The 57,120-nt window shown below is 75.4% G+C and carries 54 protein-coding genes (2 of these 54 cut by a window edge); 32 read left to right on the top strand and 22 right to left on the bottom strand.

The features are described 5' to 3' along the window. The 4 genes from ACR80Q_RS02755 to pdxY form a co-directional block, all read left to right on the top strand. On the top strand, positions 1-680 hold the 3' portion of the coding sequence (locus ACR80Q_RS02755) for an ABC transporter transmembrane domain-containing protein (RefSeq protein WP_435376015.1). 106 nt of this gene lie to the left of the window's left edge; the window shows 680 of its 786 coding nt (coding positions 107-786); the start codon falls outside the window, past its left edge; the stop codon is at positions 678-680. Further along, positions 581-1,621, top strand: a complete 1,041-nt coding sequence (locus tag ACR80Q_RS02750) for an ABC transporter ATP-binding protein/permease (protein WP_435376014.1) — start codon at positions 581-583, stop codon at positions 1,619-1,621. The genes ACR80Q_RS02755 and ACR80Q_RS02750 overlap by 100 nt, the downstream gene beginning before the upstream one ends. After that, the gene (cydC, locus tag ACR80Q_RS02745) at positions 1,618-3,363 is read left to right on the top strand and encodes a thiol reductant ABC exporter subunit CydC (protein WP_435376013.1); all 1,746 of its coding nucleotides are present in this window, start codon (positions 1,618-1,620) and stop codon (positions 3,361-3,363) included. The genes ACR80Q_RS02750 and cydC overlap by 4 nt, the downstream gene beginning before the upstream one ends. 239 nt (positions 3,364-3,602) lie before the next feature. After that, positions 3,603-4,451, top strand: a complete 849-nt coding sequence (gene pdxY, locus ACR80Q_RS02740) for a pyridoxal kinase PdxY (RefSeq protein WP_435376012.1) — start codon at positions 3,603-3,605, stop codon at positions 4,449-4,451. A 28-nt stretch (positions 4,452-4,479) separates the two neighbouring features. Here pdxY and ACR80Q_RS02735 read toward each other — a convergent pair whose 3' ends face one another. Further along, positions 4,480-5,367 (bottom strand): transglutaminase domain-containing protein, encoded by an 888-nt coding sequence (locus ACR80Q_RS02735; protein ID WP_435376011.1) that lies wholly within the window; start codon positions 5,365-5,367, stop codon positions 4,480-4,482. Positions 5,368-5,438: 71 nt separating this feature from the next. Here ACR80Q_RS02735 and ACR80Q_RS02730 point away from each other — a divergent pair, with 71 nt between their 5' ends. Further along, complete coding sequence (locus ACR80Q_RS02730) at positions 5,439-6,236, top strand: transglutaminase-like domain-containing protein (RefSeq protein ID WP_435376010.1); 798 nt, start codon at positions 5,439-5,441, stop codon at positions 6,234-6,236. A gap of 132 nt (positions 6,237-6,368) precedes the next feature. Here the strand turns inward: ACR80Q_RS02730 and xdhC are convergent, their stop codons facing one another. Genes xdhC through ACR80Q_RS02715 form a run of 3 tightly spaced genes read right to left on the bottom strand, consistent with a single transcriptional unit; the run spans position 6,369 to position 11,064 of the window. After that, positions 6,369-7,205 (bottom strand): xanthine dehydrogenase accessory protein XdhC, encoded by an 837-nt coding sequence (xdhC, locus tag ACR80Q_RS02725; protein ID WP_435376009.1) that lies wholly within the window; start codon positions 7,203-7,205, stop codon positions 6,369-6,371. Beyond that, entirely contained in the window at positions 7,202-9,613 is a 2,412-nt protein-coding gene (xdhB, locus tag ACR80Q_RS02720) for a xanthine dehydrogenase molybdopterin binding subunit (RefSeq protein WP_435376008.1), read from the bottom strand. The genes xdhC and xdhB overlap by 4 nt, the downstream gene beginning before the upstream one ends. Continuing rightward, the gene (locus ACR80Q_RS02715) at positions 9,610-11,064 is read right to left on the bottom strand and encodes a xanthine dehydrogenase small subunit (RefSeq protein WP_435376007.1); all 1,455 of its coding nucleotides are present in this window, start codon (positions 11,062-11,064) and stop codon (positions 9,610-9,612) included. The genes xdhB and ACR80Q_RS02715 overlap by 4 nt, the downstream gene beginning before the upstream one ends. Before the next feature lie 89 nt (positions 11,065-11,153). Here ACR80Q_RS02715 and uraD point away from each other — a divergent pair, with 89 nt between their 5' ends. Genes uraD through pucL form a run of 3 tightly spaced genes read left to right on the top strand, consistent with a single transcriptional unit; the run spans position 11,154 to position 12,956 of the window. Further along, positions 11,154-11,711, top strand: coding sequence for a 2-oxo-4-hydroxy-4-carboxy-5-ureidoimidazoline decarboxylase (gene uraD / locus ACR80Q_RS02710; RefSeq protein ID WP_435376006.1), 558 nt, complete (start codon positions 11,154-11,156; stop codon positions 11,709-11,711). After that, complete coding sequence (gene uraH / locus ACR80Q_RS02705) at positions 11,708-12,052, top strand: hydroxyisourate hydrolase (RefSeq protein WP_435376005.1); 345 nt, start codon at positions 11,708-11,710, stop codon at positions 12,050-12,052. The genes uraD and uraH overlap by 4 nt, the downstream gene beginning before the upstream one ends. A 1-nt stretch (position 12,053) precedes the next feature. Further along, complete coding sequence (gene pucL, locus ACR80Q_RS02700; protein WP_435376004.1) at positions 12,054-12,956, top strand: factor-independent urate hydroxylase; 903 nt, start codon at positions 12,054-12,056, stop codon at positions 12,954-12,956. 1,181 nt (positions 12,957-14,137) lie between these two features. Here pucL and ACR80Q_RS02695 read toward each other — a convergent pair. Further along, positions 14,138-14,671, bottom strand: a complete 534-nt coding sequence (locus tag ACR80Q_RS02695) for an acyl-CoA thioesterase (RefSeq protein WP_435376003.1) — start codon at positions 14,669-14,671, stop codon at positions 14,138-14,140. A 301-nt stretch (positions 14,672-14,972) separates the two neighbouring features. Between ACR80Q_RS02695 and ACR80Q_RS02690 the strand changes: the two genes are divergently transcribed. The 6 genes from ACR80Q_RS02690 (at position 14,973) to alc (ending at position 23,145) form a co-directional block, all read left to right on the top strand. Continuing rightward, complete coding sequence (locus ACR80Q_RS02690) at positions 14,973-16,286, top strand: IolE/MocC family protein (protein ID WP_435376002.1); 1,314 nt, start codon at positions 14,973-14,975, stop codon at positions 16,284-16,286. A 200-nt stretch (positions 16,287-16,486) separates the two neighbouring features. Next, on the top strand, positions 16,487-17,737 hold the full coding sequence (locus ACR80Q_RS02685; RefSeq protein ID WP_435376001.1) for a DUF418 domain-containing protein: 1,251 nt from the start codon (positions 16,487-16,489) through the stop codon (positions 17,735-17,737). A gap of 30 nt (positions 17,738-17,767) precedes the next feature. Continuing rightward, on the top strand, positions 17,768-19,372 hold the full coding sequence (aceB, locus tag ACR80Q_RS02680) for a malate synthase A (protein WP_435376000.1): 1,605 nt from the start codon (positions 17,768-17,770) through the stop codon (positions 19,370-19,372). 1 nt (position 19,373) lies between these two features. Then, the gene (locus ACR80Q_RS02675) at positions 19,374-20,639 is read left to right on the top strand and encodes a DUF6986 family protein (RefSeq protein WP_435375999.1); all 1,266 of its coding nucleotides are present in this window, start codon (positions 19,374-19,376) and stop codon (positions 20,637-20,639) included. Further along, positions 20,636-22,084, top strand: a complete 1,449-nt coding sequence (allB, locus tag ACR80Q_RS02670) for an allantoinase AllB (RefSeq protein WP_435375998.1) — start codon at positions 20,636-20,638, stop codon at positions 22,082-22,084. The genes ACR80Q_RS02675 and allB overlap by 4 nt, the downstream gene beginning before the upstream one ends. After that, entirely contained in the window at positions 22,081-23,145 is a 1,065-nt protein-coding gene (gene alc, locus ACR80Q_RS02665) for an allantoicase (RefSeq protein ID WP_435375997.1), read from the top strand. The genes allB and alc overlap by 4 nt, the downstream gene beginning before the upstream one ends. A 135-nt stretch (positions 23,146-23,280) precedes the next feature. On the opposite strand, the gene ACR80Q_RS02660 is transcribed toward alc, so the two are convergent. The 9 genes from ACR80Q_RS02660 to ACR80Q_RS02620 form a co-directional block, all read right to left on the bottom strand. Beyond that, on the bottom strand, positions 23,281-23,844 hold the full coding sequence (locus tag ACR80Q_RS02660; RefSeq protein WP_435375996.1) for a hypothetical protein: 564 nt from the start codon (positions 23,842-23,844) through the stop codon (positions 23,281-23,283). Positions 23,845-23,959: 115 nt separating this feature from the next. Further along, complete coding sequence (locus ACR80Q_RS02655; RefSeq protein ID WP_435375995.1) at positions 23,960-24,424, bottom strand: SRPBCC family protein; 465 nt, start codon at positions 24,422-24,424, stop codon at positions 23,960-23,962. Positions 24,425-24,492: 68 nt separating this feature from the next. Continuing rightward, positions 24,493-26,028, bottom strand: coding sequence for a dihydrolipoyl dehydrogenase family protein (locus tag ACR80Q_RS02650; RefSeq protein WP_435375994.1), 1,536 nt, complete (start codon positions 26,026-26,028; stop codon positions 24,493-24,495). Positions 26,029-26,086: 58 nt separating this feature from the next. After that, the gene (locus ACR80Q_RS02645; protein WP_435375993.1) at positions 26,087-27,325 is read right to left on the bottom strand and encodes a glycosyltransferase; all 1,239 of its coding nucleotides are present in this window, start codon (positions 27,323-27,325) and stop codon (positions 26,087-26,089) included. Beyond that, the gene (locus tag ACR80Q_RS02640; protein WP_435375992.1) at positions 27,322-28,410 is read right to left on the bottom strand and encodes a glycosyltransferase; all 1,089 of its coding nucleotides are present in this window, start codon (positions 28,408-28,410) and stop codon (positions 27,322-27,324) included. The genes ACR80Q_RS02645 and ACR80Q_RS02640 overlap by 4 nt, the downstream gene beginning before the upstream one ends. Beyond that, entirely contained in the window at positions 28,407-29,399 is a 993-nt protein-coding gene (locus tag ACR80Q_RS02635) for a WcbI family polysaccharide biosynthesis putative acetyltransferase (RefSeq protein WP_435375991.1), read from the bottom strand. Before ACR80Q_RS02635 ends, ACR80Q_RS02640 begins: the two co-directional genes overlap by 4 nt. Then, on the bottom strand, positions 29,396-30,442 hold the full coding sequence (locus tag ACR80Q_RS02630) for a glycosyltransferase family protein (RefSeq protein ID WP_435375989.1): 1,047 nt from the start codon (positions 30,440-30,442) through the stop codon (positions 29,396-29,398). Before ACR80Q_RS02630 ends, ACR80Q_RS02635 begins: the two co-directional genes overlap by 4 nt. After that, a complete protein-coding gene (locus ACR80Q_RS02625) occupies positions 30,439-31,545 on the bottom strand; it encodes a glycosyltransferase family protein (protein WP_435375988.1) in 1,107 nt (368 codons plus the stop codon). Before ACR80Q_RS02625 ends, ACR80Q_RS02630 begins: the two co-directional genes overlap by 4 nt. Then, complete coding sequence (locus ACR80Q_RS02620) at positions 31,542-32,690, bottom strand: glycosyltransferase (RefSeq protein WP_435375987.1); 1,149 nt, start codon at positions 32,688-32,690, stop codon at positions 31,542-31,544. The genes ACR80Q_RS02625 and ACR80Q_RS02620 overlap by 4 nt, the downstream gene beginning before the upstream one ends. 159 nt (positions 32,691-32,849) lie before the next feature. On the opposite strand from ACR80Q_RS02620, the gene ACR80Q_RS02615 reads away from it, so the two are divergent. The 4 genes from ACR80Q_RS02615 to ACR80Q_RS02600 are packed head-to-tail and all read left to right on the top strand — an operon-like array spanning position 32,850 to position 36,815. Next, complete coding sequence (locus tag ACR80Q_RS02615) at positions 32,850-33,701, top strand: glycosyltransferase family 2 protein (RefSeq protein ID WP_435375986.1); 852 nt, start codon at positions 32,850-32,852, stop codon at positions 33,699-33,701. A gap of 57 nt (positions 33,702-33,758) precedes the next feature. Continuing rightward, positions 33,759-34,481, top strand: a complete 723-nt coding sequence (locus ACR80Q_RS02610) for a polyamine aminopropyltransferase (RefSeq protein WP_435375985.1) — start codon at positions 33,759-33,761, stop codon at positions 34,479-34,481. After that, the gene (locus tag ACR80Q_RS02605; protein ID WP_435375984.1) at positions 34,478-36,004 is read left to right on the top strand and encodes a flavin-containing monooxygenase; all 1,527 of its coding nucleotides are present in this window, start codon (positions 34,478-34,480) and stop codon (positions 36,002-36,004) included. The genes ACR80Q_RS02610 and ACR80Q_RS02605 overlap by 4 nt, the downstream gene beginning before the upstream one ends. Further along, on the top strand, positions 35,982-36,815 hold the full coding sequence (locus tag ACR80Q_RS02600) for an SDR family NAD(P)-dependent oxidoreductase (RefSeq protein WP_435375983.1): 834 nt from the start codon (positions 35,982-35,984) through the stop codon (positions 36,813-36,815). Before ACR80Q_RS02605 ends, ACR80Q_RS02600 begins: the two co-directional genes overlap by 23 nt. A gap of 247 nt (positions 36,816-37,062) precedes the next feature. Here ACR80Q_RS02600 and ACR80Q_RS02595 read toward each other — a convergent pair whose 3' ends face one another. After that, positions 37,063-37,314 (bottom strand): DUF3072 domain-containing protein, encoded by a 252-nt coding sequence (locus ACR80Q_RS02595; RefSeq protein ID WP_435375982.1) that lies wholly within the window; start codon positions 37,312-37,314, stop codon positions 37,063-37,065. Between the two features lie 46 nt (positions 37,315-37,360). Beyond that, positions 37,361-38,332 (bottom strand): helix-turn-helix domain-containing protein, encoded by a 972-nt coding sequence (locus ACR80Q_RS02590; protein ID WP_435375981.1) that lies wholly within the window; start codon positions 38,330-38,332, stop codon positions 37,361-37,363. A gap of 82 nt (positions 38,333-38,414) precedes the next feature. On the opposite strand from ACR80Q_RS02590, the gene ACR80Q_RS02585 reads away from it, so the two are divergent. The 11 genes from ACR80Q_RS02585 (at position 38,415) to ACR80Q_RS02535 (ending at position 49,009) form a co-directional block, all read left to right on the top strand. Beyond that, positions 38,415-38,834, top strand: a complete 420-nt coding sequence (locus ACR80Q_RS02585) for a rhodanese-like domain-containing protein (RefSeq protein WP_435375980.1) — start codon at positions 38,415-38,417, stop codon at positions 38,832-38,834. 13 nt (positions 38,835-38,847) lie between these two features. Beyond that, positions 38,848-39,597, top strand: coding sequence for a GNAT family N-acetyltransferase (locus ACR80Q_RS02580; RefSeq protein ID WP_435375979.1), 750 nt, complete (start codon positions 38,848-38,850; stop codon positions 39,595-39,597). Next, positions 39,582-39,842: a VOC family protein gene (locus ACR80Q_RS02575; protein WP_435375978.1), complete on the top strand. Its 261-nt coding sequence runs from the start codon at positions 39,582-39,584 to the stop codon at positions 39,840-39,842. Before ACR80Q_RS02580 ends, ACR80Q_RS02575 begins: the two co-directional genes overlap by 16 nt. Positions 39,843-39,946: 104 nt before the next feature. Beyond that, positions 39,947-40,963, top strand: coding sequence for an ABC transporter ATP-binding protein (locus ACR80Q_RS02570; RefSeq protein ID WP_435375977.1), 1,017 nt, complete (start codon positions 39,947-39,949; stop codon positions 40,961-40,963). Next, on the top strand, positions 40,960-41,832 hold the full coding sequence (locus ACR80Q_RS02565) for an ABC transporter permease (RefSeq protein WP_435375976.1): 873 nt from the start codon (positions 40,960-40,962) through the stop codon (positions 41,830-41,832). The genes ACR80Q_RS02570 and ACR80Q_RS02565 overlap by 4 nt, the downstream gene beginning before the upstream one ends. Further along, complete coding sequence (locus ACR80Q_RS02560; RefSeq protein ID WP_435375975.1) at positions 41,829-42,839, top strand: ABC transporter ATP-binding protein; 1,011 nt, start codon at positions 41,829-41,831, stop codon at positions 42,837-42,839. The genes ACR80Q_RS02565 and ACR80Q_RS02560 overlap by 4 nt, the downstream gene beginning before the upstream one ends. Next, a complete protein-coding gene (locus tag ACR80Q_RS02555) occupies positions 42,836-43,669 on the top strand; it encodes an ABC transporter permease (protein ID WP_435375974.1) in 834 nt (277 codons plus the stop codon). The genes ACR80Q_RS02560 and ACR80Q_RS02555 overlap by 4 nt, the downstream gene beginning before the upstream one ends. A gap of 32 nt (positions 43,670-43,701) precedes the next feature. After that, entirely contained in the window at positions 43,702-44,721 is a 1,020-nt protein-coding gene (locus ACR80Q_RS02550) for a LacI family DNA-binding transcriptional regulator (protein WP_435375973.1), read from the top strand. 137 nt (positions 44,722-44,858) lie between these two features. Then, the gene (locus ACR80Q_RS02545) at positions 44,859-47,231 is read left to right on the top strand and encodes a glycoside hydrolase family 9 protein (RefSeq protein ID WP_435375972.1); all 2,373 of its coding nucleotides are present in this window, start codon (positions 44,859-44,861) and stop codon (positions 47,229-47,231) included. Between the two features lie 82 nt (positions 47,232-47,313). Continuing rightward, positions 47,314-48,300: an NAD(P)H-binding protein gene (locus ACR80Q_RS02540; RefSeq protein ID WP_435375971.1), complete on the top strand. Its 987-nt coding sequence runs from the start codon at positions 47,314-47,316 to the stop codon at positions 48,298-48,300. A 1-nt stretch (position 48,301) separates the two neighbouring features. Then, complete coding sequence (locus ACR80Q_RS02535; RefSeq protein ID WP_435375970.1) at positions 48,302-49,009, top strand: CPBP family intramembrane glutamic endopeptidase; 708 nt, start codon at positions 48,302-48,304, stop codon at positions 49,007-49,009. 24 nt (positions 49,010-49,033) lie between these two features. Here ACR80Q_RS02535 and ACR80Q_RS02530 read toward each other — a convergent pair whose 3' ends face one another. Both ACR80Q_RS02530 and ACR80Q_RS02525 read right to left on the bottom strand, forming a co-directional pair. Next, complete coding sequence (locus tag ACR80Q_RS02530; RefSeq protein WP_435375969.1) at positions 49,034-49,357, bottom strand: GlsB/YeaQ/YmgE family stress response membrane protein; 324 nt, start codon at positions 49,355-49,357, stop codon at positions 49,034-49,036. Between the two features lie 92 nt (positions 49,358-49,449). Next, entirely contained in the window at positions 49,450-50,052 is a 603-nt protein-coding gene (locus ACR80Q_RS02525) for a DJ-1/PfpI family protein (protein WP_435375968.1), read from the bottom strand. Between the two features lie 155 nt (positions 50,053-50,207). Between ACR80Q_RS02525 and ACR80Q_RS02520 the strand changes: the two genes are divergently transcribed. Beyond that, positions 50,208-50,699 (top strand): RNA polymerase sigma factor, encoded by a 492-nt coding sequence (locus ACR80Q_RS02520; RefSeq protein WP_435375967.1) that lies wholly within the window; start codon positions 50,208-50,210, stop codon positions 50,697-50,699. A 22-nt stretch (positions 50,700-50,721) separates the two neighbouring features. Here the strand turns inward: ACR80Q_RS02520 and arfA are convergent, their stop codons facing one another. Together arfA and ACR80Q_RS02510 are read right to left on the bottom strand one after the other, a co-directional pair. Further along, the gene (arfA, locus tag ACR80Q_RS02515) at positions 50,722-52,254 is read right to left on the bottom strand and encodes an arabinosylfuranosidase ArfA (RefSeq protein ID WP_435375966.1); all 1,533 of its coding nucleotides are present in this window, start codon (positions 52,252-52,254) and stop codon (positions 50,722-50,724) included. A gap of 189 nt (positions 52,255-52,443) precedes the next feature. Beyond that, positions 52,444-53,874 (bottom strand): M20/M25/M40 family metallo-hydrolase, encoded by a 1,431-nt coding sequence (locus tag ACR80Q_RS02510; protein ID WP_435375965.1) that lies wholly within the window; start codon positions 53,872-53,874, stop codon positions 52,444-52,446. Positions 53,875-54,004: 130 nt separating this feature from the next. On the opposite strand from ACR80Q_RS02510, the gene lepB reads away from it, so the two are divergent. Further along, positions 54,005-54,721: a signal peptidase I gene (lepB, locus tag ACR80Q_RS02505; RefSeq protein WP_435375964.1), complete on the top strand. Its 717-nt coding sequence runs from the start codon at positions 54,005-54,007 to the stop codon at positions 54,719-54,721. A 5-nt stretch (positions 54,722-54,726) separates the two neighbouring features. Then, complete coding sequence (locus ACR80Q_RS02500) at positions 54,727-55,167, top strand: DUF1810 domain-containing protein (protein WP_435375963.1); 441 nt, start codon at positions 54,727-54,729, stop codon at positions 55,165-55,167. 10 nt (positions 55,168-55,177) lie between these two features. Here ACR80Q_RS02500 and ACR80Q_RS02495 read toward each other — a convergent pair whose 3' ends face one another. Continuing rightward, complete coding sequence (locus ACR80Q_RS02495) at positions 55,178-56,830, bottom strand: ABC transporter permease (protein ID WP_435375962.1); 1,653 nt, start codon at positions 56,828-56,830, stop codon at positions 55,178-55,180. Further along, on the bottom strand, positions 56,827-57,120 hold the final stretch of the coding sequence (locus ACR80Q_RS02490) for an ABC transporter ATP-binding protein (RefSeq protein ID WP_435375961.1). The gene runs 660 nt beyond the window's last position; only the last 294 of its 954 coding nucleotides appear in the window; the start codon falls outside the window, past its right edge — the gene reads right to left on this strand; it ends in the stop codon at positions 56,827-56,829. The genes ACR80Q_RS02495 and ACR80Q_RS02490 overlap by 4 nt, the downstream gene beginning before the upstream one ends.

The following is a 57,120-nucleotide window of genomic DNA, read 5'->3' as shown; positions in this document are numbered from 1 at the left end:
AGGCGGTCGTGCTCGCCCACGTGCTCGCCCCGGTGGTCCTGGGCCGGGCGGACCTGGGCGACGTCAGCGGTCTGCTCACGGTGCTCCTGGGTGTCGTGGCGCTGCGGGCCGTGCTGCTCTGGGCGCAGGACGTGGCCTCGGCGCGCGCGTCGGCCCAGGTGCGCTCCCAGCTGCGCTCGGCCCTGCTGCGCCACGTCGTCGCCCTCGGCCCGGGTTGGCTGGGCGGGCAGGCCAGCGGTGAGCTCGCCCAGGTCGCGGCCCGTGGGGTCGACGCCCTCGACGGCTACTTCGCGCGGTACCTGCCCCAGCTCGTCCTCACCGTCCTGGTGCCGACCGCGGTGCTGGTGACCATGGCCTGGGCCGACCCCCTGTCGGCGGTCGTGGTGCTGGTCACCCTGCCGCTGATCCCGTTCTTCCTCGCCCTGGTCGGGATGACGACCCAGGTGGCGCAGCGCCGGCAGTGGCAGGCCCTGGAACGGCTGGGGCACCACTTCCTCGACGTGGTCGCCCCTGGAACGGCTGGGGCACCACTTCCTCGACGTGGTCGCCCCTGGAACGGCTGGGGTACCACTTCCTCGCCGTGGTCGCCGGGCTGGCCACGCTGCGGGTGTTCGGCCGCGGGGCCGCGCAGGCCGGCCGCATCGCCGACGTCACCGACGACTACCGCCTGCGCACCATGAAGGTGCTCCGGGTGTCGTTCCTGTCCGCGTTCGTGCTCGAGCTGGCGGCCACGCTGTCCGTGGCGCTCGTCGCGGTCTCCGTCGGGCTGCGCCTGCAGGCCGGGGAGCTGCCGCTCGCCACCGCGCTGGTGGTCCTGCTGCTGGCCCCCGAGGCCTACCTGCCGCTGCGCCAGGTGGGCGCGAGCTACCACGCGGCCGCGGAGGGCGTGGCGGCCAGCACGCGGGTGCTCGACGTGCTCGACACCCCCGTGCCGCCCCGGGGGACGGTGACGGAGCTCTCGCCGGTCGGCACCGTGGGCCTGCACCTGGAGGGCGTCGCGGTGGCCTACCCCGGCCGGGGACAGGTCCTGGGCCCGACGGACGTCGACGTCCGTCCCGGGGTCGTCACCGCGCTCGTGGGACCCAGCGGTGGGGGCAAGTCCTCGCTGCTGGCCGTCGTGCTCGGGCTGGTCGAGCCCGAGCAGGGCCGGGTCCTGCTGGGCCCGGACGACCTGCGTGAGGCCGACCCGGCCGGTTGGCGCCGGCAGGTGGCCTGGTGCCCGCAGCGACCGGCCCTGCTGACCGGGACCGTGGCCGACAACGTCAGGCTGGGCTGCCCCGAGGCGTCCGACGCCCAGGTCGCCCGCGCGCTGGGCCTGGCCGCCGCCGAGGAGCTGGACCCCGACCTGCCCCTGGGTGAGGGCGGCGTGGGGCTGTCGGCCGGGCAGCGGCAGCGCGTCGGGCTGGCCCGGGCGTTCTGCCGGGCCGAGGTCCTCGGTGCGGGCCTGCTCCTGCTGGACGAGCCGACCTCGCACCTGGACGCGGGCACCGAGGCGCGGGTCGCGGCGTCGCTGCGCGAGCTGGCCGGCGACCGGTGCGTGCTGCTGGTCGCCCACCGCGGCGCCCTGCTGGAGACGGCCGACGTCGTGGTCGAGGTCGGCGACCGGCTGGTGACGGCGTGAGCGACGGCGCGGTCGACCTGCGACGGCTGCTGCGGGTGGCCTCCCCCGACACCGGTCGCCTCACCGTCGGCGTCGTCTGGGGCTCCCTGGCGCTGGGCAGCGCCGTCGCCCTGATGGCGTGCGCGGCCTGGCTGATCTCGCGGGCCGCCGAGCAGCCGCCCGTCCTCACGCTGACCTTCGCCGTGGTCGGCGTCCGCGCGTTCGCGCTCACCCGCGCGCTGGCCCGGTACCTGGAGCGGCTGGCGTCGCACGACGCCGCCTTCCGGATGCTCGCCACGCTGCGGGTCCGGGTGCACACCGCGCTGGAGCCGCTGGCCCCGGCCGGGCTGCCCGCGTTCCGTCGCGGCGACCTGCTCGCGCGCCTCGTGGACGACGTCGACACCATGCAGGACCTGCCGCTGCGGGTGGTCGGCCCGGTGCTGACCGCCGCCGTCGCGGGTGCGGCGTCGGTACTGCTCGTCGGCACCCTGCTGCCCACGGCCGGCGCCGTCCTCGCGCTCGCCCTCCTCACGTCCATGGTGGCCGTGCCCGCCGCCACCGCCTGGGCCGCCCGTCGCGCGGACCGGGAGCTGGCCGGGCTGCGCGGCCGCCTGCAGGCGCAGGTGGTCGAGCTGCTCGACGCCCTGCCCGACCTGGTCGTCACCGGTGAGGCCACCTCCCGGCTGCGGCGGGTCGAGGCCACCGACGCCGAGCTCACGGCGGCGGCCCGCGCGACCGCCGCGGCGACCGGGCTGGGCGCCGGGCTGGCGGCGCTGGGGTCCGGGCTCGCGGTGTGGGGCACCCTGCTGGTCGGCGTGCCCGCCGTCACCACCGGTTCGCTGGACGCGGTCTGGCTCGCCGCGGTCGTCCTGGTGCCGCTGGCGGCGTTCGAGGCCGTGCACCTGCTGCCCCCGGCCCTGTCGTCGCTGCGGAGGGTCCGCGTGTCCGGCGCACGCCTGCTGGAGGTGCTCGACGCCCCCGTCCCGGTGCCCGAGCCGACCGGCGCGGGGGTCCCGGCGCCGGACCCGACGGCCGGTCCGCCGCACGTCCGGCTGAGCGGTGTCGTCGCCCGCTGGCCCGGGGCCGCGCCGGACGCCCCGGACGCCCTGCGCGGCGTGGACCTGGACCTGCCCCCCGGACGGCGCGTCGCGCTCCTGGGACCGAGCGGCTCGGGCAAGACGACGCTCGCCTCGGTGCTGCTGCGCTTCGTCGACGTCCGCGGCGGGACCTACACGCTGGACGGGGTGGACGTCCGGGGCATGCACGGCGACGACGTGCGCCGCGTGGTGGGCCTGGCTGCGCAGGACGCGCACGTCTTCGACTCCACCGTGCGGGAGAACCTGCGCCTGGCTCGTCCGGCCGCCGACGACGGGCAGCTGCACGAGGTGCTGGGCCGCGTCGGCCTGGCGGGCTGGGTCCGCGACCTGCCGCAGGGCCTGGACACCTGGGTCGGTGAGCGCGGCGACCTGGTCTCGGGCGGCCAGCGGCAGCGACTCGCGGTGGCCCGCGCCCTGCTGGCCGACGTGCCTGTCCTGGTCCTCGACGAGCCGACGGCCAACGTCGACCCCGCCACCGCGGACGCGCTGGTCGCGGACCTGCTGACCGCAGCCGGGGGGCGGACGGTCGTGCTCATCACCCACCACCTGGGGCTGGCGGCGGACCTGGTCGACGAGGTGGTGAGCCTGGCGGACGGCCGGGTGGTGCCGGCGACGGCGACCGACCCTGACGTGCCTGACGGGGAGGTGCTCGGAAGCGTCCGCTGAGGAGAGCAGCCCGCGAGCTGGGCCCCGACCCGCGGGTGGCTCGTCACCCGGCCGGTAGGCGAGGCCGAACAGCTGCCGGTAGAACTCGGCCAGGCCGCGGGGGTCGGTGGTGTCGAGCACCACCTGCCGGATCGTGGGGAACGTCATCGTGCACCTCCTGCGGCGATGGTGGTCGCCGGGTCCGACAGCGCGGGTCGACGGCGGGCGGGCGCTGGGCGTCGCCGCCGTAGCCTGGCCCCGTGAGCGTCCTCTCGATCCAGTCCCACGTCGCCTACGGGCACGTCGGCAACTCCTCGGCCGTCTTCGCCCTGCAGCGCCTGGGCACCGAGGTCTGGCCGATCCACACCGTGCAGTTCTCCAACCACACCGGGTACGGGGACTGGAAGGGCCGGATCTACGACGGCGAGTCCATCGACGAGCTGGTCCAGGGCATCGACGACCGGGGCGTGCTCGGCACGGCCACCGCCGTCCTGTCCGGCTACCTGGGCTCGGCCGACATCGGCCACGCCGTGCTGGCCGCCGTGACGCGGGTCAAGGCCGCCAACCCCGACGCCGTGTACTGCTGCGACCCCGTGATGGGCGACGTGGGGCGCGGGGTGTTCGTGCGTCCGGGGGTGCCGGAGCTCATGCGCGACGTCGCCCTGCCGCGCGCCGACCTCGTCACCCCCAACCACTTCGAGCTGGACCTGCTGGCCGGCACCGAGACCCGCACCCTGGCCCAGGTCAAGGACGCGGTCGCCGCGGTGCAGGCCCGGGGGCCTCGGGTGGTCCTGACCACGTCGCTGGTCACCGACGACACCCCCGACGACGCCGTGGACCTGCTCGCCTCCGAGGGCGGGCGGCACTGGCTGGTCCGCACGCCGCGCCTCGGCCTGTCGGTGAACGGCGCCGGGGACGCGACCGCCGGGCTGTTCCTGGCCCACTGGCTGCGCACCGGCTCCGCGGCGGAGGCGCTCGGCGCGGCGACGGCGTCGGTGTTCGGGCTGCTCGCCCGCACCGAGGAGGCCGGGTCGCGGGAGATCCTTCTGATCAGCGCCCAGGACGAGCTCGTGAACCCGTCGCGCACGTTCGACGTCGTCGAGGTCTGAGCCCGGCCGTCGGCGGGCGATGCGAGGCTCAGGCGGTGCGTCGCTGCTCCGGCGGTGCCTCGGCCGCCGCGGCGGGGAGGTCCTCGCGGACCAGCTCCCGTCGCCCCGACAGCGTGCCGCGGGCGTCCCCGGAGTACCAGCCCGACGTGGGCGGCACGTCGACGTAGTCGCGGCCCACCGCCACCGTCACGTAGCCGTCGTGGGCCCGGCGGGCGTGGGTGGGGTCGAACGCGACCGCCCTGGCCCCGCGTGCGTGCGGCACCAGCACCTCCACCCAGGCATGGGTGCCGCCCTGACCGACCAGGTGCCCGGACACGTAGCGGCAGGGGATGCCGGCGACGCGCAGCACCGACAGCATCACGTGGGTCTGGTCCTGGCAGACCCCGACGCCGCCGGCCAGCGCCTCGGCCGCGGTGGTCGCCACCGTGGTCGTTCCCTTCTCGTAGCGGACCAGCTCCTTGACCGCCTCGCAGACCCGGTCGGCGGCGGCCAGCGCGTCGTCCTCGCGGCCCACCAGCTCACGGGCGAGCCGGCTGATGGCCCGGTCGGGGCCTGTCTTGAGGCTCGGCTCGAGCATCCGCGGATCCCCCAGCAGCCCGACCTCGAGCGGTTCGACCTCCCCGCCGCGCTCGACCACGACCGACACGTGCATGTGCACCGACTCCGGCACCACCGCCAGGCGCACCAGCCCGACGCGGTTGCCGTGCTCGTCCCCGGTCCACTCGACCTGGGCGCTGGGGTCCGCCACCTGCAGCGCCCCCAGGCGCAGGTGCTGGTCGCCGTGGCGTCGGGGCGGCACCACGACGAGCCGGTGCAGCAGGGACAGCACCGGGGCGTCGTAGTCGTAGCGGAAGGACTGGTCGAGCCGGTAGCGCTGCGGCCCCACGGGCGGCGGGGCGTCGCCGTTCGTGGTCATCGGTACAGCCTGCCCTGCCGCGGCACCCGACGCAGGCCCGAACCGCTCCTCGGACCCGTCAGACTTCTCCCATGCTCCGTACCGTCACCAGCACCCTGACCGCCCAGGTGCTCGCCCCGTCCACCGTCGAGCTGCAGGTGGCCGTGGCCGGCGCCCCACCCGCGGGCGAGGTGCTGGAGGTCACCCTGGACGGCGCCCCGGTCGAGGTGACCGAGCTGGCCACCGACGTCGGCGGCCGGCTGCACGTCGTCGAGCCCGGGGCGGGGCGGTTGCAGGTGTCGTACCGGGCCGAGGTCCGCGGGCAGGCCGAGCCCGTGACGGTGCAGCCCCTGGACCGGACCGCCTACCTGCGCCCCAGCCGCTACGCGCAGTCCGACACCCTCGCGGCCGTGGCCGCCGCCGAGCTGCGGGGCAGCACCGACCCCGCGACGCTCGTGCGCGAGGTCGCGGCCTGGGTGGGGGGCCGGCTGGCCTACGTGCCGGGCAGCAGCCGGGTGACCGACGGCGCCGTCGACACCCTGCTGGCCGGGGCCGGCGTCTGCCGCGACTACGCCCACCTGACGCTGGCCCTGCTGCGGTCCCGCGACGTCCCCGCCCGGCTGGTGTCGGTCTACGCCCCCGGGCTCGACCCGATGGACTTCCACGCGGTGGTCGAGGCCCTCGTCGAGGGCGCCTGGCACGTCGTGGACGCCACGTTGCTGGCCCCGAGGCAGTCCCTGGTCCGGATCGCCACCGGCCGCGACGCGGCGGACACGGCGTTCATGTCCAGCTACGGCGGAGCGCTGCGCCTGGACCAGATGCAGGTGACGGCGACCGTCGACGGCGACCTGCCCGTCGACGACCTCGACCGGCTCGTGCAGCTCGGTTGAGCGAGCGGCCGGGTTCTCGAACCCTTCCACCGGGTCGCACGAGCGTCCGGGCTCCGGTGTCGTCGCTCCCGGGACGCGGGACGGCTGCCCCCCGCCGGTCCGAGCGACCCCTCGTCCCCGGCGCGGTCCCCGTCAGGTGCTGCTCTCCGGCAGGTCGAGCACGGTCAGCAGCTGCGCGGCCGTCGCCACGGCGATGGCCGCGGGGCTCTTGCCCGGCACGCCGTCGAGGCCGATCGGGGTGGTGACCCGCGCCAGCGCGGCCTCGTCGTGGCCGAGGTGACCCAGCTGCGCACGGAACGTGCGCCACTTGGCCGCGCTGCCGATCAGACCCAGGAACCCCAGGTCGTCACGACGCAGGCAGACGTCGAGCACCGCGAGGTCCTCGGTGTGGTCGTGGGTCATGACGAGCACGTGCGCACCCGAGGGCAGGTCGCGGGCCACGACGTCCGGGACCGGCGCGGGCACGGTCGACACGTCGGCGGCGCCGACGCGACCGGTCGCGACGGGCACGAGCTCGTCCGGGCGGGAGTCGACCAGGCGGACGTCGACGGGCAGCACCGACAGCACCTGCGCGAGCGCACGACCGACGTGCCCGGCGCCGAACACGGCGACCACCGGACGGGCGGGACGGACGGGCTCCAGCAGCAGGGTCACCTCTCCCCCGCAGCACTGCACGCCGTGCTCACCGGGGCTGCGGTCCAGCCGGGTGCGTTCCAGCCGCGGTGACACCGCGCCGTCGTCGAGCATCCGACGCGCCTGCAGGACCGCCGAGCGCTCGAGGCTGCCGCCGCCGACGGTGCCGACGGCCCGGGTGGCAGTGACCAGCATCTTGCTGCCGGCACCGCGAGGGGTGTGGCCGCGGACCTCGGCCACCGTGACGAGCACGAACGGCGTGCCCGCCGCCGTGAGCTCACCCAGGGCCTCCCACCACGACTGCCCGGCCCCGCCCGTCTCGTCCGCACCGCTCACTGCTGCGCCGACAGCTCGCCCGCGCCGCGACCGCTGCCGGTCCCACCTGTGCCACCGGTGCCGCCGGTGCCACCGGTGCCGCCGGACCGGACGGCGTCGATCGCCGCGAGGGTCGCCTCGGGCGTCGCGGGGACCGCGAGCTCGACCCGTTGCCCCGGACCGGCCGGGCCGAACCCGGCAACCGCGTCGCGCAGCGCCTCCCGCACCGACAGCGCCAGCATGAACGGCGGCTCGCCGACCGCCTTGCTGCCCAGGACCGTCCGGTCCTGGGCGGCGTCGCCCAGCAGGTGGACCTCGAAGTGCTCGGGGACCTCGGCCACGGTCGGGATCTTGTAGGTGCTGGGGGCGAAGGTCCGCAACCGGCCGTCGTCGTCCCAGACGCACTCCTCCATGGTCAACCAGCCCATGCCCTGCACGAACCCGCCCTCCACCTGACCCCGGTCCACCAGCGGGTTCAGCGAGTCCCCGACGTCGTGCAGCACGTCGACGGCCCGCAGCCGGAAGGTGCCCGTGTACCCGTCCACCTCGACCTCGCTCAGCGCGGCCCCGAACGCGAAGTAGTGGAACGGCGTCCCCCGTCCGGCCTCGGGGTCCCAGACCAGGTTCGGGGTCCGGTAGTAGCCCGTGGCCGACAGCGACACCAGCTGGTCGTAGGCGGCGTAGGCCAGCTCTGCGAAACCGATGCGCCGGTCCGGCTCCTTGGCCGCGAACACGTGGTCGTCGGCGAACACCAGGTCCTCGGGGCTGTTGCGGCCCAGCAGCCTCGCCGCGACCACGGCGAGCCGGCCGCGGATCGTCTCGCAGGCCGCCCGGACGGCCATGCCGTTGAGGTCGGAGCCGCTGCTGGCGGCGGTGGCCGAGGTGTTCGGCACCTTGTCGGTCGACGTCGGCATCGCCCGGAACCGGGCGCGGTCGACCCCCAGGGTCTCCGCGGCGACGTGCAGCATCTTCGTGTGCAGGCCCTGGCCCATCTCGGTGCCGCCGTGGTTGAGCTGGATGCTGCCGTCCAGGTAGACCAGCACCAGCGCCCCGGCCTGGTTGTACTGGCCCTTGGTGAACGAGATGCCGAACTTGACCGGGGTGACGGCCAGCCCGCGACGGGAGCCGGTGGCGACGCTGTTGAACGCACTGACCTCGGCCCGGCGCGCCGCCAGGTCGGTGCGCTCCGACAGCTCGCGCCAGATCCGGGGCAACCGGTTGTCCAGGACGCGCTGGCCGTAGTGGGTGGTGGCGCGGTCCACGTCGCCGCCGTCCTCCGGGCCGCGGTACAGGTTGCGCTCGCGCACCAGCTCCGGCAGCAGCCCCAGCTGACGGGCCACCCGGTCCAGGACCTCCTCGGCCACCAGCATCCCCTGCGGCCCGCCGAAGCCGCGGAACGCGGTGTGGCTGACGTGGTTGGTCCGCGCGACCTGACCGGTCACCCGCAGCGCCGGCACGAAGTAGCCGTTGTCGACGTGGAACATCGCGCGGCTGGTCACCGGGTCGGACAGGTCCAGGCTCCAGCCGCCGTCGCTGACCAGCTGGGCGTCCAGCGCGAGCAACCGGCCGTCGTCGTCGAACGCCACCCGGTAGCGGCCGAGGAACGGGTGCCGCTTGCCGGTGATGGTCATGTCCTGCTGCCGGTCCAGCCGCACCCGGACCGGGCGGCCGGTGACGTGCGAGGCGAGCGCGGCCACGGCCGCGAACGGGTGGCACTGCGACTCCTTGCCGCCGAAGCCGCCGCCCATCCGCAGGCAGGTGACGACGACCCGGCTACGCGGCAGGCCGAGCACCTTGGCCACCACGCCCTGCGTCTCGCTCGGGTGCTGCGTCGACACGGTGCAGGCGACGTCGCCGTCGGGGTCGACGTGCGCCCACGCGGCGTGGGTCTCCAGGTAGAAGTGGTCCTGCGCGCCGGTCCGAACCTCCCCGGTCAGGACGTGCCGGCCGTCGGCGCGGGCCGCGTCCGCGAGCACGGCGTCGGGGTCGCCGCGGAGGATCCGCCGGGGCTGGGTGTGGACGCTCCCGGCGGCGAGGGCGTCGTCGATGCCGAGGACGGCGGGCAGCGGCTCGTAGTCCACGCGCACCGCCGCGGCGCCGAGCCGTGCGGCGTCCTCGGTCTCGCCCAGCACCCAGCGGACGACCTGACCGACGTGGTGGACCAGCCCGGTGGGCAGCAGCTCCTCGTCGGCGGCGTGACCGGTGCAGTCGTTGACGCCGGGCACGTGCTCGGGCCCGAGGACCACGACGACACCGGGGACGGCGAGCGCACCCGCGGTGTCCACGGTCAGGAGGCGGGCGTGCGCGTGCGGTGAGACCACGGGCCAGGCGGTCAGCTGACCGGTGGGACGGACCTGGTCGTCGGTGTAGACCGCCCGGCCGGTGACGTGGCCGACCGCGCTCTCGTGCGGCCGGGCGGGGCCGCTCATGCCACGGCCTCCGGGTGACGGTCGTCGCCGACGGGCGGGGCGTGCTCGGCGCAGAACTTCTCGAACAGGCTCCCCACCAGCCGACGGCGGTAGTCGGCGCTGGCACGCAGGTCGTCCAGCGGGGTGAACGTGTCCCGCAGCAGGCCGGCCGCGCGGGCGACGGTGCCCCGGTCCAGACGGGTGCCGAGCAGGGTGCTCTCGACCTCGTGGGCGCGCACCGGGGTGGCGGCGACGCCGCCGTACGCGAGGCGGGCGTGGACCACGGTCCCCTCGGCGTCCAGGTCGACGGTGAACGCGGCGGCGACGACGCTGATGTCGTCGGTGCCTCGCTTGCCGACCTTGTAGGACCCGCTCAACCGGGTCGTCGCCCCCGCACCGGGGCCCAGGGGCAGGTCGACCCGGGTGACCACCTCGCCGGGACGGCGCCTCGTCTCGCGGTACCCGGTGAAGAAGTCCGCGACGGCCACCGTGCGGGGCCCGTCCGGGCCGTCCAGGTGCACGTCGGCGTCGAGCGCCAGCAGGACCGGGGGCAGGTCGCCGATGGGTGACGCGGTGCCCAGGTTGCCGCCGAGCGTGGCGCGGTTGCGGACCTGACGGGCCGCGAACCAGTGCAGCATCTCCTCCAGCGCCGGGAGCAGGCCGGCCGCCTCGCGCTCGAGCCGGGTCAGCGTGACTCCGGCCCCGACCTGCAGGTGCGTGGCCGTCCGCCGCAGCCGCTGCAGCTCGACCACGTGCTCCAGCGACACCACGACGGCGGGGTCGAGGGTGCGGTGCGACAGCTCGAGGCCCAGGTCGGTGCCACCGGCGACCAGGGTCGCGTCGGGGTGCCCGGCCAGCAGGGCGAGCGCGTCGGCCAGCGCCGTCGGACGGAGGAACGTGCGCCCGGCGGACGTCACGGCGGCGACGTGGGCCGTGGACGCCCTGGGCGCGGGTGCGTCCGCACCCGTGCCCTCGGGGGCACCCAGCCGGCGGCAGGCGCGGCGGATGGACGTGTAACCGGTGCAGCGGCACAGGTTGCCCTCGACGACGGCGGGGTCGACGCCGTCCGGGCCCCGCTCGACCGGGTCGTGGTAGCCGGCGAACATGCTCATCACGACACCCGGTGTGCAGTAGCCGCACTGGGACCCGGCACAGTCGACCACGGCCTGCTGGACCGGGTGCAGCCCGCCGTCGGGGGCGGCCACCCCCTCGACCGTGACCACGTCCAGGCCCACGACGGACCCGACCGGGACCAGGCAGCTGTTCACCGCTCGGTGGGTAGGGGTGCCGTCGGGCCCGCTCGAGGTGAGCACCACGGTGCAGGCGCCGCAGTCCCCGTCGCCGCAGCCCTCCTTGGTCCCGACCAGGCCCTGGGCCCGGACCGCACGCAGCAGCGTCGCGGTCGGCGGCAGGCCCCCGAGGGCCACGTCGCGCCCGTTCAGGCGCAGCACCAGCGGCTCGACGTCGACCATGCGCCAGGGTACCCACGGGCACGCGACGGTGATGCTGCCACCGCACCGCAACCGGGGCGCGAGGGACGACGTGCGGTGATACTGCTCGCGTGAGCGACGTCCCGGCAGCAGCCCCCGACGGCCCGACCCGGGCCGTCGACGCGTTCGACGCGTCCGCGGCGGAGACGCTGCGACCACGGCTCGAGGTGTGCCTGCACGCTCGGGAGTGGGTCGACGCCCTCCTCGCCGGGCGGCCGTACGGCTCCGTGCCCGCCGTGGAGGCCGCGGCCGGGGCCGCGGCGCAGGGGCTGTCGGACGACGGCGTGCGGCAGGCCCTGACGGCGCACCCCCGGATCGGGGAACGACCCACGGACGCCGGCCCGTCGTCCGCGCACTCGCGGCGCGAGCAGGCGGGGGTGAGCCTGGACCCGACCACCGCCGAGCTGCTGCTGCGGGCCAACCTCGCCTACGAGGCCCGCTTCGGCCAGGTGTTCCTGGTCCGCGCCACCGGGCGCAGCGCAGAGGACCTGCTGGCCCTGGCGCAGCAGCGGCTGGGCAACGACCCCGCCACCGAGGGCCGCGTCGTCCGGCAGCAGCTGGGCGAGATCGCCGTGCTGCGGCTGCGTGGCCTGCTCGACCAGCTCGCGCAGCCGGAGGCCGGCCGGTGAGCGCCGTCACCACGCACGTCCTGGACGCCGCCACCGGCAGCCCTGCGGCCGGGGTGGTCGTCGTCCTGGAGCGGTCCACCGACGACGGGTGGGAGCAGGTGGCGGCGGCCACCACCGACGGCGACGGTCGGTGCCGCTCGCTCGGCCCCGACGCCGGTCCGGGCATGCCGCACGGCACGTACCGCCTGACGTTCGCCACGGGCGACTGGTTCACCGCCGCCGACCGCGAGACCTTCTACCCCTACGTCGTGGTCACGTTCACCCTGGACCCGGACCGCGCGCACCACCACGTGCCGCTGCTGCTGTCGCCGTTCGCCTACTCCACCTACCGCGGGAGCTGACATGGGGATCGTCCTGGGACCCAACCAGTACGGCAAGGCCGAGGTCCGCCTCGTGCACGTGGACCGGTCGACGCCCCGTCACGTCATCACCGACCTCACGGTCACCACCCAGCTGCGGGGCGACTTCGCGGGGACGCACCTGCACGGCGACAACTCCGCCGTCCTGCCGACCGACACCCAGAAGAACACCGTGTTCGCCTTCGCCCGGCAGTTCGGGGTGGGCGACCCGGAGGACTTCGCGATGCGGCTCGGGCGGCACTTCGTCGACACCCAGGACGCCGTGACCGGCGCCCGGATCGAGGTGGACACCCACTCCTGGCAACGCATCGAGGTCGACGGCGTCGAGCACGACCACGCGTTCAGCCGCCCGGGCGGCGAGACCCGCACCACGGTGGTGACGATCGACGGGGACGACACCTGGGTGCTGTCCGGGCTGCGCGACCTCGTGGTGCTCAAGTCCACCGGCTCGGAGTTCCACGGGTTCCCGCGGGACGCGTGGACGACCCTGCCCGAGACCTCCGACCGGGTGCTGGCGACCGCGGTGACCGCCCGCTGGCGCTACGCCTCCATCGCGGAGCACGGTGGCAGCTTCTCGGCCGCGCACGCCGCGATCCGCACCACCCTGCTCGAGACGTTCGCGTCGCTGCACTCGCTCGCCCTGCAGCAGACCCTGTACGCCATGGGCAGGGCCGTCCTGGAGCAGCACCCGGACGTCGCCGAGGTGCGGTTGTCCATGCCCAACAAGCACCACTTCGTCGTCGACCTGACCCCGTTCGGCCTCGACAACCCCAACGAGGTCTTCGTCGCCGCCGACCGCCCCTACGGTCTGATCGAGGGCAGCGTGCTGCGCGAGGACGCCCCGCCCGCCGGACGCGCGTGGGAGTCGGTGCCCGGCTTCGTCTAGGTCCGGTGCTGGTCGCCCCGGGCGCCGGGGGCGGCGTCAGGGAGAGGGTCGGCCGTTGCCGGCCGTGGCGGGCTTGCCGTGCCCCGCGTGGTCGGGCCTGCCGTGCCCCGCCTGGTCGGGCCTGCCGTGCCCCGCCTGGTCGGGCCTGCCGTGCCCCGCGTGGTCGGGCCTGCCGTGCCCCGCGTGGTCGGGCCTGCCGTCGGCGTTGCCATCGGGCTTGCCCTTCCCGGTGGGCCGGCCGTTCTCCGCGGGGACCGGGTCGGCCGGCGCGGCGGTCGGGGTGACCGGGGCGTTCGTCGGCGCCGGCCTGCTCGTCGGAACGGGCCTGCTCGTCGGCACCGGCCTGCTCGTCGGCACCGGCCTGCTCGTCGGCACCGGCCTGCTCGTCGGAACGGGCCTGCTCGTCGGAACGGGCCTGCTCGTCGGAACGGGATCCGCCGTCGCAACGGGTCTGGCCGTCGCAACGGGGGCCGCCGTCGCAGCGGGTGCCGCCGTCGCAGCGGGTGCCGCCGTCGCAGCGGGTGCCGCCGTCGCAGCCGGTGCCGCCGTCGGCGCCTCGATGGTCCTGACCGGCGCGCCGGCCTTGGCCGTGGTGGTCGGTCCCGGCGCCGCTGCGGCTACCGGCTGCGCTGCTGACGTGGCGGACGGCGGTCTGCCCGACCCCAGGTCCGGCCGAGGGGTCGACGGCACAGGGCTCGACGACTGCCGGCCACCTGCCGCGAGACCCACGGCGGGACGAGAGCCGACGAGCTCGGCGAGCGCGCCCACGCTGCTCAGGGCACCGGCGGCCGCGCCGGCTCGGTCCGGCCCCACGACGATGCCCGCTGCCCCGGTCGCACCCTCGGCCGCCGACTCGCTCGTCGGGGCCGCCACCGGTGGGGTCGACGCCCCGGGGTCCGGCCCGGGCGGGAACTGCGTGATCGCCACCGTCGAGACGGCCAGCACCAGGAGCGTGGGAGTCAGCTTCAGCAACGTGAGGGCGCGGCGGTCGTCCGTCCACCTGCGTGCCCCGGGTGACACATCGGTCATGCGGGCCTCCCATCGCGTAAGCGTCGACGTCGCCCGGTGTCAATCAAACACCCGCCCCAGGCACACCACAACGGTCCGACCCGTCCCGTGGCCGCGGGAGCAGCGACCGAGACGCACCGCCCCGGCACCGGTCCCGGCGGGCGGCCGGAGACCTACGCCGCGGCGGCCGCCGACCGGGTGTCCGTCGCCGCGGCCCAGCGCTCGACCCACTCCGGCAGGACCGGTCGCGGCCCCAGGTCACCGGCGAGCTCGAGCAGCTGCTCCGGGGTCACCCGCTCGCCGTCACGCCCCAGGAACCGGGCCCGGATCACGGCGGAGGCGATGACGGTGCCGCCGCGCTCGAAGTCCTGGGCCAGGAAGATCGACCGCTCGTCCCAGCCCAGGCACGTCGTGACGATCTCGAAGCGCTGGAACAGGGTCAACGAGCGGCGGAAGGTGATGGTCTCCGCGACCACCACCGGGTACCAGCCCCGCGACCGGATGGCGCCGGACAACCCGGCCCGTGACAGCAGGTCGAGCCGGGCGATGTCCATGATCGTCAGGTACGTGCCGTTGTTGACGTGCCGCAGCAGGTCGAGGTCCGTGGGCCAGACCCGGAACGGGGTGCGCGCGGGACCGAGCACGGACACCCGGCTGCGTCGGCGGGTGAGCAGGGCGAACGCCAGCAGGCGCAGGTACAGGTTCACCCACCCAGCCTGCCATCGGGCGGAAATGGGGGCAGACCGGACGGGGGCGCGACCCTCCGCCGCACTTTTGCCACCAAACGTTCAAAAGATGGCATGAATCCTTGACAAGCCTCGGCCAGGCGAGGAAGTTCGGTGTCGCCACCGCCTCTCCCCCGAGCCGCGACGGCCGAGCCGACTGGCGCCATCCCCGACGTCCAGCGGACCGACACCTCACGTGCCGCGACAGATCACCTCCGCCGACAACGACGTCGGGGCCCCGGGTCGCCCCCGGAGCCCGGCGACCCCCGGAAGGACCCACACCGTGACCGCACCCGTCAGCCGCCGCCGCTTCTTCGGCGCCACCGCAGGAGCCATGGCCCTGGTGGCCAGCGCCGCCTCGAGCACCAGCCCCGCCTTCGCCAGCACGCGGGCCGTCGCCAACGGCCGTCTCATCCCCGACCGCCGCGTCGGCACGATCCTCTACACGCAGCGCGACGCCGTCTCCCGCATCGGCATCCACGGCAACCCCGCGCCCACCATGGGGCACCTGGGCGGGCCGGCCTTCCCCGAGGACATCACCGACCTGGGCCCGCTGGTGCCGCTGCCCGGCGGGTTCCTCGAGGTCTTCGAGTACCTCGCCTCGGTCGGCTACAGCCAGGTCGAGTTCGCCGGCCTGAACCAGAACGCGGCCAACCGCGGCGGGTCGGCGCCGAACCTCGGCTCCGTCAACAACCCCGACAACCTGTACCTGAACCGCGCGGCGTACCTCACGTACATCCGTGGCCTGCGCAGGTTCCTCGACGACACCGGGCTCAAGGCCATCGGCAACCACGGCTACATCCCGAACAGCTGGGACGGGCCCGGTTCGCCGTCGGTGGGCGGCGCGCCCGCGGGCACGATGAACCCGTTCGAGCGCGACCGGTTCCAGCTGGAGCTGGAGGCCGCGGCCATCCTGGGCATGGGCTTCACGGGCACGGGCGGCGACCCCACCAGCGCCAACAACCGCAACGTCGAGGCGTGGGACCTCGCCGCCGAGAAGTGGCTCGCCCTCAACGCCATGGGTTCGCGGCTGCGGGTGTCGGTCTACCCGCACAACCACAGCCCGGCCTACAACTTCCTGGCCGACGGCCCCATGGTCGAGGTCACCGTCGACCGGATCACCGGCGCTGCGCTCCCCGCGCCCGTCATGGTGCGCGGGGAGTCCCCGACCCGGCTCATGGAGCACTACCTGCGCAGCACCGACCGCACCTGCCCCATCGAGCTGGACATCTTCTGGGGCCACGTGGCCAACCACCAGCACCGCTGGTACTTCGACCACGACGGCCAGCGTCGGCAGAACATCTTCGACCCGACCGCGTTCGCCGCGCGCGAGGGCATGCGCATCCCGCTGTTCCACGCCAAGGACGGCGACCACACCGGGGCCGAGCCCGGCGTGGGCAACGGCTACAACATCGTGCCGTTCGGGGACGCGAGCAGCGACATCGACTTCGAGCGGTTCTTCCGCAGCTACCGCCCGAAGGGCCAGATGAACCCGAACTACGAGCAGGACAACGCCCCCGGCGGCGCCGCCGACCCGGGCCGTTCGCTGCGGAACTCCCGGTTCAGCGCGAACAACATGCTCAACCTGCGCGGCTGACCCAGCCGCAGCAACCGGTGGGCGGGCCCCGACGGGGTCCGCCCACCGGCGCGTCTACCACCGGTCCGCCTCCCGCGCCAGCCTGCCTCCGCCCCGCCCGAGGGGGGCCCGCCCCCGGTGGCACCGACGGTGCCCCCCCGGCCCACCTCGTGCGCCTGCCCCATGGGATGCGACCCAGGCCCCCCCTAACGTCGTCCGGCATGGAGCCGATGCGCACCGTCGCCGTACCTCCCGGCGAGCCCACCACCGTCCCCGGCGGACGCACGGGGGTGGCCGCAGGCCCCACCCCCGCCGCCCAGCGCTCCTGGGCGCCCGACCTCGCCCGCGGCGCCGTCCTGCTCGGCATCGCCCTGGCCAACGTCGGCCTGTACCTGCACGGGACGGACACCGGCCCCGGGTTCCGGCCCGTCGACGGCACCCCCCTGGACCGGGCCCTGGACCTCGTCGTCACCCTCCTGGTCAACGACCGGTCCCGGCCGATGTTCGCCCTGCTCTTCGGCTTCGGCCTGGTCACCATCGCGCGGCGGACGGCCGAACGGGGCCTCGAGCCGCGCCGGCGTCGCTCGGTCCTGCTGCGCCGCCAGCTGTGGCTCATCGCCTTCGGCGGGGTCCACGCGGCGCTGCTGTTCGAGGGCGACATCCTCGGCATGTACGGCGCGACCGGACTGGTGGTGCTGCTGCTGATGAACAGGCGGCCCCGCGTCCTCATCGCCTGGGGGACCGTGAGCCTGGTCCTGCTCGGCGTCATGTACGCCGTCCTCGGCCTCGCCCCTGAGTTCCCGGCCGCACCGTCGGACTACCTGCCCTCGATGGTGGAGCGGGCGAGCGTCTGGGTGCTCGGCGTCGTCGTCGGCACCGTGGTCATGCTCGTGCTGGCGCCCATGCTGGTCGGGGTGGCCATGGCCCGGGCGGGGCTGCTGGACCGGCCGCGGGAGCACCTCCCGCTGCTGCGGCGCCTCGCGGTCGGCGGCTCGCTGGTCGGGGTCGCCGGGGGCCTGCCCTACGCGTTGGTGGTGGCCCGGGTCTGGGAGCCTGCGGCGCTGACGACCGGGGTCCTGGCCGGGGTCCACGCGGTCACCGGAACGGCCATGGGGGTGGCCTACGTCTGCCTGTTCGCCCTCTGGGCGGCGCGCCTCCACGAGCGCCGCACCCCCCGCCGCGGCGCTCCCGCCGTCCTCGCGGCCGTGGGCGAGCGGTCGCTCACCTGCTACCTGCTGCAGTCGGTGCTCCTGGCGCCGCTGCTGTCGCCGTGGGGGCTCGGGCTCGGCGAGGGGATGGGCACGGCGACCGCGTACGGCATCGCCCTGCTGGCCTGGCTCGTCACCGTGGCCGCCGCCTGGTCGCTGGTGCTCGCGGGACGCCGTGGGCCCTTCGAGGTGCTGCTCCGCCGGTTGACCTACGGTCGCCCCGAGCACCCTCGTCCCGGTGCGGGGACGCCGAACCAGGCGTGACGGCTCGGGCCAGGTCTGGTGGGATGGGGCATGACCGTCCCCGACGCGCCCTCGCCCGCCACCCCCACCCTCACGGTCGTCGGCCCCGACGTGGAGCGCGGCGAGGAGGTCCTCACCGAGGAGGCGTTGGCCTTCGTCGGTGAGCTGCACGCCCGCTTCGCCGCCCGGCGCGACGAGCTGCTGGAGGCCCGCCGGCGGCGCACGGCCCGGATCGTCGCGGGCGAGCTGCCGGACTTCCTGCCCGAGACCGCGCACGTCCGCGACGACCCGACCTGGCGGGTCGCCGAGGCACCGCACGCCCTGGCCGACCGGCGCGTCGAGATCACGGGGCCGACCGAGCCCAAGATGGCGGTCAACGCCCTCAACTCCGGGGCCCGCGTCTGGTTGGCGGACCTCGAGGACGCCAACACCCCGCACTGGCGCAACGTGGTCGTCGGCCAGCTGGTCCTGCACGCCGCCGCCCGCGGCACGCTGCAGCACACCGCCGACAACGGCAAGGAGTACCGGCTGCGCGACGACGTGCGGCACGCGACCCCGGTCGTCCGGCCCCGTGGCTGGCACCTGGACGAGCGGCACCTGCTGGTCGACGGGCGCACCGCGGTCGGCGCCCTGGTCGACTTCGGTCTGCACGTGTTCCACAACGGCGCGCACCTGGCCGCGTCCTGGCACGGCCCGTTCTACTACCTGCCCAAGACCGAGAGCCACCTCGAGGCCCGGCTGTGGGACGACGTCTTCAGCTACGCGGAGGAGCGCCTCGACCTGGCGCACGGCACCATCCGCGCCACCGTCCTGATCGAGACGCTCCCGGCCGCCTTCGAGATGGAGGAGATCCTCTACGAGCTGCGCGAGCACGCCTCCGGGCTGAACGCGGGCCGCTGGGACTACCTGTTCAGCGCCATCAAGGTGCTGCGCGAGGCGGGGCCGGACTTCACGCTGCCGGACCGCAACGCCGTGACGATGACGGCCCCGTTCCTGCGGGCCTACACCGAGCTGCTCGTGTCCACCTGCCACCGACGCGGCGCCTTCGCCATCGGCGGGATGAGCGCGTTCATCCCGAGCCGTCGCGACCCCGAGGTCAACGCCGTGGCGCTGGACAAGGTGCGGGCGGACAAGACCCGGGAGTCCGGGGACGGGTTCGACGGCTCCTGGGTCGCGCACCCGGACCTGGTGCCGGTCTGCGAGGAGGTGTTCACCGCCGTCCTGGGTGAGCGGCCCAACCAGCTCGACCGGCTGCGACCCGACGTGCACGTCACCGCCGCGGACCTGCTCGACCTGGGCTCGACGCCCGGGCAGGCCACCGCGGCCGGGCTGCGGGGCAACGTCGACGTGGCGCTGCGCTACCTGTCGGCCTGGCTCGGCGGCTCGGGCGCGGTCGCCATCCACAACCTGATGGAGGACGCCGCGACGGCCGAGATCAGCCGCTCGCAGGTCTGGCAGTGGGTCCGCAACGAGGTGGTCCTGGACGACGGCGCCACCGTGACGCGCGAGCTGGTCCGCCGCGTCGTCGACGACGTCGCCGGCGGGTTGACGGACCTGCCGCACGTCGACCGCGCCCGCGAGCTGTTCGAGCAGGTCGCACTGGCCGAGGAGTTCGTCGACTTCCTCACGCTGCCGGCCTACCGCCTGGTGGACTGAGGTGGTGCTGCTGGACGAGGTGTCGGACCTGCTGGCCGAGGACGACGCCGCGTTCGCCGCGGCGTACCGGGGTGACAGCTCCCGCCCGCAACCGGTCCACACCTGCTACGTCCCGGCCGACCGGGTCGAGGCGTCGACGCCGCGGGCCTGGGGCGACGTCGCGCTGCAGGTGCTGGCCGAGGCCGCCCCCGACGCCGCCGCCCTGGCGCTGCTCACCGGCGTCGGTGTCGAGGCCGCGGACGAGGTCCGGCCCCGGGTCGCCGCCAAGCTGCGCGGGCGGCCCGTCGAGGACCTGCGGGTCGACTTCGAGGACGGGTACGGCCTGCGCCCGGACGACGTCGAGGACGCCGACGCCGACGCGGCCGGACGGGCGCTGGCGGCCTGGCGCGAGGACCCCGCGGGGCCCTTCGTCGCCGGGGTACGGGTCAAGGGGCTGCAACCGGAGACCCGCGAGCGCGGGCTGCGCACGCTCGGCGTCGTCGTCGCCTCGGCCGTGGCCGCGGGCGGTCTGCCCGACCGGTTCGTCGTCACCTGGCCCAAGGTCACCTCCGCGGCGCAGGTCCGCGCGGCCGCCCTGGTCGCGGCGCGGCTGGAGGCCGAGCACGGCCTCCCCGACGGGACCGTCCGTCTCGAGCTGCAGGTCGAGATGCCCCAGGCCGTCCTCGGCGCCGACGGCGGCGCGACGGTCGCGGTCATGCTCCAGGCCGGAGCCGGCCGGGTCGAGGGCCTGCACTACGGCACCTACGACTTCAGCGCCGCCCTGGGCGTCGGCCCGCTCGACCAGTCCCTGGACCACCCGCTGGCCGACCACGCCAAGGCCGTCATGCAGCTGGCCGCCGCCGGCACCGGGGTGCGGGTGAGCGACGGGTCGACCAACGTGCTGCCCGTCGGTGACGCGGACCAGGTCGCGGACGCGCTGCGGCTGCACGCCCGTCTCGTCGCCCGGGCCCAGGCCCGGGCGCTGCGGCAGGGCTGGGACCTGCACCCCGGCCAGCTCGTCACCCGGTACGCGGCGACGTTCCTGGCGCTCCGGGCCGAGCTGGACGCCGCCGCCGCACGGCTGCGCGCGTACACCGCCCGGGCGGACGACGTGGACGCCCCGCAGGTGCTCGACGAGCCCGCCACCGCTCAGGCGCTGGCGGCCGCGGTGCTGCGGGGCGTGGACTGCGGGGCGGTCGACCTCGCGGAGGCGGTGGACGCGACCGGGTGCACCCCGGGGCAGCTGGTCCGGCTCGCCCGGCGCACCACGACGGGAGGGGCCGGATGAGCCGCGACCTCACCGACGACGGGCTCGACGCGGGCACCGCGCAGCTCGACCTGCTCCTGCTGGCGCGGCGGGCGGTCGTGCACACCGTCGACGGCCCGGTCGAGCGGCCCGCGGTCGTGGGGGTCCGGGACGGCCGGGTCGTCCTGCTCCACGACGGCCACGACCCCGGCGCCGGCGGGTCCGGTGGTGTCGACCTGGCGTACCTGCCGGAGCCGGCGGACCTCCCCACCGCGGCCCGCGTCGTCGAGCTGGCCGACGACGAGGTGCTGCTGCCCGGTCTGGTCGACAGCCACGTGCACGTCAACGAGCCCGGCCGCACCCACTGGGAGGGGTTCGCCACCGCCACCCGGGCCGCAGCCGCCGGCGGCACCACGACCCTGGTCGACATGCCGCTCAACTCGGTCCCGCCGACGACCACGGTGGCGAACCTGCGCGCCAAGCAGGAGGCCGCGCAGGGCCGGACCTACGTCGACGTCGCCTTCTGGGGCGGGGCGGTCCCGGAGAACCTGGCCGACCTCGGGCCGTTGCACGACGCCGGGGTGCTCGGGTTCAAGTCGTTCCTCGCCCCGTCGGGCGTGCCGGAGTTCGGGCACCTCGACGAGGCGACCCTGCGGGAGGTCCTGACGCGGGTGGCGGCGCTGGACGCGACGCTCGTCGTCCACGCGGAGGACCCCGGCGTCCTGGCCGGCGCCCCCGAGGCCACCGGGCCGCGCTACGCCGACTTCCTGGCCTCGCGACCCGACTCCTCGGAGGTGGTGGCGGTCGAGCGGCTGCTCGGCCTGGCCGCCGACGCGGGGGCCCGGGTCCACGTGCTGCACCTGTCCAGCGCCGCGGCGCTGCCCGCGCTGGCCGCGGCCCGCTCGGCCGGGCAGGCGGTGACCGTCGAGACCTGCCCCCACTACCTGGTGCTGGCGGCCGAGGACGTCCCGGACGGCGCCACGACGTACAAGTGCTGCCCACCGATCCGGGACGCGGCCAACGCCGACGCCCTCTGGCGGGCCCTGGCCGACGGCGTCATCGACTGCGTGGTCAGCGACCACTCCCCCTCGACCGAGCAGGACAAGCGGCTGGACACCGGCGACTTCGGCGACGCGTGGGGCGGCATCTCGTCCCTGCAGCTGCTGCTGCCGCTGCTGTGGACCGAGGCCCGGGCCCGCGGGTTCACCCTGGCCGACGTGGTCCGCTGGGCCGCCGTCGGCCCGGCCCGGGTCGCGCGGCTGGACACGTTGGGCCGACTCGCCGTCGGCGCCCCCGCCGACCTCGTGGTCCTCGCACCGGACGAGCCGTTCGTGGTGGACCCCGACACGCTGCACCACCGCAACCGCATCACCGCCTACGCGGGTCGCACCCTGACCGGCACCGTCCGCAGCACGTGGCTCGCGGGGGTCGAGGTCGACCTCACCGCCGAGCCCCGCGGACGCCTGCTCACCCGAGGAGACGCATGAGCCCCCACGCGCCGGACGCACCCCAGAGCCGCGACGAGCTGGTCGACCTGGCCTCCCGCGCCCTGGGCGGGCGGGTGATCGCCGCGAACGACGAGCTGTTCGCCGACCGCCGTCACCTCATCGCGACCGGCCCGGCTGCCTGGGACCCGACGACCTTCGGCCCCGACGGCAAGGTCTACGACGGGTGGGAGACCCGACGTCGACGTGGGCCGCTGGGCTCGTTGCCGGGTCCCGACGACAACGACGACGCGATCGTGCGGCTGGGTGCGCCCGGCACCGTCCGCCGCGTCGTGGTGGACACCGCGCACTTCACCGGCAACTACCCCGCCTCGGCCTCGGTGGAGGCGCTGCGGGTGGACGGCTACCCCTCCCTGGACGACCTCGAGGCCGCGCCGTGGACGACGCTGGTGGCGCGCAGCCCGCTGCGCGGTGACACCGAGAACACGTTCGACGTCGCCGGCGGCAGCACCTGGACCCACGTCCGGCTGCGGATCTACCCGGACGGCGGCGTCGCCCGGCTGCGCGTCCTGGGGGAGGTGCGCCCCGACCCCCGCTTCCTCGAGGGCACCGTCGACCTGCTCGCGGCCCAGCACGGCGGGCGGGTGGTGGGCTGCTCGGACCGGTTCTACTCCTCCCCCGGCAACCTGCTCCGTCCCGGGGTCGCACCCACCATCGGCGAGGGCTGGGAGACGGCCCGCCGTCGCGTCGCGGGCAACGAGTGGGTGACGTTCGCGCTGGCCGCCGCCGGGGTGCCGCGGGTGCTCGAGGTCGACACCACGCACTACGTCGGCAACCCGCCCGGTGCCGCGTCGCTGCGCGGGGTCGACGCCCGGTCGGCCTCGCTGGACGACCTCGGCGCGTGGGTGCAGCTCGTGCCGCTGACGGCGCTGCTGCCCGACACCGTGCACCGCTTCCGGCTGCGGGACGCGGGGACCGAGGTCCCGACCGTGACCCACGTCCGCCTCGACATCCACCCCGACGGCGGCGTCAACCGGGTCCGGTTGCCCGGCGAGGTCGACGCGGGCGCGCTGCAGGGGTTGCGCGACGCCTGGGACGCCTGAGCCACGTCACGCCCGGTCTGCACCAGCTCCTGACCCACGACGGGTGTCGACGGTGCTACCCGCCCCGGACGCACGAACGCCCCCGGCGGTGAGCCGGGGGCGTTCGGGTGGTGCGACGGTCCGGTGGAGCAGAGGTCAGTCGCGAGCCTTGAGGCGACGCAGGCCGGACAGGCCCTTGCGCTGCTCCTCGGGCTTCTGCTGCTCCCCCTGCTGGGCGCCGAGCACGATCAGCAGGCCGGCGACGGCGGGGATCGCGAACTGGACGAGGCGCAGCCGCTTCATGGCCTCGGCCACGTCGGTCGGGGTCTCGCCGGAGGGCACGACGGCGCCCTCGGCGGGCACCTGGCCGGCCTTGCCGACCTGCGCGCCCAGGACACCGCTGTAGGCGGTGAGGCCGACGCCGGCGACGGTGAGGACGGACTTGACCACGGTGTTGCCGCGGGTCCCCTCCTGGTGGGCGGCGCGGTCGCGGTTGGCGATCAGCAGACCGAGGCCGCCGATGACGTGCGCGCCGATGGCGGCGGCGTTGACGGGCGCCCAGCGGGCCCAGCCGACCGACGCCACGCGGGCCCGGTCGTCCTTCTGGGCGACCTGGTTGGCGGCGCCGTTCAGGCCCACCGCACCCATCAGGGTGCCGCCGAACCAGGCGGCGGCACCGAGGTCGTGCAGGACGCGTACGACGGTGTTGCGGTTGCTCATGGGGGATCCTCTCGACGATCGGGCGGGGCTCCCCCGTCCAGGGGACCCGTACCCGGCCCGAGGACGACTACGCCTTCGTGGGCGGTCCAGTCCTCGGCCGGGGTCGTTCGTCGCCTCAGGCGACCTGCTCGGCGAGGGCGTTGAGGGAGTCCTCGAGCTGGCCCTCGCTGACGAGCGGGAACGAGATCTTCTTCAGCAGGTCCTTGTCGGTGACCTTGGCCCAGTCGTACGTCAGGGTGACCACGGTCGAGTCGGAGCCCTGCGCCTCGAGCTCCCACTTCCACTCCCAGCCGGGGGGAGGCGTGTCGGCGGGGGCGGTCTGCCAGACCAGCAGGTGGTTCTCCCGGTAGCCGGTGACCGTGTTGTCGGTCTGGTACTCCCCGCCCATGTGGTCGCCCTGCATGTTCATGCGGAACACCTGACCGGAGCCGGTGATCCTGTCCGACCTCTCGTCGCTGCGGACGAAGCCGGACCCGTCGAGCTGCGCGTGCCGCTCGGGGTTCGACAGCACCTCGAAGATGTCCTTGGCCGAGGCGTCGATGGTGCGGCTGACGGTGACGTGCGTGTCTGTCGTGGTCATGGTCCTGAGGTGCCCAGATGTCCGGCGGATCATGCGCCTCGCAGGTCAGACCCGGGGTCGGACCCGGTTCAGGCGCCCGTCCCGACGTCGTCCAGCCGGTCGGCCCCGTCGCGGGAGTCGGTGCCCTGCAGCTCGCGGGCGGCCTCGCCGATGATGGCGCTGTAGGTGGGGTAGGCGAACTCCACCGTGGCCAGGGTCGACACGTCGACACCGGCCGCCATGGCGGTGGTGACGGCCTGGATGACCTCGACCGCGGACTCGCCGACCGCGTGGGCACCGAGCACGACCTCGCGCCGGCGGTCGGTGATGAGCTTGAGGAACCCCTCGTCGCGACCGTCGATGATGGGCCGCTCCATCGCCGCGTAGGGCACGGTGACCACGACCACCGCCTCGTCGCGCTCGCGGGCCTGGGCCTCCGTGAGACCCACCCCGGCGTAGTCGGGGTCGGTGAACCCGCCGGAGGGCATCAGGTGGTGGGTGCTGCGACGGGTCGCGCCGAGGACGGCGTGCTTGGCGGCGGCCTCCGCCTCGACGTGGGCGGCCTGCACGAGCATGGCCTGCTGGTTGGCGTCGCCCGCGGCGTAGACGTGGGGGACGTTGGTGCGCAGGTAGGCGTCGACGGGGATGGCCGGTCCGTCGGTCTCGACGCCCGCGGCGTCCAGGCCGAGCCCGTCGATCGCGGCGGGCCAGCCGGTGCTCATGATCACGGCGTCGAAGGTCTCGTGGTGCTCGCCGTCGTCGTCCACCCAGCCCAGGTCGATGGCCCCGTCGTCGGTGCGGGCCAGGCCCGTCACGGTCCGGATCCCGGTCCGGACCGTGACGCCGTCGGCCTCGAAGCTCTCGCGGACGACGCGGGCGATGTCGGCGTCGGCCGACATCAGGATGCGGGGCGCCACCTCGAGCAGCGTGACCTGCGAGCCGAACGCGGAGAAGTTGGTGACCAGCTGCGCCCCGGTGTTGCCGGCCCCGATGACGGCGAGGCGAGCCGGCACGTCGGGCAGGTCGAGGACCTGCTCCGGCACGTGGGCCAGCTCCGCGCCGGGCACGGGCAGCCGCCTGGACCGCCCGCCGACGGCCAGGATGACGGTGTCGCCGCGCAGCCGGCGCCCGGAGTCGGCCAGCTCCAGCGTGTGCGGGTCGACGAAGCGCGCGGGCCCCTCGAGGAACAGGTCGACACCGAGCCGCTCCAGCCGGCCCGGGTCGTCCTTGGCGGCCAGCACGTCGCCGATGACCGAACGGACCTGGGCGACCGTGCGGGTCCAGTCGACCGCGGGCTCACCCACGCCGATGCCGTACTCGGCGGAGCTGCGCACCTCGCGCAGGAACCGGGCCGTCCGGGCCAGCACGCGGGTCGGCACGCACCCGGTGTTGACGCAGGTCCCGCCCGTGCGGCGGGCCTCGGCCACGGCGACGCGGGCGCCCAGCTCGGCGGCCCTGACGGCCGCGGCGGTGCCGGCCGGCCCGGCGCCGACGACGACGACGTCGTAGGAGGCGACCTGGTCGTCGAGGCCGAACCGGGGCCGGTCGTCGGGCCGGTGATCGGACCGGTCCTCGGGTCCGGCGTCGCGGTGGCGGTCGGGGGCGGCGGGGGGCGCCTCGGGCACAGGTGTCTCCGTGGGTCGTCGCGGGACGGGTGGGACCAGTCTGACCGACGGGGTCGGCTCAGCGGGCGGTGGCCTCGGCGCGCTGCCGCAGCACCGCACCGAGGGACAGCACCTCGTCGAGGTCGCGCGTGAGGTCCACGACGGGGGCGAGGGCAGGATCGGGGGCGGGGACCGGGACGGGGGCGTGGCGACGACGGGCGTGCCGGACCCGGAGCCCCGTCACGTCCACCGGGGCCCGCGGCACCAGCGCACGCAGCGGCTCGGTCAGCTCGACGGGTCGGTCCACCTGCACCACGGCCCGGCAGCGGCGACGCACGTCCGCCGGCACCGCGCCCACGTGCACGCGAGGGTCGTGACCGAGCGGCCCGCCGGGGCGCGCGACGTGGCCGTCCCGCAGCCACACGCCGGCGTCGGTTCCCGCGAGCAGCGAGGCGAGGCAGAGCAGGGCCTGCTCCTCGCCCCAGCCGCGGTCGTCGACCTCCACCACCACGACCGGGTACTCCCAGACCAGGCCGGGCGGGCGCGTCGCCTCCGAGGGCAGCAACCGGGCGAGGGCCATGGCCTGCGCGTTCTGGACGCCGACCCGGTCGACCTCGCGCCCGGAGAAGTCGGGGCCGTCGTGCCAGGCGACGGCCTCCCGGACGTGGCGCAGCTCGGCCCCCGCGAGCCAGCAGCGGTTGACGACCTCGTAGTCCTCGCCGCCGTAGCCGACGAAACGCTCGTCCCAGCCACCGGCCCGCTCCAGCACGGAGCGATGCACGCTGAGGACGGCGCCGATGACGTAGCGGTAGGACTCGTCGTCGGCGGCCCGCAGGTCGTCGGTCCAGCGGTAGCCGTCCAGCAGCCACTCCGGCTCGGTGAGCTCCGGTGGCCCCGGCCGACGACCCGCGAACCAGTCGAGCAGCTCCTCGGGCCCCCAGCCCTGCAGCTCGGCGTGCCGGCGGCGGCCGGCGACGAGGACGTCCGGCGTGCGGTCCGCCTCCGCGAGCACGGCCTCGAGGTACCCGGGCTCGGGGATCGTGTCGGCGTCGAGGAAGCAGATCAGGTCCCCCGTGGTCGCCCGGACCCCGAGGTTGCGCACCGCGGCCGCCCGGAAGCCCAGGTCGGGCTGGATGACGACCCCCACGCGGAACGGCTGCTCCCCGACGTCGGGCGGCACGGGCGAGCCGTCGTCCGCGACCACCACCTCGAACCGCTCCGGGGCCAGCGTCTGCACCCGCAACGCCGCCAGGACCAGGGCCAGCGACGCGGGCTGGTCGTAGTGGGCCACCACGACGGACACCTCGACCCGGTTCACGCGACCACCTCCCCGAAGGTCGCGGCGGCGGCCGCGGCGGGGTCGGGGACGACCGCGTCGACGTCGGTCCAGGTGGACGCGGGGTCGCGCAACGCCGCCCGCACGCCTGCGGCCAGGGCCTCGGGGGTGTCGTCGACCAGCAGGAGCGTGCCCGGGGACCGGCGCTCGACCTCGTCGGTGTAGCGGCTGCGGGTGGCGACCGGGCGCCGCCCGGCCGCGGTCCACTGCGTGAGCGACCCGGAGGCGGACACGTGCCGGGGCGCGAACACCGGCACGGCCGCCTGCCGCAGCAGCGCGGGCAGCTGCTCGTCGTCGACCCAGCCGTCCACGATCACCCGGCGCCCGGTGGCGGCGCCGCGCTCGCGCAGCCCCCGGACCACGTCCTCGTGACCCGGCGACGGCCCGCCGAGGACGCGGAGCACGACGTCGTCGGGCAGGCCCGCGAGCGCCTCGAGGACCTCGGTGTGCCCCTTGCCCGGGTAGACGAACCCCAGGACGGCCACCTCGCGGTCGGTCGACGACGGCCCGGTCGCCGACGGCCCGGTCGGCCCAGCGTCCCGACCGGCCGGCGCCGCCAGCGGGACGACGTGCACCCGGGGTTCGTCGACCGACCCGTGCCCGACCGACCCGTGCCCGACCGACCCGTGCCCACGCGCCTCGTCGGCGGTCCGGCGCAGCACGTCGGTCAGCAGCCCGCGCTCGTGCTCGCTGCTGACGACCACGCGGGACGCCACCGCGACGACGCCGGCGTAGCAGGCGCGCCGCCGGGCCCACGGCGCCCCGTCGGACGGCTGCGGCAGGTCGTGCAGGGTCACCGACAGCGCCCGCCCTGCGGCCAGGGCACGCAGCACGTCGAGCGCCTCCTCGGGCGAGGACCCGAACAGGTGGTCGGTGACGTGGGTGTGGACGGGCACCCCGGCAGGCAGCCGCGACAGCAGCTCGGGCAGGTCGGCAGCACCCACCCGGCGCGGGACGCGGACGACCTGCGCGGCCGGGGTGCCGCTCACCTCCAGCAGCAGCTCCGCGTAGCGGGTGACGCCGTGCCGTTCGGGCCCCACCACGAGGTGGTGCAGCGGCCCGGTCACAGGCCCAGCACCGCCATGGTGGCGCCATGACGCTCCAGGCCGGCCCGCACGACCTCGGGATGACGGCCGTACCAGCGCAGCTGCTCGGCGACCACCTCGTCGTCGGGGACCGGGGCGCCGTCCACGAGCCAGCCCTCGCGGGCGCGGGTCGTGTCCAGGCCCAGGGCCGCGAGCACGTCGGCGTCCAGCGGTGACATCACCGACCACAGCAGGGTGCGCCCGGGGTCGAGGGCCTCGTGGTCGTCACCCAGCTCGTCGAGCACCCGCCGCGCCAGGCCGAGGAGCACCGGGTTGCCCGGGTGGTTGAGGGTGTGGGAGGCGTCGGCACCGGCCGCCTCGAGCAGGTCGTGGACGGGGATCGTGCCGTGCCGCTGCTCCCGACGGACCAGCTCGGCCTGGGACCGGCGGGCGACCTCGCGGACGCCGTCGGCCGGCACGGCGGGCCGGCCCGCGGGGGCGGCCGAGGACCGTGAGCCGTCGATGCTGGCGGCCAGGGCCAGCGTGCGCAGGTCGTGGTAGGGCACGACGGGCGGGTCGCCGACACCGTCCACCCGGACCAGGGCCTGGAACGGGCGCAACCGGCCGTCACGGACCACGGGGTACATGACCACCCGGGCGTCGGGGGCGGCCGCCCGCACGTCCTCGGTCCCGAGCGGCAGGTCGTGGTAGCCGGTGCGGACGGGCTGGGTGACGAGCACGTCGGCCCGGGCGAGCAGGCGCTGCAGCGGCTCGACGTCCGTGGCGGTCAGCTCGTGCACCGCCGGCACGCGCACGGTCCGGAACCGGTCGGTGCTGGTCTCCAGGACCACCCGCAGGGCCTCGGCCTGGCAGTTGCCGTGCACCACCAGCAGCGGGGCGTCCCCCTCCGGCGCCGCCGCACCCAGCGGTCCGACGCCGTAGAAGTCGCGGAAGTGCCAGGTGCGTCCGTCGACGCCGGCGGGCGGACCGGCGTCGGGTGCCGGGCCGGGGGGCGTGACCGCGCCCGTCATCGCCGGCCACCCGCGGCGGCGAGACGGTGCACCCGGTCGTGCTCGTGGACACCCCGCGCGCGGCCCGACACCCGCTCGGTGAGCACGCTGGCCCGACGGGGCCCTGCCGTCACCGCACGGCGGAGCGCGTCGACCAGCGAGGCGCGGTCGGGACCGGCGGGACCGGCGCGGAACGTGTGCACGGGCTGCTGCTCGGACCACCGACCGCCCTCGGGCGCGACGACGGGGGTCCCGACGTCGTAGCAGCTCTCCACCCAGCCGCTGTGCGTGCCCCAGCGGTACGGCAGCACCAGGGCCGACAGCGACGACAGCTCGTCCCAGAGCTCGGGCTCCGGCATCCGGCCACCGACCCGCAGGTCGAGCTGGGGGGCGCGCGAGGGCCGGTGCAGCTCGCGGAACAGGTCGCGGTCGGGCCGCGGGAACCCGGCCGCGAGGACCTCCTCCCGCAGGTGGACGCGGAGGGTGGCCGTGGGCAGCTCGGTGACGGCGTCGAGCAGGGCCAGCACGATCCTGCGGTCGGTGCTGGGCCGCAGCATGCCCAGGTGCAGGCCGATGACGGGGGCGCCCACGGAGCGGGGGCGCGTGCGGGCCAGGACCTCGGTCGGCGCCAGGTGGGGGTGGGGGACGACGGTGGCGTCGCGGCCCCACCGGCGGCGGATCTCCTCGGCCGCACCGCGGGTCAGGGTCAGCACCACCGCCGCGTGCTCGGCCAGCACCGCCAGCTGCTGCTCGTGCCGGGTCTGGTCGACCAGGTGCGGGTTGGTGAGGTCGTGCGCGGTCCACACCAGCGGACGACCCACCTCGGCCAGCGCGTCGACCAGGTCGCGGAGGTCGGTCACCGACACCTGCTCGAACCCGAAGTGCAGGTGCAGGACGTCGAACTCGCCCGCGTGCTCGCGGACCCAGGCCGCCCCGTCGTCCCACGAGAACCGCGGGAGCCGGGGCGCCGGGGCGTCGACCGACGACACGTGCGTGACGTAGGCGTGGCCGTCGGGGACGTGGACCACCCGGGGGCGGACCCCGGTCGCCCCGCCGCCGGTCACCGGACGCCTCCGTGGACGACCGGCGGGGCCGGCCGGTCGGGGGTCACCGCGGCGAGGGTGCGCTCGAGGAGGTCGGCCGCGCGCTGGGCGCCGCGACCGTCGGACCAGCGGAGCCAGCGGTCGGGTGCCCCGGAGGCACCGGCCGCGACGCGGTCGAGCAGACCGGGCCACACGCCGGGGGTCGGCCAGGTGGCGGCCACCTCGGCGCACCCGAGCCGGGCCAGCAGCCGGGCGAGCTCGTGCTGCTCGTCGAAGGGGCGCGGCTGGGGCAGGGCCAGGAACGGTCGCCCGGCGGCCGCGACCTCGGCGACCAGGCCTCCGCCGCTGGGCCCGACCACGACGTCGGCGTGGTGCAGCAGGCCGCGGACGTCGGCAAGCGTGCCGTGCTCCACGACCAGACCTGGGCCCGCGGCCGACGGGGCCGGACGACGGCGGTCCGGGCCCGCCCCGAGCTCGCCGGCGACGTGCCAGCACCACCCCGGGGTGGCCGCGGCCGCCGCACGGACGTCGTCGCGGCCGATGCGGTGCCCGCCGGAGCCGAGCACCAGGGCGACGCAGCGCCCGTCGTGGTCGCAGCCGACCAGCGGGAGGGCGGCTGCGGCCCGGTCGTCGCGGGAGAACGCCCCGGTCCACTCGGTCCGGCCGTGACGGGCCCCCGAGGCACCCGCCTCCTGCGGCCAGGGGGCCAGCAGCGCGGCCGCGGTGTCGTAGCCGAGCCGGTGGGCGGTGTCGTCGCGCACCCCCGGCTGGACGACCGCCACGGTCGCCACCCCGAGCAGGCGCGCCAGCAGCAGCATCTCCACCGAGACGTCGACCACCAGCAGGCGGCAGCCGGTCGCCCGTACCCACTCCGTGACGGCCTGCGCCCGGCCCAGCATCCCGGCCTCGCCCAGGGGCGCCCAGTGCAGCGCACCGCCGGCGGTCGGGTCGACGGCCGCGGCGCCCGGCTCTCCCGTCGCGTCGGTGGGCAGCGGCAGCCAGTCGACGCCCTCCGCGGGCGGTCCGCTGCCCATGCCGGTCACGGGCACGGACAGGTGGGGGGCCACGGCCTCGAGCCGGCGCCGGTGCCCGGAGCCGTGGTCGTGCACGTACCAGCCGATCACGCGGCGGCCCCGGAGTAGAGCTCGAGGTACCGCTCGGCCATCGAGCCCGCGCTGAGGTGGACCAGCGCCCGCGCCCGGACCGCGCTGCGGTCCAGCTCCTCGGCCGCGACGACGGCTCGGGCCAGGTCCGCGACGTCACCGGCCCGGGCCAGGACCCCGCCCCCGGCCCCGACGACCTCACCGACCCCGCCGCGGTCGAACGCGGCGACAGGGGTGCCGCAGAGCATGGCCTCGGCCGCGACCAGCCCGAACGGCTCGTCCCAGCACGGTGTGACCAGCACGCACGAGGCGGCCCCGACCAGCCGGGCGAGCGCGGCGCTGTCCAGGTGGCCGACGTACACGGCGTCGGCGGACAGCAGCGGTGCGACCTCGGCCTCGAAGTAGGCGTGGTCGTGCACCGGCCCGGCCAGCACGATGCGCCGCCCGAGGCGCGCCGCGGCCTGGACCGCCAGGTGGGGGGCCTTCTCGGGGACGATGCGCCCCGACCAGACCAGGTCGCCGCCGCCCGGGCCCGCGGGCCACAGGGCGGGGTCGAGGCCGTTGGGGACCACGTCGACCGGACCGAGCACGTCGGACCAGCGGTCGGCGACGTCCTGCGACACGGCGACGAAGCGGGAGCAGCCGCCGCTGTCCAGCGCGCCGGCCTCCTGCCACGGGTTGGGCGGCGTGTGCAGGGTGGTGACCATCGGGGTGGGCAGGAGCCCGGCCATGGCCAGGGGCAGGTAGTGCAGGCTGTTGTTGTGGACCAGGTCGAGGCGGTCCACGTCGCGGAGCAGCCGCGACACGGTCTGCTGCATGCACCGGTGCTCCCACAGGAAGTGCTCCGGCGGGGCCGCGATGTCGGCCCGGGCGGCCGGGGAGATCTCCGGCGGGGCGAACACGGGCACGACCTTGGCGACCGAGCGGTCGCTGTCGCCGTGGGCGTAGAGCACGACGTGGTGCCCGGCCGCGGTGAGGGCCCGCGCGAGGGACCAGGTGTGGGCCTCCAGGCCACCCGCGAACGGCTGCGCGATGGGGAACCTGACGGGGGCGATGATGCCGATCCGCAGCCGGCGGCCCGAGGGCTCCGCTGTCGTCATGGCCACCCCGGCGGGCGGTCGCACCCGGCGGGCGGTCGCGAGGTGGTCCAGCACGGCGTCAACCATCCGAGCTCCGTCCTGACGGCCCGAACCTCGGGCGCACGATCCGCCGGACCGGGGGTGCCGGGTGGCGGGCCACGAAGGCGTGACCAGGGGGGGGTACCCCGATTCGGCTCCGGTTAACTACGCCCAGGGTGGGGGGCCTTGATGTGCTCTGATGAGCGGGTGGAACAGACCGTGGGCCCAGCCGTGGACACCGCCGTGGACACCGCCGTGGTGACGATCGTCCGCGGGCGGCTGGACCACCTGCAGCGGCAGGCGTGGGGGCTGGCCCGGCAGGACGAGCCCGCGTTCCGGTGGGTCGTGGTGCAGATGGGCGGTCCCGACGTGCGCGAGGCCGCCCGTCAGGACGGCCTTGACCCGCTCGTCGTCGACCTGCCCGTCGACGACGGCGAGCCGTTGCCGTTGGCGGCCGCGCGCAACGCCGGCATCGCCGCGGCCGAGGGCTGCTCGACGGTGGTCCTCCTCGACGTCGACGTCGTCCCGGCGCCGGACCTGGTCCGCACCTACGTCGAGGCCGTCCGGCGCACCGGCGGAGTGGTCGGCGGGCCCGTGGGCTACCTGCCGCCCGACGTCCCGCGGACCCGCGACGACCTCGCCGACCTGCCGGCGCAGGCGCAGCCGCACCCGGCCCGCCCGGTCCCGGCCCCCGGTGAGCTGCTGGCCGAGGACCGCTGGGAGCTGCTGTGGACCCTGTCCCTGGCCGCCCCGGTCGACCTGCTGCACCGCGCCGGCGGCTTCGACGAGCGCTACGTGGGCTACGGCGGCGAGGACACCGACTTCGCGATGCGGCTGCGGCAGGCCGGGGCGACGCTGCACTGGGTGGGCGGTGCGATGGGCTACCACCAGCACCACGACGAGGTGGGCCGCCGGGACAAGGTCTCCGACGTGGTCCGCAACGCGACGCTCTTCCACCGGACGTGGGGCTGGTGGCCGATGGAGGGGTGGTTGACGGAGCTCGCCCGTGACGGCGTCGTGCAGTGGCAGCCCGAGGGGGACGTGCTGCGTCTGGTGTGAGCGGTGGCGCCCCCCGCCTGTCGCGGGTGCTGGGCGCGTGAGCCTAGGGTCGGCCCGATGACCAAGAAGATCGAGGAGCTCGCCTGGGCCGAGACGCCGATGGGCGAGATCACCCTGCGACGCCGCGTCGAGCCGACGCTGCAGGTGGACGTCTACGAGGTGAAGCTCGGCGAGGAGTTCCTCATGTCGAGCCTGTTCACCGACTCCGAGGTCGCCCTGGCCCGCCTCGGTCTGGCCGCCACCGCGGACCCCTCGCCCGGCCCCGGCCTCGACGTCCTGGTCGGCGGGCTCGGGCTCGGGTACACCGCCCGCGCCGTGCTCACCGACGACCGGGTCGCCTCGCTCGTGGTGGTCGACGCGCTGGCCGAGGTCATCGACTGGCACACCCGGCACCTGCTGCCGGGCAGCGTCGAGCTGACCGGCGACCCGCGCACCCGACTGGTCCACGGCGACTTCTTCGCCCTCGCCCGCGGCGAGGGCGGCCTGGACCCGGACGTGCCCGGGCGGCGCTTCCACGCGGTGCTGGTCGACATCGACCACACCCCCGACCACGTGCTGCACCCCAGCCACGCGGACTTCTACTCCCCGGCCGGCCTGCGCCGGGTCCGGGCGTCGTTGCACCCCGGCGGGGTGTTCGGGCTCTGGTCGGACGACCCGCCCCACGACGGCTTCCTGACCGTGCTGCGGCAGGTGTTCGACGAGGTCGACGCCCACGTCGTCAGCTTCGACAACTTCCACACCGGCGGGGTGTCGGCCTGCACGGTGTACGTGGCGCGATGACCGCGGCGCACGTCCGGGTCGCCGTGGTCGGCGCGGGGTTCGCCGGTCTGGGGATGGCGGCCCGCCTGCGCCAGGGCGGCGAGCGCAGCCTGGTGGTGCTGGAGCGGGCCGACGAGGTCGGCGGCACCTGGCGGGAGAACACCTACCCGGGAGCCGCCTGCGACATCCGCAGCGACCTGTACTCGTTCTCCTTCGCGCCCAACCCGGGCTGGACCTCGCTGTACGCGGGCCAGGCCGAGATCAAGGCCTACCTCGAGCGCACGACCGACCAGCAGGGCCTGCGGCCGTACCTGCGCCTGGGCACCGAGGTCGGCCGGGCCACGTGGGACGAGGCGGCCGCGCTGTGGCGCGTCGACACGAACCGGGGTGCGTGGACCGCCGAGGTGCTGGTGGTCGCCACGGGCCCGCTGGTGCAGCCGCGCTGGCCCGACCTGCCCGGCCTGGAGACGTTCGCCGGGCCGCGGCTGCACTCGGCGGAGTGGGACCACGACGTCGAGCTGACCGGACGTCGGGTGGGCGTGATCGGGACGGGCGCGTCGGCGGTGCAGCTGGTGCCGCCGGTGGCCGAGCGGGCCGCGCACCTGACGGTGTTCCAGCGCAGCGCACCGTGGGTGGTGCCGCGCGGCGACCACGGGACGTCGGCCCTGCGTCGGCGCGTGTTCGAGCGGGTGCCGTGGCTGCAGCGGCTCTCGCGGGAGCGGGTGCTGCGACGCAACGACCTCAACCACGTGGTCCTGGCCAACCGTGCGGTCGGTCGGGTCGCGGAGCGGGTGGTCCTGGCCTGGCTGCACCGGCAGGTCGCGGACCCCGCCCTGCGGCGGGCCCTGACCCCGGGCTACCGGCTGGGCTGCAAGCGGATCCTGGTCAGCGACGACTACTACCCCGCCCTGACCCGGGACGACGTCGACCTGGTGACCGACGCCATCACCCGCGTCACGCCGACCGGTGTCGTCACGGCCGACGGCACCGAGCACCCGCTCGACGTGCTGGTGTGCAGCACGGGTTTCGTGGCCACGGACCCACCGGTGTCGCACCGGGTCGTGGGTCGGGACGGTCGCACCCTGGCGCAGCACTGGTCCGAGACCGGCATGCAGGCCCTGCGCGGGACCACCGTGGCCGGGTTCCCGAACCTGTTCTACCTGGTGGGGCCGAACACCGCCCTGGGCCACAACAGCATCGTGGAGGTCATCGAGGCGCAGGTCGACCACGTCCGGCAGGTCCTGGACCGGGCGGGCGCCGGGCTGTGGGCGGGCGAGCGCGCGGTGGTCGAGACCACGCGGGCGGCCCAGCAGGCCTGGAGCGCCCAGGTCCAGGCCGACCTGGCCCGCTCGGTCTGGGTGACCGGCGGCTGCACCAGCTTCTACCTGGACGCCGAGGGCCGGAACACCACGCTGTGGCCGCACCGGGTGGCCGCGTTCCGCCGGGCGATGCGTCGGCCCGACGCCTCCGAGCACCACCGCAGGGTCGTCCGGGACCCGACCCGTGTCGAGGGGGTGGACGGTGCCGCCGTTCACCTTCGCTGACCGGGTCTGCCTGCTCACGGGGGCGGCGAGCGGCATCGGCGCCGCCCTGGCCCACGACCTGGCCTCGCGCGGCGCCCGGCTCGCCCTGGTCGACCAGGACGCCGACGGCCTGGCCGCGACGGCCCGCGCGGCCCGTCTCGGCGGCTCGCCCGACGTCAGCACGCACCTGGTCGACCTGGCCGCCGGTGGTGACCTCACCGACCTGGCCCGTGCCGTGGTCGACCGGCACGGCCGCATCGACCTGCTGGTCAACAACGCCGGCGTGGCCCTGGGCGGGCGGGTCGACCAGGTGTCCGTGGCCGACGTCGACCGGCTGCTGGCCGTCAACCTGCACGCGGTGGTCGCGCTGACCATCGCCTGCCTGCCGTCGATGCCGGCCGGCTCGCACCTGGTGTTCGTGTCCAGCGTGTTCGGCCTGGCCGCGCCGCCCGGCCAGGCCGCCTACGCGGCGAGCAAGTTCGGGGTGCGCGGGTTCGCGGAGGCGCTGCGGCACGAGCTCCGGGACGCCGGCACCGGGGTCACCGTCGTCCACCCGGGCGGCGTGCGTACGTCGATCGCCCGCTCGGCCCGGATGGGCGACGGGGTACCGGTCGACCAGGCGGCGGCGGGACTCGCCGAGATGGACCGGTTGCTGCGGATGCCGCCCCACCGGGCCGCGCGCCTGGTGCTGCGCGCGGTGCAGCGGCGCCGCGGCCGGGTCCTGGTCGGGGCGGAGTCGTACGTGCTCGACGTGCTCGTCCGGCTGGCCCCGCAGCGGTACTGGTCGGTGGTCGACCGGGTGACGCGCAGCCGGTTCGACGGGCGGTGGTGAGGGCCCTGCAGGTAGCAGGTGCTGGCCCCGTCGGACATGACGCGGGCCAGACCGAGGAGGCGCCCGTCGCGTCGGGCGGTCACGACGCGCGCGGAACCGGCCAGCGCCGCGACGAGCACCTCGGGGTGCTCGCTGTAGGCGGTCCAGCCGACCGCCGCGTACAGCGCCACCACCTCGTCCCCGTCGCGCGGGTGCTCCGGCGCGACGTGGACGGGTGGGTGGAGCGGGTTGGGCCCGACGGACGAGGTCAGGACTCGACGCGCTTCGACACGCCCTGGAGCTCGTCGATCAGCAGGGACGCGTCGCCCTTGCTCAGGCCCTCGGGGACCTCGCGACCGGCTTCACGGGCCAGGGTCTGCAGGTAGCTGAGCTGCGGCCCGGTGGCGGGCTCGTCGCCGGTGGCCCACTGCTCCACGGGCTTCTCGGCGGACTCGGCGGAGTCGGTGGGGGCGGTACCGGCGGGTGCGGGCTCGGACGGCGTGGTCGTGTTCTCGCTCATCCGTCGAACGTACGTGCGAACGGCCGGGTGCGCACGCCGTCGCGCGTCAGACGTCGGCCGACCCCACCGAGGCGCCCCGGAACGTCCGCCGGTAGGCGCTCGGGCTGAGCCGCCGGCGAGCGCCCAGGTGGTGGCGCAGGGTGTCCGCGCTGCCGAGGCCGCTGCGGCGGGCCACCTGCTCGACCGTCAGGTCGCTGCCCGTCAGCAGGTCCTCCGCGACCAGCAGCCGCTGGTCCAGCACCCAGCGGTGGGGCGGGACACCGGTCTGCTGGACGAACCTGCGGGCCAGGGTCCGCGGCGACACGTGCGCCCGGGCGGCCAGCACGTCGACGGTCAGCTCCTCGCCCAGGTGCGCGCGCGCCCAGTGGAGCAGCTCCGCCAGGCCGGTCGAGTCGTCCGGCGAGGCCACCGGGGCCTCGACGAACTGCGCCTGCCCGCCGCCACGGTGGGGCGCGACCACCATGCGCCGGGCCACCGCGTTGGCGACGGCCGCCCCGTGCTCCTCGCGCACCAGGTGCAGGCAGGCGTCGATGCCCGCCGCCGTGCCCGCGCTCGTGGTGACCGGCCCGTCGACGACGTAGAGGACGTCGGCGTCCACCGTGACCGCGGGGTGCTGCTGCGCCAGCAGGGCGGAGTAGCGCCAGTGGGTGGTGGCGCGACGACCGTCGAGCAGGCCGGCGGCGGCGAGCAGGAACGTCCCCGAGCAGACGCCCAGCAGCCGGGCGCCGCGGGTGCCGGCCGCACGCAGCGCGGTCACCAGCGGTGCCGACGGCACCTGCGCGACGGGCCAGGACGGGACCACGACCAGGTCGGCCCGTCCCAGCCGGGTCAGGTCGTGCGCCACGGTCACCGCGAAGCCCGACGTCGTCGCCAGCACGCCGGGCGTCGCCGCACAGACGTCGAAGTCGTAGCCGGGCAGGCCGTCACCGGAGCGGTCGAGCCCGAACACCTCGGACACGACCCCCAGCTCGAAGGCCGCCACCGGCTCGGCCAGGACGGCCACGACGTCACGGAGCACGCGGACGAGTGTGGCAGTTGCTGCCCGACTGCTGGCGTTCCTGCCAGTCCCCTGTGCGGTCGCGGCGCAGCACGCTGACCCCATGACGACGAACGTCGACCACTTCGCCGCCCGGCTCCGGCACGAGACCGACCCATCCGACGTCGCCGCGGCCCGGGCCGCCGGCCGCGCTCCGCTCCTGCTCGACGTGCGGGACCGGGCCGCGTGGGAGCAGGGCCACGTCCCCGGGGCGGTCCACCTGCCGCTGACCGAGCTCGCCGACCGACTCGACGAGCTGCCCCCGCCCGCGGCCGACCCCGACCTGGTCGTGCACTGCTGGGGACCCGGCTGCAACGGCAGCACCAAGGCCGCCCTGCTGCTGGCCCGGGCGGGCTACGCGTCGGTGCGCGAGATGATCGGCGGGTTCGAGTACTGGGCCCGGGAGGGCCTGGCCGTCGAGACCGTGTCCGGCCGGACGCGCCGTGCGCCGGACCCCCTGACCGCGCCGGTCCCCCGCGACTGACACCATCGCGCGGGTGCCCGCCGACGTCGTCCTGACCGCCCGACGGCTCTGGCAGGAGCTGGCCGGCGTCCCGGTCCGGTTCGGCGACGGGGCCACGGTCGTCGCGTCGCCGGCGTCCCGGTTCTGCCCCCCGGGCTTCGTCGGCCTGGTGACGGTGGGCGACGGGGTGCTCGCGACGGCCCCGGACGAGGCCGTCGCCGCCACGGTGCGCGAGCACCTGGACGAGCTCGGGGTCGCCCGGGCCGCGGACGTGGCGTCGTGGTCCGGGCGGTTCCGGGTCGGCTACGCCCTCGGACCGGCCCGCCTGGCCTACCTCACCGACCGAGACTTCACCCCGGCCGCTGCGCCGGGACCGGTCGTGACGACGGTCGAGCGCTCCGGCGCCGAGGTCGTCGACCTGCTGGCGTCGGTGGTCCCGGACGAGGCCGAGGAGAGCGGCCTGGACGGCATCACCTCGCCGGCGTTCGTGGCGCGCGGCCGGGGCGGACGGGTCCTGGCCGCCAGCGGCTACCGGGCCTGGCCGGGCGGGGCGGCGCACCTGTGCGTCCTGACGGCCCGGACGGAGCGGGGCGGCGGCCTCGGTCGGCGGACGGCGTCGGCGGCGGTGGCCCACGCCCTTCGGGCCGGGCTGCTGCCGCAGTGGCGGGCCAGGGTCGAGCCGTCGCGCCGCGTCGCCCGCGCCCTGGGTTTCGTCGAGGTCGGCGACCAGCTCAGCCTGCAGCTGCAGACGGCCCCTAGCCTGGCCGGGTGGAGCAGCGACTGAGCCTGGTGACCCTCGGCGTCCGCGACCTGCCCCGGGCCCGGGCGTTCTACGAGGCGCTCGGCTGGCGGGGCCAGGAGGTCGAGGAGAAGGCCGGGGCCGTGGTCACCCGACCGGCCTCCGACACGCCGTACGGCGGGTACGCCGGGGTGTTCACCGACCCCGACGGTCACCCGTGGGAGGTGTCGTGGAACCCGGGCTTCCCGATCGCGGAGGACGGCAGCACCACCGTGCCGGCGTCCGGCTGAGGGTCACCCGGGCCGGGTGACGTCGGACGCGGCGGGCCAGCCCGAGCCCCGCCCTGCGGCTGTCCCCCTTACCGACGGCGCCCGGGACCTGGGAGCGTCGTGCCGTGACGACGACCACGAACACCACGAGCACCGCTCCCCCCGGCGCGACGACGCCCGTGACGGTGGTCCGGACCCGCGACCTGCGGCTGCGCATCGGCGACCGGCTCGTCCTGGACGGCGCGGACGTCGAGGTCGGGGCCGGGGTGACCGGGTTGCTCGGCCCCAACGGGGCGGGCAAGACCACCCTCATCGGCCTTCTCCTGGGCCTGCAGCGCCCCACCTCGGGCGACATCGAGGTGCTGGGGCTCGACCCCCGCACCGACGGCCCGCGGCTGCGACCACGCATCGGCTACTCACCGCAGCTGCAGGTGCTGCCGCCCGACGTGCCCGCCGTGGACCTGGTCTCCCACCTGGCCGAGGTGCAGGGCCTGCCCCGCAGCGCCGCCCGCCAGCGCAGCAGCGACGCGCTCTGGCTGGTCGGCCTCGGCGAGGAGCGCACCCGTCGCGTCGGGACGATGTCGACGGGGCAGAAGCAGCGCGTCAAGCTGGCCTGCGCGATCGCCCACGACCCGCAGCTGCTCGTGCTCGACGAGCCCACGAACGGCCTCGACCCGGTGCAGCGTGACGACCTGCTGGTGCTGGTGCGTCGGCTGGGGACCGAGCTCGGCATGCACGTGCTGCTCAGCTCGCACCTGCTGGCCGAGGTCGAGCAGGTCTGCGACGCCGTGGTCATCCTCACCGACGGCCGCGCCAGCTCGTCCCGCCTGGGGGGCGCCGCCGAGCGTTCGACCACCCGGTTGGTGGTCATCGACGCCGCGTCCGCGCGGGCCGTCACCACCGCGCTGCGGGCCGGCGGGCTCACCGTCGCCGCCCCGACGGCCCCCACCGACGGGCGGGCCCGCGACCGGCACGAGGAGGGCGACGGGTTGGCCCGGTTGCAGGTCACCATGACCGAGCCCTCGCACGAGCACGCCCTGACCCGGGCCCTGGCCGAGTCCGGCGCGGACGTGCACCGGTTGTCCGAACCTCGGCACGGCCTGGTCGACACCTACCTGGAGACCACGGGCGGTGCGGCGTGAGGGCGCCGGAGGAGGCGTCCCGGCTGCTCGACACCGGCTACCGCCCCTACGACGGGGCCCGCGCCGGCACCGCCGGCGCGGTCGGCAGCCTGATGCGGTACTCGGTGCGTCGCGGCCTCGGCTTCGGCCGGCCGTTCGGCGGCAAGGTCCCGATCGGCCTGGTGGTCCTCGTCGCCTACCTGCCGGCCGTCGCCCTGGTCGGGGTGTCGGTGCTGGTCGGCGACGTCCTGGACCAGACGCTGCTGCAGTCCGTGCAGGGCTACTACGGGCTGATCACGACCGCCGTGATCGGGTTCGCCGCGCTCGTCGTCCCCGAGCTGTTCTGCACCGACAAGCGCACCGGGATGCTGGGCCGCTACCTGGCCACGCCCCTGACCCGCTGGACCTACCTGCTGGCCAAGGCTGGGGCCCTGCTGGCCCTGCTGGCCCTGGTGTCCCTCGGGCCGCCGCTGCTGCTGGTCGTCGGGCTCGCGGCCACGGGCGACGACCCACCCGCCCTGCTGGGCACGCTGGACGTGCTCTGGCGCGTCCTCGTCGCGACCCCGCTGCTGGCCCTGCCCCTGGCCGCGGTCGGCGCGGCGGTGTCGAGCCTCACCTCGCGACGCATCGTCGCCACGGCCGTCATCGCCGTCGTGCTGCTGCTCGGCGGGGCGGTCACCGGGATCCTGTTCGCGACCGGTTCGCCGTCCTCGGTGCTGCTCGGTGACGTCGTGTCCGTGGCGTTCGAGATGCCGAGCCGCCTGCTGGACGGGAGCACCGGCCTGTCCGACGTGCCGCTGTGGCAGCTGGTGACCGCCTGGTGCGCCTGGGTCGCCGTCCCCACCGCCGTGGTCCTCACCTCCTACGCCCGGACGAAGGTCTCCCGATGAGCGTCGACACCGACCGGTCCCGCCCCGACCGACCCCTGCCCGACCGCACCGCCCAGGACACCGCCGGCGACGCCCCCGTCGCCGAGCTCGTCGGTGTCAGCCGCTGGTACGGGACGGTGGTCGCGGTGTCCGGGGTCGACCTGTCGCTGCGCCCCGGTGTGACGGCGCTGCTGGGACCCAACGGGGCCGGCAAGTCCACGCTGCTGCGCCTGGTGTGCGGCCTCACCCGCCCCTCGCGCGGCCACGTGCGGCTGCTCGGGGTGGACCCCCGCCGGCACCCGGAGGTCTACCGCGATGTCGGCATTGCCCCCCAGCAGGAGGCGATGTTCGAGCACGAGAGCCCGACCCGGTTCGTCCGGACCGCCGCCCGGCTGGTCGGCGTGGCCGACCCCGAGCAGGCCACCCTGCGCGCGCTGGAGCGGGTCGGGCTCGACCCGGCCGACCCGAGGCCGCTGCGCGAGCGCTCCGGCGGTGAGCGCCAGCGGGCCAAGATCGCGCAGGCCATCGTCCACCGGCCCCGGCTGCTGGTGCTGGACGAGCCCGTCGAGGGCCTGGACCCGCGGCAGCGGATCGCCGTGCTGGACCTGGTCGCCGACCTGGGCGCCGAGGGGCACGCGGTGCTGGTGTCCAGCCACGTGCTGGGCGAGCTGGACCGGATCAGCGACCGGGTGCTCGTCATGGCCCAGGGTCGTGCGGTGGCCGCGGGCACCTCGCACGGCCTGCGCGAGCTGCTGGACGACCGCCCCATGAAGGTCAGGGTGGGCACCGACCGGCCCCGCGAGCTGGCCGCGGCGCTGGTGGGTCTGCCCGGTGTCGTCGCGGTCACCGTCGAGGAGGCCGTCCCGGCCGGCGCCCGGGGCGGCGGGGTCGTCGTCGACACCCTCGCCGCCCCCGCCCTGCGGCGCGCCCTGGCCGGCAGCGCCCTCGCGGTCGGCGCCGTGCTGCACGAGGTACGCCCGCTGGACGACGACCTGGACAGCGTCTTCCGCTACCTGGTGACCCGATGAACCGGCCGAACGCCGAGCAGGAGGACGACGTGGCTCCGACCGACCAGCACGAGACCGACCGGCACGAGACCGACCGGCACGAGGCGGGCCGGCACGAGGGGCGGGGGCCGTCGGCCTCGGTCTGGCTGCTCACCACCGTGCTGATGCGGGCCGCCCGTGGCCGCTGGCGCCTGATCCTGTCCGTCGCCGCCGCGGTCGCGCTGGGCGCGATCGGGCTGGTCGTACGGCTCCGGGCCGACGCCGGCGGGGTGCCGGACGAGCAGGTCGTCACGTTGCTCACGGTGCTGGTGCTGACGCTGTACGCGCCGCTGATGAGCCTCGTGCAGGCCGCGGCCGTGGTCGGCGACCTGCGCGACGACGGGACGCTGGTCTACCTCTGGCTGCGCCCGGTCCCCCGGTGGAAGCTGGCGCTGGCCGCGACCCTCGCGGTGTTCGTCCGTTCCGCCCCGCTCGCCGTCCTGGCGGCCGTGGTGCTCGCCGTCACGGCGGGCGGCGGCCCGATGCTGGTGGTCGCGGCGGCCTACGCCGCGGGCGCCGCGTGCCTGGGCTACGCCGGGTTGTTCGCCTTCCTCGGCCTTGCCGTCCGCCGGGCCCTCGTCTGGGGCCTGGTGTACGTCGTGCTGTGGGAGGGCCTGGTCGGCACGTTCGGTGCCCTGCCCGCGAAGCTCGCGGTCAGCACCTACAGCACCTCGTTGCTGACCACGCTGACCGACACCCCCTCCCCCGCGCAGGGGGTCGGGCTCGCCTGGGCCTGGGCCGGACCCGTGCTGTTCGCCGTCGTCGCCACCGCCGCGGCCCGGTGGCGGCTGGTCCGCGGCGAGGTCGCCTGAGGGGTCACGGCAGCGGCGTAGCCTGGCCGACCGTGACCTCCGACCGGCCCCGTCCCGCCACGCTCGTCGACGTGGCCACCCGGGCCGGCGTCGGGCGCGGCACGGCGAGCCGGGCCCTCACCGGGTCCAGCGCGGTGTCCCCCGCCGTACGGGCCGCGGTCCTCAAGGCCGCCGACGAGCTGGACTACCGGCCCAACCTGGCCGCCCGGTCGCTGCGCAGCCGCCGCAGCGGGTCCGTGGCCCTCGTCGTCCCCGAGACCGAGGACGTCGTCTTCACCGACTCCTTCTTCTCGGGCATCCTGCGCGGGGTCAACGCCGAGCTCACCGACGCCGGGCTGCTGCTGGTGCTGTCGCTGCCCCGCACCGACGCCCAGCGGCACCAGATCCAGCGCCACGCCGTGGACGGCCACGTCGACGGCGTCATCCTGATCTCGGCCCACGACACCGACCCGCTGCCCGCGGCGCTGCTCGCGGCCGGGGTCCCGGTCGTGACGGCGGGCCGACCCAGCGCCGGGACCATGCCGTCGGTCGACGTCGACAACCGGGGCGGCGCCCGGGCCGCCACCGAGCACCTCATCGGCACGGGTCGACGCGTGGTCACCACCATCACCGGCCCGCAGGACATGAGCGCCGGGACGGACCGCGTCGCCGGCTGGCGCGACGCGGTCACCGCGGCGGGCCTCCCGACCCACCCCCGGCACCAGGCGGACGGCGAGTTCACCGAGGAGGGCGGGTACCGCGCCATGCAGCGGCTGCTGCAGGAGGTGCCCGACCTGGACGGCGTCTTCGTCGCCTCCGACCTGATGGCGGCGGGCGCGCTGACCGCACTGCGCGAGGCCGGCACGGCCGTCCCCGGCGACGTGGGTGTCGTCGGCTTCGACGACCGCCCGCTCGCCCGGCACCTGAGCCCACCGCTCACCACCGTCTGCCAGCCGATCGAGGACCTGGGCCGGGGCGCGACCCGCCTCCTCCTGGGTCTGCTCGCGGGCGAGCCCCCGCCCGAGGCCCCGCTGGTCCTGCCGACGCACCTCGTGCTGCGCGCCTCGACCTGAGCGGCGAGGGCCCCTGCCCGTCCGGGCGCCCCTGACCGCGTCCTGTTGACAGCGGTCACCGCTCAGGTCATCGTGGTCCCGAGCGAGTGGGAACGTTCCCACGTCGCGACCACGACGACGTGGACCGGAGGTCCCTCATGTCCCCTCTCCCGACCCCGGTCAGCCGCACCGGCGGCGCCCGCCCAGGCCGCGCCCGCCGCGGCCTCGCCGTGGCGACCGCATCAGCGCTGGCCCTGACCGCCGGCGCCCTCGGCACCGGCAGCGCCGCCGCCGCGGACGCCCCCGAGCAGGTCACCAACGGTTCCTTCGACGACGGGCTGACCGGCTGGAACGCCTACCCCGCGGCCTCGGTGGTGGACGGCCGCGGCTGCATCGACGTGCCCGCCGGCAGCGGCGCCTACAGCGCCGCCATCACCCAGCTCGTCCCCCTGGTCGCGGGCGAGACGTACGCCCTGAGCGTCGACATGCTCACCGAGCCGGCGACCGAGGCCAACATCCGTGTGGTCGTCCAGGCCGGCCCGGACCGCAACTACGAGCAGTTCCTCCCCGCCCAGAAGGCGCCGCTGACGCCGCAGGAGCAGTCGTTCCGGTGGACGTTCACCCCGGACGTCGACTACCCGAACGCCGAGCTGGCGTTCCAGCAGGACATCACCAACCCCACCGCCTACCGGCTGTGCGTGGACGACGTGTCGTTGACCGGCGGGGCCGAGCCCGGGGAGTACGAACCCGACACCGGCCCCCGCGTGCGCGTCAACCAGGTCGGCTACCTGCCCGAGGGTCCGAAGCGCGCCACGCTCGTGACCGACGCCACCACGGCCCTGCCGTGGCAGCTGCGCCAGGGCGACACCGTGGTGGCCCGCGGCCGCACCGCTCCCGCCGGGTTCGACCCGAGCGCCGGACTCGACGTGCACACCGTCGACTTCAGCTGGGTGCGCGCCACCGGCGACGCCTTCACCCTGACCGCCGACGGCGAGACCAGCTACCCGTTCGCCATCGGTGACGACATCTACGACGAGCTGAGGGTCGACGCCCTCACGTTCTTCTACACCAACCGCAGCGGCATCGAGATCCTCGACTCCATCGCCCCCGGGTACGGCCGCGCGGCCGGTCATGTGGGCGTCGCCCCCAACCAGGGCGACACCGAGGTGCCCTGCCAGGACCTGGACGACGACTCCCAGCTGCTGTTCGACGAGCCGTGGACCTGCGAGGGCACCCGGGACGTGACCGGTGGCTGGTACGACGCCGGCGACCACGGCAAGTACATGGTCCCGGCCGGCATCGCCCTGGCGACCATGCTGAGCCAGCACGAGCGCACCCTGCACGCCGACGTCGTGACCCCCGGCGCGCTGGGCGACTCCACGCTGCGCGTGCCGGAGACGGGCAACGGCGTCCCTGACATCCTCGACGAGGCCCGCTGGAAGCTCGAGTGGATGCTGACCATGCAGGTGCCGGAGGGCCAGGAGTACGCCGGCATGACGAACCACAAGGTCGCCGACGTGGACTGGACCGGGCTGCCGCTGGACCCGGCCGCGGACCCGCAGCGCCGCGTCCTGTACCGGCCCTCGACCACCGGCACGCTCAACCTGGCCGCCAACGCGGCGCAGGGGGCCCGGCTGTGGGCGCCGTACGACGAGGCGTTCGCCGCCGAGCTGCTCGAGGCGTCCCGCACCGCGTACGCCGCGGCGAAGGCCACGCCCGACCTGCTGGTCCCGGCGCCGAACGCGGCGCTGGACCCCAACCCGGGCAGCGGTCCGTACAACGACCCCGACCCGAGCGACGAGTTCTACTGGGCCGCGGCGGAGCTGTTCATCACCACCGGGGAGCAGCAGTTCCAGCGCGACCTGGTGGCCTCGCCGCACCACAGGGGCGACGTCTTCACCGCGGACGGCTACGACTGGGGCAACGTCGCACCGCTGGGCCGGATGAACCTGGCGACGGTGCCCAACGACCTGCGCGACCGCAACCGCGTCCGGCTGTCGGTGGTCGAGGCCGCGGAGCAGTACCTGGCCGATGCGGCCTCGCAGCCCTTCGGCCACCCCTACGCGCCGCCGGAGGACGACTACGTCTGGGGCTCCAACAGCCAGGTCCTCAACAACATGATCGTGCTGGCGACCGCCTACGACATCCGCGGGCAGCAGAAGTACGCCGACGCCGTCGTCGAGGGCATGGACTACCTGCTGGGGCGCAACGCGCTCAACAACTCCTACGTCACCGGCTACGGGACGGTGTACTCCGAGAACCAGCACAGCCGGATGTACGCCAACCAGGTCGACCCGTCCTCGCCCAACCCGCCGCCCGGAACCCTGGCCGGCGGTCCCAACTCGACGACGGCGCAGACCGGCGACCCCGTGTCGACCCCGTTGTTCGAAGACGGCTGCGCCTCGCAGACCTGCTACGTCGACGACATCGGCTCGTGGTCGACCAACGAGCTGACGATCAACTGGCAGGCACCGACGGCGTGGGTCGCGTCGTTCCTGGCCGACCTGGGTGACGGGCGGCCGACCCGCTGACCGGGCCGCCCGGGAGCGGGGCCGCCGTCGGCGCCCCTGCTCCCGGGTGGCGCGCTGGGGCGGCTCGGTCATGCTGGAGGGCATGACTCGCACCGTGCTCGTCGCCGGCGCCTCGGGCTTCATCGGCTCGCACCTGTGCGACGCCCTCGTCGAGGCCGGTCACGAGGTCCGCGCCATGACCCGCAACCCCGACGACTACTCCGGCGCCGGCACCGCCGTCGGCGGGGACGTGTCCGACCCCGACTCCCTGGTCGAGGCGCTGCGCGGCGCCGACGCGGCCTACTACCTGGTGCACTCGCTGGACTCCGCCGACTTCGAGGACAAGGACGCCCAGGCGGCTCGCAACTTCACCCGGGCCGCCGAGCAGGCCGGGGTGCAGCAGATCATCTACCTGGGCGGGCTGGGCAGCGAGGACGAGGAGCTGTCGCCGCACCTGCGCTCGCGCCGCGAGGTCGAGCACCTGCTGGCCGCCGGGCCCGTGCCGGTGACCACGCTGCGGGCAGCGGTCGTCGTGGGCCACGGCGGCATCTCGTGGGAGATCACCCGGCAGCTGGTCGACCACCTGCCGTTGATGATCACCCCCAAGTGGGTGGACACCAAGACGCAGCCGGTGGCGCTCCCGGACGTCATCCGCTACCTGGTGGGCGTCCTGGGCGAGCCGAGGGCCGAGGGCCGGACGTTCGAGATCGGCGGCCCGGACGTGCTGCGCTACGTCGACATGCTGCGTCGGGCCGCGACGCTGAAGAACAAGCGGATGCCCCGCATCAAGGTGCCGCTGCTGACCCCGCGGCTGTCCTCGCACTGGCTCGCCCTGGTGACCGACGTCGACCTGGCGACGGCCCGCAACCTGGTGGACTCGATGACCACCGAGGTCGTCGTCAAGGACCGGTCCATCCTCGACGTCGTCCCCGGCGACCCGATCGGCTACGACGAGGCGGTCCGGCTCGCGCTGGCCGCGCGGGAGGCCGAGCAGGACACCAAGAAGGCGGAGAAGGCGGAGGCCAAGGCCGACGCGAAGGCCGATCGGGCCGACGCCCCGGCGGGCGAGGCCACCGACGAGCGCTCCTGACGTGGGCTGGACGCAGCGGCTGCGCGGGGTCGTCGACTCCGCGCTGGTCACCAAGGTCGAGCGCGACCACACCCAGCCGGACAGCGAGTTCCGACGCCGCCGCGTCGTCGTCGCCGTCGTGCTGGTGGTGGGGGCCGCGCTGCTGGCGGTGTCGCTCGGCCGGGAACCCGGCGACCCCGCGTTCTACGGCTGGACCATGCTCGTCGCCCTCACCTGGGTCGTGGGCGGGTTGCTGTCCGGCCCGTTGCACCTGGGCCGCACGCCCTCCCGCGGCGAGCTCCGCCGACCGGTGCTCAGCCCGATCCTGCTGGGCCTGGCCGCTGCGGCGGCCTTCGCCGTCGGGGCGCTGGTCGTCCGGCAGGTGCCGCCCCTGGCCGGGTACGTCGACGAGGTCCTGGCCCACGCCAGCGAGGGCTACCTGCCGCTCATCGCCGCGGTGACCCTCGTCAACGGCGTGGCGGAGGAGATCTTCTTCCGCGGCGGGCTGTTCGCAGCCATCGGCCGCGGACGCCCCGTCCTCATCTCGACCCTGGTCTACGGGGTGGCCACGGTCGCCACCGGCAACGTCATGCTCGTGTTCGCCGCCCTGGTGCTGGGCGTCGTGCTGGGCCTGCAGCGCCGGGCCAGCGGCGGGATCCTCGCGCCGGTCCTGACCCACGTGACGTGGTCCTCGGTGATGCTGTTCGTGCTGCCCCCGCTCTTCGCCTGAGGCGGCCGACGCCTCGGGGCCCGCTCAGGCGCGGGCCTGCCTGGACCGGGTCCACCAGCCCCAGACGAGCAGGACGACCACCGCACCCACGACGCTGCCGACGAGGCCGCTCGGACGCAGCGCCAGGCCGTCGCCGGCCAGCAGGCTCGCGCCGAGCCCACCGACGAACGAGCCGAGCAGACCGGCCACGAAGGCCTCGGGCCACGACACCTTGCCCCGTCCCAGGACCAGCCAGGCCGCGGCCCCGGCGATCATCCCCCACAGCAGGATCCCGATGATGAGCACGACGTCGCCTCCTCGGCCCGCGAGCGCGAACGCCGCGGCGGAGGATCCAGGTGCGGGGTGCACCCACGCCCACCGTGGCGGGATGCTCGCACATCCGGCCACCCCCCGGTAGAGGCACGACCGGCGCAGCGGTGGTCGCCGCCCGAGAGACCGGCCTACCGGGCTACGTCCTCCGACCAGGCGTAGTCCATCAGCCGCGCGGTCCCGAGCGCCACGTCGCGCCCCGCCAGCCGCTCGACGAGGTGGAGGGCCAGGTCGAGCCCGGCCGAGATGCCGGCCGAGGTGAGCACACCGTCGTCCACCCACCGCACGTCCTCCACGACGGTGAGGCGCGGGTGGCGCCGACGCAGCTCGGCGACGTCGTCCCAGTGGGTGGTGACGCGCTGGTCGGTGAGCCGCCCGGCCTCGGCCAGGACGAACGCCCCCGTGCAGACCGATGCGAGCAGCTGCGACTCCGGCCCGGCCGCCAGCCAGTCCAGGACCTGCCGGTCACGCTCGACGGCGTCCGTCACCCCTCCCGGGACGAGGACCACGTCCAGGGGCGGGTGGTCGGTCAGCGTGTGGTCCGCGCTGAGGCGCAGACCGCCGCGCGCGACGACGGGCCGCTCCGTCGACGTCGCGACCAGCACGACCTCGAGCAGGGGCGCCCGGTCCGGGTGCAGCCGGGCGTGGACGCGGGTCGCGGTGGCGAACACCTCGAAGGGGCCGCAGGCGTCCAGCACCTCGACCTCGTCGAACACGAGGATCCCGACCCTCATGGCCTCGTCCCCGGGCCGGGGCACGGGAGGGGACGACGGCCGGGGCAGATCACGCGCAGCAACCTAGTGCCGTTCGCCCGACCGCCCGTACGCCCGTACGGCTGACGGGGACGCCTCGGTTTGTGCGTACCGCCGTGACAGGGGACGGTGGGGCCGTGACACGGGGGACGAGCGCGCCGGCCGACCCGCCGGACGTCCCCGGTCCGGCCGGGGCCGGTCGCCGCGACCACGACGGCGAGGACCGACGCCTGCTGCGTCTGGCCCGCTCCGGCGACGGGGACTCGGTGGCCTCGCTCTACGACCGGCACGCGAGCGCCCTCTACGCGCTCTCCCGGGGTGTCCTCGGTGACGGGGCGGCGGCCGAGGAGGCCGTCGTGGACGTCGTGGTCGACGCGTGCGGACCGGGGCCCGCGGGCCGGTCGGGCCCCCGCTCCGTCCGTCACGAGCTGGCGGTCGCCACCTACCGCCGGTGCGCGGCGCCACGCCCCCTGGCGGCTGCGGCCCGCTCCCGTGCGGTCCTGGCGCTGTGCCTGCACGGTGAGCACACCTACCGCGAGGCCGTCGCCCTGACCGGTGTCGAAGGAGCCTCGCTGGGCCGTCTCCTGCAGGCCGAGATGCACCAGCGCGGGCTCCCGCTGTCCGCCTGAGGCGGGGTGACGTCGACGCCGCTCAGGCCGCGACGAGCCGGACCACGGACCAGGACAGCGCCGGCAGCCGCAGGTGCACGGTCGATCCCTCGACCACCGTGCCCGTCAGCGGGCGCAGGCCGACACGGTCGGGGAGGTCGGCGGTGTTGGCGGCGTGACGGTCACCGTCCTCGGGCGCGGCCAGCACCTGGGCCTCGAGGACCCGCAACGGCGGCAGGCCGAGGGCGGACACCTCGACGGTCGAGGTGTCCGTGGCGTCCCGGTTGGCCAGGAACAGCGCGAGCGTGCCGGACTCCTCGTCCCAGGTGGCGGTGCCGTCGACGACGGGCACGTCGCCGTAGGTGGGGCTCTCGTGCCGGTCCCCGCTGTGGAGCACCTGCAGCACCTCGCCGCGGGCGTGCCGACGGACCTGCTCGAACGGCAGGGCGGACGCCTGCTTCCAGGCCGCCCCGCCGGGCTCGCTGCGCAGCAGGCCGATGACGTTGACCAGCTGCGCCTGGCAGCCGATGGCCACCCGGTCGGCGTGGCGCAGCAGGGAGTGGAGCAGGGTCCCGACGACGACGGCGTCGGTGACCGAGTACTCGTCCTCGATGACCCGGGGCGCGACGTCCCACCCGCTGCGGCCCTGCGCGATGTCGGTCCGCTGGTGACGGCTCAGGTACCAGACGTTCCACTCGTCGAACGAGATCGTCATCTGCTTGCGGTGCCGCCCGCGGGCCTTGACCGCGTCGGCCGTGGCCACGACGTCGTCGATGAAGGCGTCCATGTCGGCCGAGCAGGCCAGGAAGTCCGCCAACCCGGACGGTCCCTCGTGCTCCTCGTAGTAGGCGTGCGCGGAGACGTGGTCGACGACGTCGTAGGTCTCCTCGAGGACGACGCGCTCCCACTCGCCGAACGTCGCCATCCCGCGTCCGGAGCTGCCGCAGGCGACCAGCTCGACGGACGGGTCGACCAGCCGCATGGCGCGGGCGGTCTCCGCGGCGAGGCGGCCGTACTCGTGGGCCGTCTTGTGACCGACCTGCCAGGGGCCGTCCATCTCGTTGCCCAGGCACCACAGCTTGATGTCGAACGGGTCGGCGTCACCGTGGGCGCGGCGCAGGTCCGACATCCTGGTGCCGCCGGGGTGGTTGGCGTACTCGAGCAGCTCGAGGGCCTCGCGGACCCCGCGGGTGCCCAGGTTGACCGCCATCATCGGCTCGACGTCGGCCTTGCGCGCCCAGCGGACGAACTCCGACAGCCCGAACTCGTTGGTCTCGATGGTGCGCCAGGCCAGGTCGAGGCGGCGGGGCCGGTCCTCGCGCGGTCCGACGAAGTCCTCCCAGTCGTGGCCGGACACGAAGTTGCCGCCGGGGTAGCGGACCACCGTGGGGCCGACCTCGCGGACCAGGTCCAGCACGTCCTGCCGGAGCCCGTCCGCGTCGGCGCTCGGGTGGCCCGGCTCGTAGAGGCCCGTGTAGACGCACCGACCCATGTGCTCGACGAAGGACCCGAACAGCCTCGGCGGGACGGGCCCGACGGTGAAGTCGCGGGCGATGGTCAGCTGGGCGCTGGGCACTGGTCTGCTCCTCGGTGGTGGAGCCGTCCTGCGACGGCGCGGACGACCTCCGGTCAGCCGTCGCACGGCCGGACGGGCCGGTTCCGACAACGATATCGACGTCGGCGGGCGCGAGGGCACCACGGGCACCCCACTCCGGTCCCGGCGGGTGCCCGGGACCGCGGACCGGGTGGCGGGCCGGCCCCTGCGTCAGGCCGGGAACGCCACCGGGCTCGCGTGCCCGTCCCGGTCCACGGCCCGCACCCCGAAGAACACGTTGTCCTTGGAGATGTCCAGGGTGACGGCCGTGACGTCGCCCACCGGCACCAGGTTCGTCCAGCGGGGTTCGGTCGTCTCGCGCCACACGACCTGGTAACCGGCCAGGTCGGGGTCGGCGCCCCGGGTCCACACGATGTCGGTCTCGTTGGTCAGGCGGTTGGTCAGCAGCCGCACCCCGCGAGGTGTGCCCGGAGCGGTGGCCAGGGTCCACAGGGCGGCGGTGTTCGCGCGGGTGACGTCGGCGATGTAGTCCCACTCGCAGAACTCGGGCAGGTCGCCGATCTGGACGCCGTCCTCGACCCGGACGTCCTGGTGCTGGTGGTCGAAGTCCTCCTCGGGCTCGGTGAACCGGACCGCCGGGTAGCCCTGCTCGAGGAACGGGATGTGGTCACCGCCGCGCAGGTAGCGGTCACGGCGATAGATCACTCGCACGTCCATCGGCGTCGCGGGGCGCTGGGCCACGTCCTCGACGAAGCGGGCCAGCTGTCGGGTCGCGGAGTCGTTCTCGCCCCCCACGGAGCGGCGCCGGTTGGCCTGCTGGCTCGTCTCCGATGTCGGGACGCCCTCGGCGAAGAGCCGCACCGTCCGGGGGTCGGGGACACCGCTGTCGCCCGTGCCGCTGCCGATGATGTCGTTGGTGAACATGGCCTGGACGTCGGCGCCCGCGGCCTTGAGCTGCGTGGCCATGTACCGGGCGCCGTAGAGCCCCTGCTCCTCACCCGCGACTGCGGCGAAAACGATGGTCGCCTCGGGCTCACGAGTCGCCATCAGCCGGGCCATCTCCATGACGGCGGCCACTCCCGAGGCGTCGTCGTCGGCTCCCGGCGCGTCGCTGGTGAAGTCGTCGACGTCGGTGGCCCGGGAGTCGTAGTGCCCGGACACGACGTACACGCGCCCCGGGGTGACCGAGCCGCGCAGCGTCGCGACGACGTTGGTGATGGTGGTCGCCACGGGGATGCGCGAGGCGGGCTGCTGCACGTAGGACTGCAGCTCGACGGTCATCCGCCCGCCCGACGTCGCGGCGATCTCCTGCATCCGGGCGAAGATCCAGTCCCGCGAGGCGCCGATGCCCCGCACCGGGTCGGTCTGGCTGGACAGGGTGTGACGGGTGCCGAAGGCCGCCAGGGCGACCACGATGGCCTCGATCCGAGCGGGGTCGACTTCCCGCAGCATCCCGCGCAGCACCCGGTCGGGGGTCTGCGTCGTGGCGGCCCGGTCCGGTCGGGCCGAGGCGGAGGCGGCCGCGCCCCCAGCAGCGGACGCGGCAGCGTAGGTCGTCGACCCTCCCGCGATCGAGATGCCGGCCGCTGCGGCGGCCGAGGTCAGCAGGGTCCTGCGGGCAACACCGGGGCGAGAAGTCATGTGCGGAGTAACTAATAGTTGTGACTGGTTGTCAAGAAATTTCGGGCGCGCCCCGGGAGGCCGTGACCGTCGCACCCGGCCGGCCCCGGTAGCGTGCGCCCGACGGACGACGGCGGGTGAGAGGAACGGCGTGACTGACTCGGCGGCAACGCCCCGCCCCGACGCGCCCGGCGGCCGAGGCCGTCGGCTGGGTCGGGAGGCCCTGGAGCTGCTGGCGACCGTGGCCGTCGCCCTGGTCGTCGCCGTCCTCGTCAAGACGTTCCTGGTGCAGGCCTTCTCCATCCCGTCCCCGTCGATGGAGAACACGCTGCTGGTGCAGGACCGCGTGCTGGTGAGCAAGCTCGAGCCGGGCCCGCTGACCATGGAGCGGGGCGACCTGGTCGTCTTCGTCGACCCCAACGAGTGGCTGAGCACGCCGGTCGCGGACCCCAACCTGCTGCAGCGCGCCGGGACCTTCGTCGGGCTGCTGCCGGCGGACTCGGGCACGCACCTCATCAAGCGCGTGGTGGGCATGCCGGGTGACACCGTCGCCTGCTGCGACGCCGAGGGCAGGGTCCTGGTCAACGGGGTGCCGATCGACGAGCCCTACCTGTTCCCCGGCGAGCAGCCGAGCCTGACGGAGTTCGACGTGGAGGTCCCGCCGGACCGGCTCTGGGTGATGGGTGACCACCGCTCGGTGTCGAACGACTCGCGCGCCCTGCAGGCCGACTTCGGCGACGGGTTCGTCCCGCTCGAGAACGTCGTCGGTCGGGCCGTGCTGCGCATCTGGCCGGTCGACCGGTGGGCCACGCTGCCGACGCCGGAGGGCGTGTTCGACGACGTCGGCGGCGTCGTGGGGATCGACTGAGCACCGTGGCCGGCACCGAGGGCCCCGACCCGCTGCGACGGTTCGTCGACGCGCAGGACGCCGACGGCACGTACGCCGCGGCGCTGGCGGAGCTGCGGGCCGGCCGCAAGCGCACGCACTGGATGTGGTTCGTGCTGCCGCAGCTGGCCGGGCTCGGCCGCAGCGCCACCGCCCGGCACTACGCCCTGGCCGACCTGCACGAGGCCCGTCGGTACCTGGGGCACCCGGTGCTCGGGCCGCGGTTGCTCGAGTGCGTCGACGCCCTGCTCGCGGGGCCCGGGGCGGACCCGGTCGCGTTGCTGGGGGACGTCGACGCCCTCAAGCTGCGCTCGTCCATGACGGTGTTCGCTGCCGCCGACCCCGACGAGCCCCGGTTCACGGCCGTGCTCGAGCGGTACTTCGCCGGCCACCGGGACGAGACGACCACGGCCCTGCTGGGCCGCTGACGACGACCGGTCAGGCCGTCAGGTCCCGGCGACGGAACGTCGCCGCCGCCGCCAGCAGCAGGACGGCCGCCACCCCGGCCATCCCCAGCAGCGGCACCACGTCCAGGTCCTCGGCCGGCACCGCGGGCACCAGGCCGAACGGGGCGGCGTCGAGCACGACGTCGGGCAGGTCGAGCAACGGCCCGTACAGCCCCACCACGATCGAGCCCACGAGCACCAGCCAGACCCACCAGGTCGCAGCCCGCAGGCCGTACCCGAGCGCGGCCAGACCGACGAAGCACAGCACCAGCGGCAGGTGGACCACGGACGCGAGCGTGAGCTCGGCGACCAGGGACACGTCGCCGACGGACGCCGCGACGCCGACCCCGAGCGCGAGCCCGTTGACCAGCAGCAGGACCGTCGCGCCCAGCGTCGTGACGGTCACCGACGCACCCAGCCAGGCGTGTCGACCGACCCCGGTGGCCAGCACCGCCCCGGTGCGTCCCTCGGTCTCCTCGCGGCGCAGCCGGTTGGTGGACACGACCGCGTAGACCGTGACCGCCATCGCGAAGAACCCCAGGAACGCCGCCATGGTCGCCCCCAGCACGTCGGCCCCGCCCTGCTCGCCGAAGACCTCGGCCAGCTGCGGCTGGGACTCGAAGCTGTCGACGATGCCCTGGGCCAGCGACCCGGTCAGCAGGGCCATGACCGCCATCCCGACCGACCACCACAGCACCGACGTCCGCTCCAGCCGCCAGCCGAGGCCGACCGGGCTGAGCAGCGCCGCCCTGGCGTCCGCCGGTCCGCCGCGGGCGGCCAGCAGCCCGGCTCCCACGTCGCGGCGACCGACCAGGGCGTAGGCCGCGGCGACCAGCAGCAGCGCGAGCGCCACCCCCAGCAGCAGCGGCCACCAGCGCAGGTCGACGAACGCGCGGGTCTGCTGCACCCACCCGACGGGCGACAGCCAGGACAGCAGGCTGCCGCCGGTCTGCTGGGCGTCACCGACACCGCGCAGCACGTAGAACAGCGCGAGGACCGCGCCGGCCATCCCGGACGAGGACCGGGTCGACTCCCCCAGCTGGGCCGTGACGGCGGTGACCGCACCCAGGACGAGGCCGACGACGGCGACCCCCAGCGCCACGGCGGCGGAGTCGGTGACTGCCAGGTCGTTGCCGACCAGGGCGGCGAGCAGGGCGGCGGCGACGGCCGCGTTCGCCACCAGCAGCGTCAGCAGGGCCGCCGTCAGCGGCGCGAGCCGACCCACCACCCCCGCGCGGACCAGCTCCGCACGGCCGGACTCCTCCTCGGCGCGGGTGTGCCGGGTCACGAGGAAGATCGACATCAGCGCGGCGGCGACGGCGAGCATCCCCAGCATCTCGTTGGCGACCAGCACGCCGAAGGTGTAGTCCGCCAGGCCGTACCCCGGTCCGGTCATGAACGCCCCGGCCGGGTCGCCCATCAGCGCCGCCCGGGTCTGCAGCGCGGTCGGGTCGGGGTAGGCGACAGGGAGGACGACGCCGAAGTACCCGATGAGCCCGCCCACGCCCAGCGCCCACAGCGGGATCCGGACCCGGTCGCGCCGCAGGGCGAACCGCAGCAGCCGGCCCGTGCCGGTGAACGCCTCACGGGCGTCGGGCGCCGCGGGCGCGGCGGCGACCGGTCGGGGGCGGGTCAGCGTGCTCACGACGCACCGCCGGCGGTGACGGGCTCGGTGGGCGCGTGGACGTCGGCGTCGTGGACGCCGTAGTGGTGGACGAACAGCTCCTCCAGCGTGGGCGGGGTGATGACCAGGCTGCGGATGTCGGCCGGGGCCAGGACACCGACGACCCGGGAGAGGGCGACGTCGTCGACCGTGAACTGCAGGGTGCGGCCGTCCGCCTCGAAGTCGTGCACCCCGTCCAGGTGCGCCACGGCGCCCGCGTCGGACCCGGTGACGACCCGCACCGACGAGCGCGTCAGGTGCCGCAGGTCCGC

Source organism: Aquipuribacter aurantiacus, from assembly GCF_051216895.1.
GTDB lineage: Bacteria > Actinomycetota > Actinomycetes > Actinomycetales > JBBAYJ01 > Aquipuribacter.
The sequence above is the reverse complement of the archived record's forward strand: the minus strand, read 5'-3'. Positions and strand labels throughout refer to the sequence as shown.

Excerpts from the sequence above, each read along its gene's own strand:
- ACR80Q_RS02555 (WP_435375974.1), top strand. The coding sequence starts at position 42,836 with ATGAACCGGCCGAACGCCGAGCAGGAGGACGACGTGGCTCCGACCGAC.
- ACR80Q_RS02605 (WP_435375984.1), top strand. The coding sequence starts at position 34,478 with ATGACCGCGGCGCACGTCCGGGTCGCCGTGGTCGGCGCGGGGTTCGCC.
- ACR80Q_RS02655 (WP_435375995.1), bottom strand. The coding sequence starts at position 24,424 with ATGACCACGACAGACACGCACGTCACCGTCAGCCGCACCATCGACGCC.
- ACR80Q_RS02560 (WP_435375975.1), top strand. The coding sequence starts at position 41,829 with ATGAGCGTCGACACCGACCGGTCCCGCCCCGACCGACCCCTGCCCGAC.
- ACR80Q_RS02595 (WP_435375982.1), bottom strand. The coding sequence starts at position 37,314 with ATGAGCGAGAACACGACCACGCCGTCCGAGCCCGCACCCGCCGGTACC.
- pucL (WP_435376004.1), top strand. The coding sequence starts at position 12,054 with ATGGGGATCGTCCTGGGACCCAACCAGTACGGCAAGGCCGAGGTCCGC.
- ACR80Q_RS02685 (WP_435376001.1), top strand. The coding sequence starts at position 16,487 with ATGGAGCCGATGCGCACCGTCGCCGTACCTCCCGGCGAGCCCACCACC.
- alc (WP_435375997.1), top strand. The coding sequence starts at position 22,081 with ATGAGCCCCCACGCGCCGGACGCACCCCAGAGCCGCGACGAGCTGGTC.
- ACR80Q_RS02620 (WP_435375987.1), bottom strand. The coding sequence starts at position 32,690 with ATGGTTGACGCCGTGCTGGACCACCTCGCGACCGCCCGCCGGGTGCGA.
- aceB (WP_435376000.1), top strand. The coding sequence starts at position 17,768 with ATGACCGTCCCCGACGCGCCCTCGCCCGCCACCCCCACCCTCACGGTC.
- ACR80Q_RS02510 (WP_435375965.1), bottom strand. The coding sequence starts at position 53,874 with ATGACTTCTCGCCCCGGTGTTGCCCGCAGGACCCTGCTGACCTCGGCC.
- ACR80Q_RS02715 (WP_435376007.1), bottom strand. The coding sequence starts at position 11,064 with ATGGTCGACGTCGAGCCGCTGGTGCTGCGCCTGAACGGGCGCGACGTG.
- ACR80Q_RS02540 (WP_435375971.1), top strand. The coding sequence starts at position 47,314 with ATGACTCGCACCGTGCTCGTCGCCGGCGCCTCGGGCTTCATCGGCTCG.
- ACR80Q_RS02735 (WP_435376011.1), bottom strand. The coding sequence starts at position 5,367 with ATGACCACGAACGGCGACGCCCCGCCGCCCGTGGGGCCGCAGCGCTAC.
- ACR80Q_RS02545 (WP_435375972.1), top strand. The coding sequence starts at position 44,859 with ATGTCCCCTCTCCCGACCCCGGTCAGCCGCACCGGCGGCGCCCGCCCA.
- ACR80Q_RS02635 (WP_435375991.1), bottom strand. The coding sequence starts at position 29,399 with ATGACGGGCGCGGTCACGCCCCCCGGCCCGGCACCCGACGCCGGTCCG.
- allB (WP_435375998.1), top strand. The coding sequence starts at position 20,636 with ATGAGCCGCGACCTCACCGACGACGGGCTCGACGCGGGCACCGCGCAG.
- ACR80Q_RS02730 (WP_435376010.1), top strand. The coding sequence starts at position 5,439 with ATGCTCCGTACCGTCACCAGCACCCTGACCGCCCAGGTGCTCGCCCCG.
- ACR80Q_RS02610 (WP_435375985.1), top strand. The coding sequence starts at position 33,759 with ATGACCAAGAAGATCGAGGAGCTCGCCTGGGCCGAGACGCCGATGGGC.
- ACR80Q_RS02525 (WP_435375968.1), bottom strand. The coding sequence starts at position 50,052 with ATGAGGGTCGGGATCCTCGTGTTCGACGAGGTCGAGGTGCTGGACGCC.
- ACR80Q_RS02660 (WP_435375996.1), bottom strand. The coding sequence starts at position 23,844 with ATGAGCAACCGCAACACCGTCGTACGCGTCCTGCACGACCTCGGTGCC.
- xdhB (WP_435376008.1), bottom strand. The coding sequence starts at position 9,613 with ATGAGCGGCCCCGCCCGGCCGCACGAGAGCGCGGTCGGCCACGTCACC.
- ACR80Q_RS02585 (WP_435375980.1), top strand. The coding sequence starts at position 38,415 with ATGACGACGAACGTCGACCACTTCGCCGCCCGGCTCCGGCACGAGACC.